Here is a 54,881-nt window from a genome sequence, read left to right as displayed (position 1 = left end):
CGAGCAGGCAGTGGAACTCGGCCTGCCGCGCGGCCGCATCGTGCTGTCGGCCAAGGTCAGCGGCGTGCAGGAACTGATCGCGGTGTATCGCGACCTGGCCCAGCGCTCGGACTTCGCCCTGCACCTGGGCCTGACCGAGGCCGGCATCGGCAGCAAGGGCATCGTCGCCTCGTCCGCGGCGCTGAGCGTGCTGCTGCAGGAAGGCATCGGAGACACCATCCGCATCTCGCTGACCCCGGAACCGGGCCAGTCGCGCACGCAGGAAGTGATCGTCGCCCAGGAACTGCTGCAGACCACCGGCCAGCGTGCCTTCACGCCGCTGGTCACGGCCTGCCCGGGCTGCGGCCGCACCACCTCCGAGTTCTTCCAGGAGCTGGCCAAGGTGGTGCAGAACCACGTGCGCGAGAAGATGCCGCTGTGGAAGATCCACCACCCGGGGGCGGAGAACATGACCCTGGCGGTGATGGGCTGCATCGTCAACGGGCCGGGTGAGTCGCGCCATGCCAACATCGGCATCTCGCTGCCGGGCACGGGTGAAACGCCTGCAGCGCCGGTGTTCGTCGATGGCGAGAAGAAGGTGACCCTGCGTGGCGACAACATCGCCCAGGAGTTCGTCGCCCTGATCGACGATTACGTCGAACACACGTATGTCCGAAGCGCCGGATAAGCCTGCGATCCTCGCTGCACCGGAGTCCGCCTCCGGCTTCCGCCACTGGATGGCGCGCAACGCCTGGCGCCTGGTCCTGCTGTTCGGCGGTGTGTTGCTGCCGCTGGCCGGCTTCGTCGCCCTGGCTGACGAGGTGCACGAGTTTGAATCGTTCCATTTCGACGCGCCGCTGCTGTGGCAGATGCATGGCCTGCATTCGCCGCTGCTGGACCGCTTCTTCGTGCTCATCTCCAAACTGGGCTACGAATGGTTCCTGATCCCGGCCGACGTGCTGATCATCGGCGCGCTCCTGGGCTACCGGCGTTGGCGCGAGGCCACCTTCGTGGCGGTCAGCTTCGTCGGCTCGGCGCTGCTGAACATGGGCAGCAAGCACTTCTTCCAGCGCCAGCGCCCCAGCCTGTGGGAATCGATCGCGCCGGAATCGACGTTCAGCTTCCCCAGCGGCCACGCGATGGGCTCGATGACCCTGGCGGTGACCCTGGTACTGCTGGCCTGGAACACCCGCTGGCGCTGGCCGGTGCTGCTGCTGGCGCCGGCATTCAGCCTGCTGGTCAGCGTGTCCCGGGTCTATCTGGGGGTGCATTACCCCTCCGATATCCTGGCCGGATGGTGTGCCGCGCTGGTTTGGGTGGTAGGGTGCTATCTGGTCATGTTCAGTCGCCGGCACCCTTGGCGACGTCACGGCCCGCCGCCAGCGAAGGCCAGCGAAGCATCATCACAGGGGGATTGACGTGGATGGCCCTTGAGGGACGTCTACGTGATAGATCAGTTGTTTCGTTGCAGCAGGTTCTGCAAGACAGGGGGCAAGCACAACGCGCGGTACTGTGATGCGCAGGGCAGATTGCCGGGGTCGCATTCCGAACGCGCTTGCAGGGGTATCGGCACCCCACCTAGCTTGACCTGCAATGGCCGCATTCGAAGAGGTACGTGAATGACGATTCGAGTCTACCTGGTGGATGACCACGCACTGGTCCGCACCGGTATGAAGATGATTCTGTCGGGGGAAACCGACATCGAGGTGGTGGGCGAAGCCGAGACCGGCGAGGACGCGCTGCGCGAGGTCCGCCAGCTGCTGCCGGACGTAGTGCTGTGCGACCTGCATCTGCCGGGTGTGAGCGGCATGGAAGTGACTGAGCGCATCGTCCGCAGCCACCGCAATACCCGCGTGGTGATCGTGTCGGTGCTGGAAGATGGCCCGCTGCCGAAGCGGCTGCTCGAGGCTGGCGCCGCCGGTTACATCGGCAAGGGCTGCGATGCGCAGGAACTGCTGCGCGCGGTGCGCGACGTGGCCGGTGGCCGTCGCTACCTGGGTACCAGCATCGCGCAGAACCTGGCGCTATCGACGGTGGAAGGCAACGGTTCGCCGTTCGACAGCCTGTCGCCGCGCGAGCTGGAAGTGGCGTTGCTGCTGACCCAGGGCCTGCGCCAGGAAGACATCGCCCGCCGTCTGAGCCTGAGCGCGAAGACGGTGAACACGCATAAGGCGCGGTTGTTCGAGAAGATGGGGATCCACGACAACATCGCGTTGGCGCGGATGGCCAGCCAATACGGGCTGGTGGATCCGGCACGGCCGCTGTAAGGGATTCGGCCAACGGCTGAGCCCCTCGCGGTGGTGGTTCGGTTGGATTCTGGGGGATGACCGGGCGGATGGGTTGAGCAGGGGACGCTGCAAGTACGTCCCTGTAAGCTCGGTCGCCGCATCCATGCGGCTCACGCCCCTGCACAACCCATCCGCCCGGCCACGGACAGTTTCCGTGCGCGTCCACCGCGGAATGAAGAAGGAAGAGCGGGAGCGGGTCGCGCGCTTTGCGCGCTCGTAGCTTGGAGTCGGATCCCTTTCCCGACGGGAAAGGGCTCTGACCCCGATCCTCTTGTCAGTGGCCGCGAACGCGCTGGATGATCTTCGCGGCGTCAGCGGCGCTGGCGCGCACCTTGTCCCATTCGCCGCCGGCGATCCAGTTGCCCGGCACCATCCACGAACCACCAATGCAGACCACGTTCTTCTGTTCGAGGTACTCGGCGGCGGTGTTTTCGGTGATGCCGCCGGTCGGGCACAGCTTCAGGTCGGCGACCGGGCCGGCCAGGCCCTTGATCATCGCCAGGCCACCCACGGCCGTGGCCGGGAACAGCTTGCACACGCGGAAGCCGCGCGCATAGAGCGACAGAAGCTCGGTCGGCGTGGCCGCACCCGGCACCACCGGTAGCGGCGCAGCGGCCAATGCATCGGCCAGCGCCGGCGGCGTACCAGGCGTCACCAGGAAGTCCGCGCCCGCATCGATCGACTGCTGCATCTGATCCACGGTCAGCACCGTGCCCGCGCCCACCACCACATCCGGCAGCTCGCGCTTGAGCATCGCCAGCGCTTCCATCGCCACCGGTGTCCGCAGCGTCAGCTCGATGGCCGGCAGGCCACCTTCCAGCAGCGCCGCACTGACCGCCCGCGCCTGGTCCAGCGTATGAATCGTCACCACCGGCAGGATGCCCGCCGCATGCAACAGCTCCGCCGCCTTCACCTGATGTTGTTCGATACCCATGCTTTTGCCCTTGCCTTTGCTCTTCTTGATTCAGTGGCCGCAGCGCAGATGACGCGCCGGGAATTGTCCAAGGGCAGTAGAGCGCCCTGGCCGGGACCGTGAGCGGCATGGATGCCGCGATCGAGCCCCCATGGATGGGTTTACGGCGTGTCCCGGCCAGGGCGCTCTACTGCCCAGGCCGGGAAGCCTGCCGCGGCTTTTCGCTTCAGGCGTCCTTCGCCTCATGCGGTGCCGCCGCCGCCGCGGCATCATGCCCCAGCTCGTACTCCGCGTCGTAATCCCACGGCCCACCATCGGCCGCCGCCGGCCCACACGAAATCGAAATCGCCCCCTGGTCCGCCGGCCCCACCACGCGACGGTTGATCGCAAACAGATTGCGGCCCAGGTCATGCGCGGCCGGCGCGGTGTTCGGCGCCAGCGGACGTGCTGCCCATTCCGTCGCATCCACCAGCACTTCCAGCGTGCCGGCCTCGCCATCCAGGCGGATCATGTCGCCTTCGCGCACTTTGGCCAGCGGGCCACCGCGCGCCGCTTCCGGCGTCACGTGGATCGCCGCCGGAATCTTGCCCGAGGCGCCGGACAGGCGGCCGTCGGTGACCAGTGCCACACGCCGGCCCTGGTTCTGCAGCAGGCCCAGCAGCGGCGCCAGCGAATGCAGTTCGGGCATGCCGTTCGCACGCGGGCCCTGGTATCGCACCACCGCCACAAAATCCTGCGGCAGCAGGCCACCGGCGTGCAGCTTGTTCAAAACCTGTGGTGCATCCACCACCACCACCGGTGCTTCGATCGTGCGGTACTGCGGCTTCACCGCCGACAGCTTGATCAGCGACTTGCCCAGGTTGCCGCGCAGCAGGCGCAGGCCGCCTTGGTGTTCGAACGGGTTGTTGACACCGCGCACTACTTCGTCATCGGCGCTGCGTTCCAGGCCCGGCAGATAGACCAGCTGGCCGTCGCGCAGCTGCGGCTCGCGCGCATAGTCGGCCATGCCGCCACGCGCGACGCTCACGAGGTCGCCGTGCATCAGGCCCGCCTTGATCAGCTCGCCGAACACGAACGCCGGGCCGCCGGCCGCAGCGAAGCGGTTCACGTCGGCGTCGCCGTTCGGATAGACGCGGGCCAGCAGCGGGATCAGCTGCGACAGCTCGTCGAAGTCGTCCCAGGTCAGCACGATGCCGGCGGCGCGTGCCACGGCGATCCAATGGATGGTGTGATTGGTCGACCCACCGGTTGCCATCAGCGCGATGACCGCGTTGATGATCGCGCGCTCGTCGATGATCCGGCCCAGCGGACGGAAGTCATCGCCCAGCGCGGTGATGTCCAGCGCACGTTCGGTGGCTTCGCGGGTCAGTGCATCACGCAGCGGCGTGCCCGGGTTGACGAACGACGCACCCGGCAGCTGCACGCCCATCGCTTCCAGCAGCACCTGGTTGGAATTGGCGGTGCCGTAGAAGGTGCAGGTGCCAGCGCCATGGTACGACGCGGACTCGGCTTCCAGAAGCTCTTCGCGGGTCGCTTCGCCGGCGGCGTAGCGTTCGCGCACTTCGGCCTTCTGCTTGTTCGGAATGCCCGGGGTCATCGGGCCGGCCGGCACGAACACCGCCGGCAGGTGGCCGAAGGCCAGTGCACCGATCAGCAGGCCCGGCACGATCTTGTCGCACACACCGAGGTAGACGGTGGTGTCGAACATGTCGTGGCTGAGCCCGATGGCGGTCGCCTGTGCGATCACATCGCGCGAGAACAGCGACAGTTCCATGCCGCCTCGGCCCTGGGTGACGCCGTCGCACATCGCCGGCACGCCGCCGGCCACCTGTGCGGTGGCGCCCAGCTCGCGGGCGATCTCGCGGATCTGCTCGGGATAGGTCTCGAACGGCTGGTGCGCCGACAGCATGTCGTTGTAGGCGGTGATGATGCCCAGGTTCGGCGTCACGCCACCGCGCAGGCGGCTCTTGTCGGTGCCGCCGCAGGCGGCGAATCCGTGGGCGAGGTTGCCGCAGCTCAGGCGGCTGCGGAACGGGCCCTCACGCAGGGAGGCATCGATCGCGGCCAGATAGGCGGCACGCGAGGCGGCGCTGCGGCGGATGACACGCTCAGTGATGGCTTGCAGTTGCGGATGGAGGCTCATTGGCTACCGGCGTTCGTGGTGGCGAGAGGCAAGCGGCGGCGCGGCGCCGCCGCCGACATCAATCAGCCCAGTGCACGCGCAGGCGCGCGCCGTCCAGGTTGATTGCATTGAGGATCGGGTACTGCTGGGCGTCGTTGCTGTCCAGCGCCTGGCGCAGCACCTGCAGCTTCTGCTTGCCGCGCAGCAGCAGCAGGCGCTGGCGGCACTGGCCCAGCCCGTGCGGGGTCAGCGTGATGCGCAGCGGCCACTGGTTCGCGCCCGGGCAGCCGGTGGCGTCCAGTGCCGCGTAGGGCAGGGTGCTTTCCAGTGCGCGGGCCAGGTCCTTCGAGCCCGGGAACAGCGAGGCGGTGTGGCCGTCGTTGCCCATGCCCAGTGCCACCAGGCTCGGCGGCTGGCTGTGCTGGGCCTGCAGGTTGGCGGTGTAAACGCATTCCGGCAGCGGCTTTCCGATCCGTACCAGCGGATCGAAATGCGCACCTTCGGCGCGCTTGAGCAGGTGCTCGCGCACCAGCCAGGCGTTGCTGTCGCGATCCTGCGGCGACAGCCAGCGCTCGTCGGCCAGGCTCACTTCCACCCGGTCCCAGTGCACGTCCAACTCGGCCAGCGCCTGGTAGACCGGCGCCGGCGTGGTGCCGCCGGACAACAGGATGCGGGCGCGGCCCACTTCGTTGATGTCGTGGTTGAGGGTCTGCGCCATCTCGGCGGCCACTGCCTCGATCCAGCCATCGGCATCGCCGTGGCTGATGAACTCGATGCGGTCGTCGTGGAAGGTGGGGCTCATGCGGCAACTCCAGGTGCGTCACGTTCGGCGTCGGCGGCATAGGCGGCGGCGCCCAGCAATCCGGCGTGGGGATGCATCACGGCCAACGAGGGAACGCGCGCCATGATCGAAGAGAACCGCCCCTTGTGTTCGAAGCGCTGGCGGAAACCAGAGTGCTGCAGCGAATCGAGCATCTTCGGAGTCAGACCGCCGGTCAGGAACACGCCATCCCAGGCACCCTGGGTCAGTACCAGGTCGCCGGCAATGGCGCCGAACACCGCGCAGAACACGTCCACGGTGCGCATTGCCTGCGGATCGCCATGCAGGGCACGGGCGGTCACGTCCACCGGCTGCAGCTGGCCGGGATCGATACCGGCCATCTCGCACACCGCGCGATGGATGTTGACCAGGCCCGGGCCGCAGATCAGTCGCTCGTTGGAGACGCGGCCGAACTGCTCGGACAGGATTTCCAGGATGCGGATCTCCTCCGGGGTTCCCGGCGGGAAGCTGACATGGCCGCCTTCGGTTTCCAGCGGATAGCAGCGTCCGTGGCGCAGGATCAGGCCACCGACACCCAGGCCGGTGCCCGGACCGATCACCGCGTAGTTGCGCGGCTGGCCCGGCTTGCCCGGCACCCAGGCGGCACCGCCAACCTGGACCACGTCATCGGGCTGCAGCAGTGAAATCGCCATCGCCTGTGCGGCGAAATCGTTGATCAGGTGTAGTTCGTCGAACCCGAGCATCGCTGCGGTGCGGCTGCGCGAGATCACCCACGGATGGTTGGTGATGCGCGCTTCGTCACCATCAACGCGACCGGCCACTGCGAACACGCCGCGGCTGGCGGTGGCGCCGATCTGTTCCAGATGGTGGCGCGCGGCATCACCCAGCGATGGGAACTCCGCCACCGCGTACTCGCGGATGCTGTCCTTCTGCAGCGGTGCGTCCTGCGAGGTGTCGGCCAGGGCGAAGCGGGCGTTGGTGCCGCCGATGTCGGCGACCAGCACCGGCTGCGAGCTGGCACTCATGCCGAGGCTCCGCTGTCCGGCGCGTCCACGCCCTGCGGCAGGAACTCGCCCGCATTGCTCGGGCCCCATTGGCCGGCGGGGTAGGGCTCCAGCGGCAGCTTGGCGTCCTTCCAGGCATCGGCCACGCTGTCGATCCACGCCCAGGCGGCGCGCACTTCGTCATCGCGCACGAACAGCGTGTGGTTGCCGTTGAACGCATCCAGGAACAGGCGCTCATACGCGATGCGGCGGTGCAGGCCGGTCGGCACCGACAGCTCCAGCTCCAGCGGGTGCAGTTCCAGCGCGCCCCATTCCGGGCCGGCCAGGCTGCTCATCAGGCCCAGTTCGATGTTTTCCTGCGGCTGCAGCTGGAACACAAGGCGGTTCGGTGCGGCCTGCGCGCGCTGCGGGCGCTCGAACAGCCAGTGGGTGACCGGCTTCAGCGTGACCACCACGCGGGTGGTGCGCTCGGGCAGGCGCTTGCCGGTGACCAGGTGGAACGGCACGCCGCTCCAGCGCCAGTTGTCGATGTGCGCGGTGACACCGGCGAAGGTCTCCACGTCGCTGCCTTCCGGCGGCTGGTAGGCCTGGGCCGGCTGGCCGTTGATGGTGCCGGCGGTGTAGCGGCCGCGGATGCTGTCACGCGCGGCGTGCTTGGCATCAAGCGGACGCAGGGCACGCAGCACCTTGACCTTCTCGTCGCGGATGCGGTCGGCTTCCAGCGACGCCGGCGGTTCCATCGCCACCATGCACAGCAGCTGCAGGATGTGGCTCTGCACCATGTCGCGCAGCGCGCCGGAGCGGGCGTAGTAGGCGTCGCGGCCATCCACGCCTTCGCTCTCGGCCACCAGGATGTGCACCGATTCGATGTAGTTGCGGTTCCACACTGCCTCCAGCAGCGTATTGCCGAAGCGCAGCGCGATCAGGTTCTGCACTGCCGCCTTGCCCAGGTAGTGGTCGAGGCGGAACACGCGGTCCTCGTCGATCCACTGGCCGATGGTAGAGATGATCTCCTCGGCGCTCTCGCTGTCGCTGCCGATCGGCTTCTCCAGCATCAGGCGTGCCGGTGCGGCAAGTGCGCCGCCCTTGGCCAGACCTTCGCAGGTGGAGATGTACAGACCCGGCGGGATGGCCAGGTAGCTGACGCACTTGCGGTGCACCAGGTCGGAGACCGCGGCGGCAACCGAGTCGACGTCGCGCAGGTCCACCGAACGGTAGTCGATGCGGCGCAGCAGGGCACTGATGTCGTCCTGCGTGGCCATCGGCATGGCCTGCTGCAGGCGCGGGCGCAGGATGTCATGGAAGGCTTCGGTGTCATGCCCGGACAGGGCCAGCGCACGGATACGGAAGTCCTCCGGCAGCAGGCCGTCGCCAAGCAGGCGAAGCAGCGAAGGGAACAGGTAGCGCTGGGCCAGATCACCTGTGGCACCGAACAGGAAGAGGGTGTCGTGCATCGCTCGAGTTTCAGATCTGGGTGACATCGTTGTCAATCGCTTCATGGCTGGGTTCGGGGGACATCCGCGCAACTGCCTGTCCGAGGTTCGTCAGGGGCGATCTCCGGGGTAGCGGAAGACCGTTCCATTCGAAACCACTGCTCCGGCGGAAGCTTCGTTCCACCGCCGACGCAGATCGGTGCGCACCGATCATCGGATAGTGCCACGTGAAAACGTTTACATGGCAGAATGGGCAACTGTATTCGATTGCAGTGCTCGCCGTCATGCCGCAAGCGCGCAATCATCACTGCCATCGGGAGGGCCGAGGCAGTCCCAAAAGACAGCCCGGCTTCGGGCGGACCGGATAGGTGATATGGCAAAAGTGCAGTTGCAGGGTGTGCGCAAGGTCTATGACAACGGCCAGGTCGCGGTGAAGGACGCCAGCTTCGAGGTCGCCGATGGCGAGCTGATGGTGCTGGTCGGTCCGTCCGGCTGTGGCAAGTCGACCCTGCTGCGGATGGTGGCTGGCCTTGAAGAAATCAGCGGCGGCACGCTGACCATCGGTGATCGCGTGGTCAACGACGTGGCGCCGAAGGATCGCGACATCGCGATGGTGTTCCAGAGCTACGCGCTGTATCCGCACATGACCGTGGCCGAGAACCTAGCCTTCGGCCTGAAGCTGCGCGGGCATGACAAGGCGACCATCGACAAGCGCATCGCCGAAGCGGCGCAGACGCTGGGCCTGACGGAGATGATGGACAAGCTCCCCAAGGCGATGTCCGGCGGCCAGCGCCAGCGTGTTGCGCTGGGCCGGGCGCTGGTGCGCGAGCCGGCGGTGTTCCTGCTCGACGAACCGCTGTCCAATCTGGATGCCAAGCTGCGCCACAGCGTGCGCACCGAAATCGCGCAACTGCATCGCAAGCTGGGCACCACCATGATCTACGTGACGCACGACCAGGTTGAAGCGATGACCCTGGGCCAGCGCATCGTGGTGCTGAAGGACGGCATCATCCAGCAGATCGATACGCCGATGGCGCTGTACGACCGCCCGGCCAACCTGTTCGTGGCGGGTTTCCTCGGCAGCCCGGCGATGAACGTGCTGCGTGGCACGCTGCAGGGCGATGCCGGTGGCGTGACCGTGGTCGACGGCGAATGGCGTGCACCGCTGGGTCAGGCCACGATCGATCCGGCGTGGTTGCAGAAGCCGATCGCGGTGGGCGTGCGGCCGGAGCACCTGCAGCCGGCGGCCGCCGATGATGCGCATGCGTTCACTGCGCGCATCGAAGGCATTGAGCCGGTCGGCAACGAGATCTTCGTCAACCTCAGCAGTGGCCAGCATGCGCTGACCATGCGCGTGGCGCCGCAGGCGCTGCCGGCGGTGGGCGAGCAGATCCGCGTGGCGATCCACCCGCAGGGGTTGCATTTCTTCAACCCGGAAACCGGCGAGCGGCTCTGACTCTGTAGCCGAACCCACGCTCGGCTGCTTCGTTGCGGTGCGGACCAACGGTCCGCACCCACCATGGCGGCGGTAGCGCCGGGCCGTGCCCGGCGTGAACCTCAGCGCGCCAGTCCATCCAGTAGCGGCACACGCTGCGCCACCGCACCACCCACCTGCAACTCGGCGTCGCTGGCCTCCAGCGGCAGCACCGCCAGCGCCAGTTCACCGGCCACGCTGGCAATCGTGCCCAGCGCTGCGCCGTCCTGTTGCACGCCATCGCCGGCCTGCGCCGGTGCTGCGGCATGCAGCAGCTGCACCGCGCGCTTGGCCTTGCCGAGGAAGTGGGTGCGCGCGACGATTTCCTGACCGGGATAGCAGCCCTTCTTCACGCTGTAGCCGTTCAGGCGGTCCAGGCCCAGCTGCTGGGGGGTCCACACTTCGCGCTGGCTTTCTTCCAGTCGCGGCAACCCGTAGCGCAGGTCGGCCTGGCGCCAGGCCAGGGCGAAAGCGGCCTCATCGGTTTCGCTGCCGGCGGCAAATGCATCAGCTGCGCCAATGCGCAGGGTGCGCGGCAGCGCATCGCTGCCCAGGTCAAGTTCCCAGCCGTCCGCTGCGGCGTGCGCAATCGCGGCGTTGCTGGCGGCTTCGGGCGCGGTGAAGGCGCCGGCCACCGCCAGATCGCTGCGCACCTGCACCTTCACCTTGCGACGGAACACGAAGCGCTGCAGTTGCGACGCAATCGCATCGGCATCGCCGTCGGCCAGCACCAGCATCACGTGGTCGTCGGCCAGCCGAAGCAGCTGGAACACCGCCAGGGTGCGGCCTTTTGCGCTCAGCCAGGCGCTCCACTGCCAGTGCAGCAGGGGCAGGGCAGTGACGTCGCCGCTGAACTGGGCGTGGGCGAAAACGGCCGCATCCGTGCCCTGCAGGCTCAGCAACTGGTGGCCGGGCAGGCGCGGATATCCGACGAAAGCAGGGGGCAGGTTGTCAGGCACGTGAACGAGGTCTAAAATTTGTGCGTTGCGAGACCGAACATGATAGGCCAAACAACCCCCACTCCCGACGACGAATCTGAAGCCCCGCTGGTCCCCGCGGCACCCGTGCCCGTGGAACAGGAAAAAGCAGAGGAATTCGGCGGCCGCGGCGGACTTGATCCGGTGCGGTATGGCGATTGGGAGAAAAACGGACGCTGCATCGATTTCTGATCAGCATTGAGCCAACGCGGCCGTGTGCCGCCCAGCCGAGACAACGAGCCCAGCGAATGGCGACCAGACAACGCCCACTTTCCCCGCACCTTCAGGTGTATCGCTGGCAGATTCAGATGGCCACCTCGATCCTGCATCGAGCCACTGGCGTCTTTCTGTCTGTTGGTGCCCTCATCATCGCTGCCGGCCTGCTGGCCCTGATGATGGGGCCCGAGTCCTGGAACTGCTTCACCGGCCATGCCGGGGCCTGGTATGGCCGCGTGTTCCTGTTCGCGTGGACATGGTCGTTCGCCTATCACCTGTGCAATGGCATCCGCCACGTGGTGCAGGACTTCGCCATCGGCTTCAGCATCCCCGCCTTCATCCGCAGCAGCTGGCTGTCGGTCACCGGCAGCCTGGTGATCACCCTGCTGGTGTGGGCCTATGTGATGTTCGGAGGTGCCGCGTGAGCAAGTTCCGTACCCCGCTGAAGAACGTGCGCGGCCTTGGCTCGGCCAAGACCGGCACCGAGCACTTCGTGCACCAGCGCCTGACCGCCGCCGCGCTGGTGGTGCTGGGCATCTGGTTCCTGGTCTTCGTGCTGGGCCTGCTGGGCTCGGACTACGCGACCGCCGCCACCGCCGTGGCCAAGCCGTGGAACGCAGTGCCGCTGATCGGCCTGCTGATCGCCATGTTCTGGCACGCGCAGCTCGGCATGCAGGTCGTGCTGGAAGACTACATCCACGAATCGCTGCTGGCCCTGGTGCTGCAGACCGCGGTGAAGTTCGTCGCCGTGCTCGGCATGATCGTCAGTGTGTTTGCGGTGGGCCGCATCGCCCTCGGCGTTGCCTGAGCCCAGGCACCAACACAGGAATCCAGATTAGATGTCCGCTTACAAGATCACCGAACACAAGTACGACATGGTCGTGGTCGGCGCCGGCGGCGCCGGCCTGCGCGCCACGTTCGGCCTGGCCGCCAAGGGCCTGCAGACCGTGTGCCTGACCAAGGTCTTCCCGACTCGTTCGCACACCGTTGCCGCCCAGGGCGGTATCTCGGCCGCACTCGGCAACATGGGCGAGGACGACTGGCGCTACCACTTCTTCGACACCATCAAGGGGTCGGACTGGCTGGGTGACCAGGACGCGATCGAGTACATGTGCCGTGAGGCCATCCCCGCCATCATCGAACTCGAACACTACGGCGTGCCGTTCTCGCGCACCGCCGAAGGCAAGATCTACCAGCGCCCGTTCGGTGGCATGACCACCAAGTACGGCGAAGGCCCGGCGGCGCAGCGTACCTGCGCGGCGGCCGACCGTACCGGCCACGCGATGCTGCACACCCTGTACCAGCAGTCGCTGAAGCACGACGCGCGCTTCATGATCGAGTACTTCGCGCTCGACCTGATCTTCGACGACGAAGGCGCCTGCCGCGGCGTGCTGGCCCTGGACATGTCCGACGGCACGCTGCACCTGTTCCGCGCCCAGGGCGTGGTGCTGGCCACCGGCGGCTACGGCCGTGCCTACTTCAGCGCCACCTCGGCGCACACCTGCACCGGCGACGGTGGCGGCCTGGCCATGCGCGCCGGCATCGCCATGCAGGACATGGAGTTCGTGCAGTTCCACCCGACCGGCATCTACGGCGCCGGTTGCCTGATCACCGAGGGTGTCCGCGGTGAAGGTGGCATCCTGCGCAACAGCAGCGGCGAGCGCTTCATGGAGCGCTACGCACCGCATTACAAGGACCTGGCCTCGCGCGACGTGGTCAGCCGTTCGATGACCATCGAGATCCGCGAAGGCCGCGGCGTCGGCGAGCACAAGGATCACATCCTGCTCGACCTGACCCACCTCGGCCCGGGCGTGATCGACGAGAAGCTGCCGGGCATCGCCGAGAGCGCCCGCATCTTCGCCGGCGTCGACGTGCACAAGCAGCCGATCCCGGTCATCCCGACCGTGCACTACAACATGGGCGGCATCCCGACCAACTACCACGGCGAAGTGGTGCAGAAGGTCGGCGACAACGACAATGCCGTGGTGCCGGGCCTGTACGCCATCGGCGAAGCGGCCTGTGTGTCCGTGCACGGCGCCAACCGCCTGGGCTCGAACTCGCTGCTGGACCTGGTGGTGTTCGGTCGTGCGGTGGCCAACCGCTGCGCCGAGACCATCAAGCCGGGCGCATCGCACAAGCCGCTGCCGGCCGATGCCTGCGACAAGGCGCTGGGCTTGCTGGACAAGCTGCGCCACGCCAACGGCGATACCCCGACCTCGGTCATCCGCGATCGCATGCAGCGCACCATGCAGGCCGACGCCGCCGTCTTCCGCACCAGCCAGACGCTGAAGGAAGGCTGCGAGAAGATGGACAAGATCTTCGACTCGTTCCAGGACGTGAAGGTCTCCGACCGTTCGCTGGTGTGGAACTCGGACCTGATCGAGACCTACGAGCTGAACAACCTGCTGCTCAACGCGGTGGCGACGATCAACTCGGCCGAACAGCGCAAGGAAAGCCGCGGCGCGCATGCGCACGAGGACTTCCCGGACCGCGACGACGTCAACTGGCAGAAGCACACCCTGGTCAGCGTCGACGAGAAGGGCAAGTGCAGCTTCGACTACCGTCCGGTGCACATGTACACGTTGACCGACGACGTGTCCGTGGTGCCGCCGAAGCCGCGCGTGTACTGATCCGACCCCGCCTACCATGCAATCCGCGCCCAAGGGCGCGGGCCGCCTGAGCCAACGAGAGCAGCCATGGCCGAGTTTTCACTCCCCAAGAATTCCAAGATCACGAAGGGCAAGCACTTCCCCGTCAAGAACGGCGGCAAGAACGTGCGCACCTTCAAGATCTACCGCTGGAGTCCGGACGACGACAGCAACCCGCGCACCGATACCTATGAAGTCGATCTGGACGCCTGTGGCCCGATGGTCCTGGACGCCCTGATCAAGATCAAGAACGAGATCGACCCGACCCTGACCTTCCGCCGCTCCTGCCGCGAAGGTATCTGTGGTTCGTGCGCGATGAACATCGACGGCACCAACACCCTGGCCTGCACCCGAGCCATCTCGGACTGCGGCAAGAAGGAAGTGCCGATCTACCCGCTGCCGCACATGAACGTGGTCAAGGATCTGGTTCCGGACCTGACCCACTTCTACGCGCAGTACGCCTCGATCAAGCCGTGGATCCGCACCCAGACCCCGGCACCGCCGGACCGCGAGCGCCTGCAGTCGCCGGAAGACCGCAAGAAGCTGGACGGCCTGTACGAGTGCATCCTGTGCGCCTGCTGCTCGACCAGCTGCCCGAGCTACTGGTGGAACGGCGAGCGTTACCTGGGCCCGGCGATCCTGCTGCAGGCCTACCGCTGGATCATCGATTCGCGCGATGAGGACACCGGTGCGCGCCTGGACGACCTGGAAGATCCGTTCAAGCTGTACCGCTGCCACACCATCATGAACTGCGCCCGGACCTGCCCGAAGGGCCTGAACCCGGCGTTGGCGATCGCCGAGATCAAGAAGCTGATGATGGAACGCCGCGCCTGATACGGCGCAGGGTAGTTGCATGACCCCAGTAGAGCCACGCCATGCGTGGCTTTGCTGTGTCTGGAGAAGCACGATGGAAGAAGACGTTCTGCTGAAGAAGCTGCGCTGGCGCTGCCGCCGCGGCATGCGCGAGCTGGACCAGCTGTTCGGCCGTTACCTCGACCACGAATGGAGCACTGCGCCGACCGAAGAGCGCGAGGTTTTCCTGTTCCTGCTCGACTGCGAGGACGATAAGTTGTGGCGCTGGTTCATGGGTTATGAGGCCTGCCCGCATGCGCACGCAATCCCCCTCATGCAGAAGATCCTCGCCCTCAAGCCTTGAGTGGCGGCCCTCACGGCTGCAGGCCGCCGCCCAGCTGGCGGTGCTGCTGGCCGCACCCTGGCTGCTGCGCGCATCGGATCTGCCGCTGCGGCTGTTGATGCCCGCGGTGTTGCTGGCCTGGGGCATCGGGTTGGCCGAACTGGCCTGGCGCCAGCGCAGGCCACGCGTGCAGGTGCTTCTGCCGGTACCGTCCGAGCCGCTGCAGGTGGCCGGGCAGGACGTCGATGCGCCACAACTGGTCGTGCGCGGCCCCTGGCTGCTGTTGCTGTGGCGTGAGGATCGGCGCCGCCGGCGCCTGCTGTTCTGGCCGGATGTGCTCGATTCCGGGCAGCGACGTGAACTGCGACTGGCCGTCGCCGCACGCAGCGTTTCCCGTCGGCCCCGGTCGATGGCACCATAAGCTGAATTGACCGGCGTGCCTGCATGTTCAAACCCATTCCAGTGGCCATCGGCCTGCGCTACCTGCGCGCCAAGCGCCGCAACGGCTTCATCTCCTTCATCTCGATGGCATCGATCCTGGGCATCGCGCTCGGCGTCACGGTGCTGATCACCACCCTGGCGGTGATGAGCGGTTTCCAGAAGGAAATCCGCAGCCGCCTGTTGCAGATGACCGCGCACACCACCATCAGCCGTGACGGCGAGCCGATGCCGGACTGGATGCGGGTGGTCGACGTGGCCAACAAGGATCCGCGCGTGGCCGGTGCCGCGCCGTACATCGAGATCCAGTCGATGATCAGCGGTCCGCGCGTGCAGGGTGCGATCATCCAGGGCATCGATCCGGCGCTGGAGCCGAAGGTGTCGGTGATCGACAAGAAGATCACCAAGGGCAGCTATGACAGCCTCACGCCGGGCAGCTTCAACGTGCTGCTGGGCAAGGAGCTGGCGCTCTGGCTGGGCGTGGACGTCGGCGACCAGGTGCTGGTGACCTTTGCAGAAGTGCAGGGCACGCCTGCCGGCGCGGTGCCACGGATGAAGCGCTTCACCGTCAGCGGCATCTTCGAGGCCGGTTACAACGAAGTCGACCGTGGCGTGGGCTTCGCCAACATGCAGGACCTGGAGCGCGTACTGCGCAGCGACGGTGCCACCGGCGTGCGCCTGAAACTGCACGACATGGACCGCTCGCTGGAAGTGGGCGTGGACCTGGCGCAGAACCTCGGCGGTGCCTACCGCGTGAGTGACTGGACCCAGCAGAACGCCAACCTCTACCACTCGCTGCGCATGGAGAAGGTGGTGATGGGCATCCTGCTGTCGCTGATCATCGCCATGGGCGCCTTCAACCTGGTGTCCTCGCAGGTGATGCTGGTGACCGACAAGCAGGCCGACATCGCCATCCTGCGCACCCTCGGCCTGACCCCGGGCGGCGTGATGCAGGTGTTCATGGTGCAGGGCTCGCTGATCGGCATCTTCGGCACGCTGGCCGGCCTGATCGGTGGCATCACCCTGACCCTCAACCTGGAGCGCATCCTCGGCGCCATCGAGAGCGTGTTCAACGTCAAGCTGATGCCGGAGGATGTCTACTACATCACCGGCCTGCCGACCGACATGCAGACCGGCGACGTGGTGGCGATCACCGTGGTCGCACTGCTGATGAGCTTCCTGGCCACCCTGTACCCCGCCTGGCGGGCAGCACGCACCCAGCCGGCGGAGGCCCTGCGTTATGAATAAGGTCTTCAACCGCGGCGATGAAGTGATCCGCGCCGAAGCACTGGGCAAGACCTACGCCGAAGGGCGCATGCAGACCCCGGTGTTCGATGGCCTGGACCTGACCGTGACCGCCGGCGAAACCGTGGCGATCATCGGTGCCTCCGGCGCCGGCAAGAGTACGCTGCTGCACCTGCTGGGTGGCCTCGACATTCCGACCGCGGGCGAGGTCTATGTGACCGGCCAGCGCATGTCGGCGCTGTCGGACACCGCGCGCGGCCTGCTGCGCAACCAGGCGCTGGGCTTCGTCTACCAGTTCCATCACCTGCTGCCGGAGTTCACCGCGCTGGAAAACGTGATGATGCCGGTGCTGCTGGCTGGCACCGCGGTGGCCGAAGCGAGCAGCCGCGCCACCACGCTGCTGGAAGCGGTTGGCCTCGGCCATCGCCTGGACCACAAGCCGGGCGAGCTGTCCGGCGGCGAGCGCCAGCGTGCTGCGGTGGCGCGAGCACTGGTCAATCATCCGGCCTGCGTGCTCGGTGACGAGCCGACCGGCAACCTGGATGACCGCACGGCTGCAACGGTGTTCGAACTGATGCTGGAGCTGAATCGTGCACGTCACACCAGCCTGGTGCTGGTAACCCATGACCGCAGCCTGGCGCGTCGCCTGGACCGGGTGCTGGAACTGCGCGAAGGGCGCCTGCACGCACTGGCCCACGCCGACGTCTGAGCGGTCGGACGGACTCTGGTAGAAGCCGACCTTGGTCGGCTGCTCCTGCAGGGCAAGCGCCAACCAAGGTTGGCGACTACCGGAATCCGACGTTCTGGACCCGCTTTGGCAGAGGTCGACCTTGGTCGACCGCCGACCGGCGCCTGAATGGGGCCGTCGGCCGTCGCGCCGGCATTGCCAGGCCAGGCGCATGATGGCGACAGTTCCCCGAGGAGATCGCCATGAAGACCCCGCTTCTGCTGGCCGGCCTCTGCCTGGCCCTGGCCGCCTGTGCCACCACCGGCCGGCTCAGCAGCGCCGAGAAGCTTGACCTTTACCGTGCCCACGCCGGTGCGCCGCAGAACGACATGCAGTTCTTCGGCACCCTCAATGGCTGGACCGAGCTGGGTGACAGCGCGCTGGCGGTGTGGACGCGTCCCAGCGAGGCCTACCTGCTGGAGCTGAGAGGCCCCTGCCAGGACCTGCCGTATGCCACCGCCATCGGCCTGACCAGCCAGATGAACCGTGTCTCGGCGCGCTTTGACAAGGTGCTGGTGCGCGACCCCACCGGCGGCCCGCGCATGCCGTGCTTCATCAACAGCATCCGCAAGCTGGACGTGAAGGCACTGCGTGCCTCCGAGCAGGAGCTGCGCCAGGCGCAGGTGCAGGAGCGCGAGGAATCCGGGAAATAAACGGGTAGCGCCGGGCCATGCCCGGCGGATGCCTGGACGCCGGGCATGGCCCGGCGCTACCGGCAGGTCAGGCTTCCGGAACGAAGCCTGCGGGCTTCTCCGCGTCCTTCTCGAACAGGAACTTGACCAGTTCGCCTTCAAGGAACGCGCGATGCTCCGGCGTGCGCGGTGACAGCCGGTTCTCGTTGATCAGCATGGTCTGGTGCGCCAGCCACGCGGCCCAGGCCTGCTTGCCGATGTTGTTGAAGATGCGCTGGCCCAGCTCACCGGGGTAGGGCACGAAGTCCAGACCCTCGGCATCGCGTTGTTCGTACTGGCAGAAGACGGTTCGGGGCATGGCACTCACTCGTGGTTGCGGGATTTCTTGGAGGTTCGTTTCGGCGTCTTGATCGTGGCGCCATCGAGCAGCTTGCGGATCGGCGCCGGAAGGCCCAGCGCGGGCAGTTCGTCGGCAGCCACCCAGCGCAGCGTGGGTTCTTCCACGCGCAGGCCGTGCACCTGCCGCGACAGTACCTGCAGATGCAGCTTGTAGTGGCTGAAGGTGTGCTGCAGCACCGGCAGTTCGTCGGCATCTTCCAGCGAGCCGTCCACATGTGTGTCGAACCAGTCCTGCAGGTCGCTGCCCGTCTCGGCCTGCGGCAGCGTCCACAGCTGCGCCCAGATGCCAGCATCCGGCCGCTTCTGCAGCAGCACGCGCTGCTGGGCGTCGCGCAACAGCAGGGCGACCGCTTCGCGTTCGGGCAGGGTCTTGCTGGGCTTGGGCGTCGGTAACTCAGCGGTGCGGCCTTCGCGGCGTGCCACGCAGTTGTCCTGCAGCGGGCAGATCACGCATGTCGGCTTGGCCCGACTGCAGACGGTGGCGCCCAGATCCATCTGCGCCTGGGTGTAATCGGCCATGCGCCCGGCCGGGACCTGCGCAACGTGCGCCTCGGCGATGGCCCACAACTGCTTCTCGATGGCCGGCAGGGCGGGAAACCCGTCGATGCCGTGGTAACGGCTCAGCACGCGCTTGACGTTGCCATCCAGGATCGCGAACGGGTCGTTCCAGGCTTGGCTGAGGATCGCGCCGGCAGTGCTGCGGCCGATGCCGGGTAGGGCGTGCAGTGCATCGAAATCTCGCGGCAGGTCGCCGTCATGCAGTTCCACGCAGCGCTTTGCGGCGGCATGCAGGTTGCGTGCGCGGGCGTAGTAGCCGAGCCCGGCCCACTGCGCCATCACCGCGTCGTTGCTGGCGGCGGCAAGGTCGGGCAGGGTCGGGAAGTGCTGCAGGAACCGCTGGAAGTACGGGATGACCGTGGCCACCTGGGTCTGCTGCAGCATGATTTCCGACAACCACACCCGGTAGGGGCTGCGCGGGTGTTGCCAGGGCAGGTCGTGGCGGCCGTGGTCGTCGAACCAGTGCAGCAGGCGGGCGACGAAGTCGTCGTGCTGGGCAGTGTCGGCGCTGGCGTGCGGCTGGCGGTGCATCGGTGTTCCAGAGAGGCAGCCACCCGTGGGTTCACCCTTGTAGAGCCACCCCATGGGTGGCTGCACCAGAGTGCGGTGGCTGCACGGTATATCAGGCACCCAGCGCTTCAGGCAGCAGGGCGTCGACGAAGGCTTCCGGATCGAACACGCGCAGGTCTTCCGGGCGCTCGCCGATGCCGGCAAAGCGGATCGGAATGCCGAACTCGCGGGCCAGCGCGAACACCACGCCGCCCTTGGCGGTGCCGTCCAGCTTGGTCACCACTAGGCCGGTCACGTTCACTGCGGCATTGAACTGGCGCAGCTGCGACAGCGCGTTCTGGCCGGTGGTGCCGTCGATCACCATCAGCACTTCGTGCGGTGCGGTGGGGTCGATCTTGCCGAGCACGCGGCGGATCTTGCCCAGCTCGTTCATCAGGCCGGACTGGGTATGCAGGCGGCCGGCGGTATCGGCGATCAGCACCGAGGTGCCGCGGGCCTTGCCGGCCTGCAGTGCGTCGAACGCCACCGAAGCGGCATCGGCGTTCTGCCCCTGGGCGACCACGGCCACGCCATTGCGCTCGCCCCAGGCCTGCAACTGGGCCACGGCGGCGGCGCGGAAGGTGTCACCGGCGGCCAGCATCAGGCTGTGGCCTTCGTCCTTGAAGCGCTTGGCCAGCTTGCCGATGGTGGTGGTCTTGCCGACGCCGTTGACGCCGACGGTCAGCACCACGAAGGGCTTGGCAGTGCGGTCGATCACCAGCGGCTTGGCCACCGGCTGCAGGATCGCGATCAGCTCGGCGCGCAGCGCGGCCAGCAGTGCATTGGCGTCGGCGAACTCGCGCGACTTCATGCGCTTGCGCAGGCCCTCGACCAGATCGGTGGTGGCACCTACGCCGACATCGGCGGTGATCAATGCAGTTTCCAGCTCGTCAAGCAGGTCGTCGTCGAGCTTGGGATTGCGCGAGAACAGGCCACCGAAGCTGCGCGCGATGACGCTGTTGCGCAGGCGCTCGCGCCAGCCGGGCTTGCCGGCAGTTGCGGGCACGGCGTCGACCGAGGCGGCGGCCGGCAGATCGTCGGTGACCGGTGCCGGTGCCGGGGTGGGCCCAGGCAGCGGCGCGGGTGCCGGTTCGATGGCCGGGGTCGCGATGGGGGCGACGTCGATCTGCGCCGTCGGCGCTGGAGCTGCCGGAACCGGTGCGGCTGGAGCCGGAATCACCGGGGTGGGTTCGACAGCGACTGGAACGACGGCTGCGGGGGGCGACTCGACCGGTGCAGGCTCGGCCGCTACGGCTGCCGGTGCCGGCTCTTTGTCCTCGACCGGCGCGGCCGACGGAAACGCCGCCGCCAGCTCTTCAGCCGAGTAGTGCTGGGTCTTGGGTGCCTCCGCTGCGGGGGCATCCTGGGGCTTCTTGCGGCGGAAAAAACTGAGCATTGGCAAAAGGCGCTGAAATCAGAGGGATATGCTACCACTCGGGCCTGTCGGGCCGATGTGGGCTCAAGGTTGCGGCCCATCGGCCGTTAACCGGTCCGGAGGGCTGCGCAGTGCGGTCCGGAGACCGCCATGAACAACGTGATGGGAACGGCACGCGGTGGCATGCGTGCAGCCCAGCAGGGGGTGCAGCTGGCCGCGCACAACGTGGCCAATCTGGCGACCCCGGATGCCCAGCGCCTGCAGCTGCAGCGTAGTGCGGTGGAGCAGGGCGGAGTGCAGGCCTCGGTGACCCCTGCCGGTGCCGATGTCGATGTCAGTGCACCGCTGGGAGATCTGCTCGCGGCGAAAGCCGAGGTGTTGGCCTTCGCCGCCAATGCCACGGTGATCCGCCGCCAGGACCAGATGCTGGGCTCGCTGCTGGATCGCGAAGCCTGAACCCCCTCCGCAGGCGCGAACCGCCGCCCCTGGTGGGTGCCAACCCTGGTTGGCATGCTTTTGGGGCGCCATCCAAGGTTGGCCTCTACCAAGGCACCGCCGGGCCATGCCCGGCGACCACCGCCTCGATCAGGCCGACAGCTCCAGCAGCAGTTTGTTCAGGCGCGCCACGTAGGCGCCCGGGTCCTTCAGGCTGTCACCGGCGGCCAGCGCGGCCTGGTCGAACAGCACCCGGCCCAAGTCGTCGAAACGTGCGCCATCGCCTTCGGCATCCAGCTTGGCGATCAGCGGATGGCCGGGGTTGATCTCCAGCACCGGCTTGCTGTCGGGCACCTTCTGCCCGCTGGCCTCCAGGATCTGCCGCATCTGCAGGCCCAGGTCCTGTTCGCCGATGGCCAGGACCGCCGGCGAATCGGTCAGGCGGTGCGACACGCGCACCTCGGCCACGTCATCGCCCAGCACCGTCTTCAGGCGCTCCACCAGGCCCTGCTTGTCCTTCGCGGCCGCTTCCTGTTCCTGCTTGTCGGCCTCGCTTTCCAGCGCGCCCAGGTCGAGGTCGCCACGGGCGATGTCAACGAAGCCCTTGCCGTCGAAATCGGTCAGGTAGCCCATCAGCCACTCGTCGATGCGATCGGTCAGCAGCAGCACTTCCACGCCCTTCTTGCGGAACACTTCCAGGTGCGGGCTGTTGCGCACTTGGCTGTAGCTCTCGCCGGTCAGGTAATAGATCTTGTCCTGGCCTTCGGTCATGCGGCCGATGTAGTCGGCCAGCGACACGGTCTGCGCATCGGCCTCGCCACGGGTGGAGGCGAAGCGCAGCAGGCCGGCCACCTTCTCGCGGTTGTTGTAGTCCTCGGCCGGGCCTTCCTTCAGCACCTGGCCGAATTCCTTCCAGAACGTGGCGTACTGCTCGGGCTTGTCGTTGGCCAGCTTCTCCAGCATGTCCAGCGAGCGCTTGGTCAGCGCCGCCTTCATCGAATCGATGACCGGGCCGGACTGCAGGATCTCGCGCGAGACGTTCAGCGACAGGTCGTTGGAATCGACCACGCCCTTGATGAAGCGCAGGTACAGCGGCAGGAACTGCTCGGCCTGGTCCATCACGAACACGCGCTGCACGTACAGCTTCAGGCCCTTGGGCGCGTCACGGTGGTACAGGTCGAACGGCGCGCGGCCGGGCACGTACAGCAGCGAGGTGTACTCCAGCTTGCCTTCAACCTTGTTGTGACTCCACGCCAGCGGGTCGCTGTGGTCATGTGCCACGTGCTTGTAGAACTCGGTGTACTCGGCGTCGCTGATCTCGGTGCGCGGGCGGGTCCACAGCGCGCTGGCGCGGTTGACGGTTTCCCATTCCAGCGCAGCGCCTTCTTCGCCGCCTTCCTTCGGCATCTGGATCGGCAGGCCGATGTGGTCCGAGTACTTCTTGAGGATGCTGCGCAGGCGCCAGCCATCGGCGAAGTCATGCTCGCCGTCCTTCAGGTGCAGCACGATGCGGGTGCCGCGCTCGGCCTTGTCCACGGTGGCCACTTCGAAATCGCCTTCGCCACGCGAGGTCCAGCGCACGCCTTCGCCTGCAGCCAGGCCGGCGCGGCGCGAGGTCACTTCCACTTCGTCGGCGACGATGAAGGCGCTGTAGAAGCCGACGCCGAACTGGCCGATCAGCTGCGAATCCTTCTTCTGGTCGCCCGACAACTGGCGCAGGAAGTCGCCGGTGCCGGACTTGGCGATCGTGCCGAGGTGGGCGATGGCTTCGGCGCGGCTCATGCCGATGCCGTTGTCTTCGATGGTGATGGTGTGGGCGGCGGGGTCGAAGCTGACGCGCACGCGCAGTTCGCTGTCGCCTTCCAGCAGAGCCGGCTGGGTCAGGGCCTCGAAGCGCAGCTTGTCGGCGGCGTCGGCGGCGTTGGAGACCAGCTCGCGCAGGAAGATCTCCTTGTTGGAGTACAGCGAGTGGATCATCAGCTGCAGCAGCTGCTTGACTTCGGTCTGGAAGCCAAGGGTTTCGGTCTGGGTGGTCTCGGTCATCGATAGGGCTCCATGTGCAATGCCGCGCCAGCGCGTGCGGCCTCGCCAAGGGGTAGGGATGATTGTCCCGAAATCAAGGGGTTGGTCGGGCAGGGCGGCGCCCTGCACCCGCAGAGGCCAAGGCAACTGCAACTGCAACAGCAACGGCAAGAGCGGGCATTCCGTGGGATGGCGGGGCGGTGTGGGTTGGCAGGACACGCCGTAAACCCGTCCTTGGGGGCTCGATGGCGCCATCCATGGCGCCAACGGTCCTGCCAACCCACACCGCCCCGCCTCTGACAGGCTCCCGGTGACGGTCGCAACGGCGGCTTCCTGATTTCATTCAAATCCTTCGATATCTGACAGATGTTCATCCACGCATGGCGTGGATCTACCGACAGATGGCGAGAAACTGTCGAAGGCGGGGTGGGTCCGGTTGAGGGGGCGTGAGCCGCATGGATGCGGCGACCGAGCTTACATGGACGTACTTGCAGCGTCCCCCGCAACCGGACCCACCCCGCCAACCCCCAGGAAACCAGCTTTTGAAGTTGCTTCGGCCGTTGCTGCGGCTTCAACGGGTGCCGGGCAAAGCCCGGCCGAACTACAATCCTGCTCATGCTGAAATTCTCGAATGAACCCCGCCGGGGGCGCCGATGAGCGGCCGTGGGGGCAATGACGGTCAGGTCCGCATCATCGGCGGGCGCTGGCGCAATACCCGCCTGCCGGTGCCGACCCTGCCAGGGCTTCGGCCCAGCAGCGACCGCGTGCGCGAGACCCTTTTCAACTGGTTGATGCCCAGACTGGGCGGCGCGCGGGTGCTGGACCTGTTCGCCGGCAGTGGCGCGTTGGGCCTGGAGGCGGTCTCGCGCGGCGCCGCCCACGCCACTCTGGTCGAGCGCGACGCGCAGCTGGGACGCAATCTGACCGCGGCCGTGGCCAAGCTGCAGGCCTCCGGCCAGGTCACCGTCGTGCAGGCCGATGCCCTGCGCTGGCTGCAGGGCGCACCGGCACAGCAGGCCGATCTGGTGTTCATCGACCCACCGTTCGCCGATGGCCTGTGGCAGGACGTGCTGGCCCAGCTGCCGCGGCATCTGGCTGCCGATGCCTGGCTGTACCTGGAATCGCCGGCCGGCCACGTGCCGGTGCTGCCGTCGGACTGGCTGCTGCACCGCGAGGGCGGCACCCGCGAGGTGCGCTTTGCCCTGTACCGCCGCGCCACTGCTACACTTTGACCTCATCTGAACATCTGCAACCGCCCATGACCGTGGCCAACCGCCGCATCGCCGTTTATCCCGGCACGTTCGACCCCATCACCAACGGTCATATCGACCTGGTGAGCCGGGCCGCGCCGCTGTTCGAAAAGGTCGTGGTCGGCGTGGCGCAGAGCCCGTCCAAGGGCCCGGCGCTGCCGCTGGAGCAGCGCGTGCAGCTGGCACGTGGCGCACTCGGCCACCACAGCAACGTCGAGGTCATCGGCTTCGATACCCTGCTGGCCCATTTCGTACGTTCGGTCCAGGGCGGGGTGCTGCTGCGCGGCCTGCGCGCGGTGTCCGACTTCGAGTACGAGTTCCAGATGGCCAGCATGAACCGCCACCTGATTCCGGAGGTCGAGACCTTGTTCCTGACCCCGGCCGAGCAGCACAGCTTCATTTCGTCCTCGCTGGTCCGCGAGATCGCGCGCCTGGGCGGCGACGTGTCCGGTTTCGTGCCGGCCGCGGTGCTCGAAGCCCTGCGCAAGGTCCGCGAAGCGAAGGCGGCACAGTCGTAAGCCCTGCTGTACCCGCACCCCATTACGTACAACACCACGCACCATTCCGGGAGGAAACCCATGAACACCACCATGCGCGCGATGCTGATCGCTTCGTTGGCCCTGGCCTTCACCGCCTGCAAGAAGGAAGAGGCCGCTCCGGTCGACGAGGCCAAGCAGGCCCTGGTCGCGCCGTCCAAGGACGACGATGCAGGCTGGAAGAAGTACCTGCAGGAAGTGGCGATCCAGAACATGGGCAACATCAGCAACAGCCCGTTCCTGTACTACCTCTCGCCGGAATCGGACCCGGACTTCCAGGCCAAGTACGAGCGCCAGACCGAGAGCGCGACCCAGGCCGTGGCCCGTGGCGTGCAGCCGGGCAACATGCTGGCCTTCGGTTCGTCGGCCTCGGGCAAGATGGCTGACATGATCCAGGCTGTGTTCAAGGACGTGGCCCCGGATTCGATGAAGGGCGTGCGCGTCGTCTTCATCGGCCAGTCGGCCGACAACGCCCGCGTGCAGGCGGCGGTCCAGCCGACCGGCGCCGAGTACATTTTCGTCGAAGCCAAGTAATACCGAGCCATGGCGGCCATGCTCCGGCATGGCCCGGGCGGCACCCCGCAAGGGTGCCGCTGATGACCTGACCGGCCCGCGCGCCCGCGCTGGCCGGTCCTTTGTCCCAGGGCGCGGGCGAGGAGTATCGCCGTGTCGCTGAAAATCAACGAGCTCTGCGTCAACTGCGACGTCTGCGAGCCGGCCTGCCCGAACCAGGCCATTTCGATGGGTGAAACCATCTACGTGATCGACCCTGCGCGCTGTACCGAATGCGTCGGTCATTTCGACGAGCCACAGTGCGTGGTCGTCTGCCCGGTCGAGTGCATCGACCCGGATCCGGAGATCGTGGAAACGGAAGACCAGCTGCTGGCCAAGCTGCGCCAGCTGCAGCACGATCACCCCGAACTCTACGCGGAGCCCCCATCCGAATGAAGACGCTGATCGTCCGCCCCCTGTTGCTGCTCGGCCTGCTGCTGAGCCCGATGGCCTGGGCCGACAGCCCGGCCCGTGCCGAGCGCCCCGATGGCGCAGCCATTGCCAGCGGCCACGCGCTGGCCACCCAGGCAGGTATCGATATCCTGGCGCAGGGCGGCAACGCCTTCGATGCCGCGGTGGCAGTGTCGTCCACGCTGGCGGTGGTCGAGCCGATCAGCTCCGGGCTGGGCGGCGGCGGCTTCTTCCTGCTGCACGACGCGGCCACCGGCAAGGATGTGATGCTGGATGCACGCGAGACCGCACCGGCCGCGGCAACTCCGCAGGCCTTCCTCGACAAGCAGGGCAACCTGGACCGTGATCGTTCGGTCAACGGCGCCTGGTCGGCCGGTATCCCGGGCCTGCCTGCAGCGCTCGTCGAGCTGTCGGCCAAGCACGGCAAGCTGCCGCTGTCTGCATCGCTGCAGCCGGCGATCCGCATCGCGCGCGAAGGCTTCCCGGTGTACGACCGCATGGCCAAGGGCTATGCGTCGCGCCGAGAAGTGATGGAGCGCTATCCCGGCACGCGCGAGGTCTACCTGCGCAACGGCAAGCCGATCGCCACCGGTGACCTGTTCAAGCAGCCGGAGCTGGCACAGACGCTGGAGCGCCTGGCCGCGGATGGCTTCGATGGCTTCTACAAGGGCCAGACCGGAAAGCTGTTGCTGGCAGGCGTGAAGCAGGCTGGCGGCAAATGGAGCGCCGAAGAGTTGGCCGGCTACCGCGTGAAGCAGCGCGAGCCGATCGTCTTCAATTACAACGGCTGGAAGATCACCACCGCGCCGCCGCCGTCGTCCGGTGGCATCGCGCTGGCCAGCATGCTGCAGATCCTGGAAGGCTGGGACATCAGGAAGATGGACCCGGCGCACCGTACCCACCTGGTGGTGGAGTCGATGCGTCGCGCGTACCGCGACCGCACCTTCTTCCTCGGCGATCCGGACTTCGTGCAGATCCCGCAGAAGGTGCTGACCAGCAAGGATTACGCACAGGGCCTGCGCGCTACCATCCATCCGGAGAAGGCCACGCCCAGCGACCTGCTGTCGGGCAATCCGACGCCGCTGGAAGACGACGAGACCACGCATTTCTCCATCATCGACCGCGACGGCAACCGCGTCGGCGCCACCCAGACCGTCAACCTGCTGTACGGCTCGGGGTTGATTCCCAAGGGCACCGGCGTGCTGCTGAACAACGAGATGGACGATTTCGCGCTGAAGCCGGGCACGCCCAATGCGTTCGGCGTGATGGGCTATGAAGCCAATGCGCCGAAGCCGGGCAAGCGCATGCTCAGCTCGATGACGCCGACCTTCATGGAGAACGCCGACAAGGTCGTGGTGCTGGGCACCCCGGGTGGCAGCCGCATCATCACCATGGTGCTGCTGGGCATCCTCGGCTACGACGACGGCCTGGATGCTCAGCAGGTTGCCGCGCTGCCGCGCTACCACCACCAGTGGCTGCCGGACCTGATCGAAGCCGAGGACGATGCGTTCGACGCGGCGACGGTGAAGCAGCTGCAGGCGATGGGCCACAGGATCGACCTGCCGGGCAATGTGGCCGCAGGCGGCCGCGGGTCCAGCCATGTGTGGGGCAACCTGCAGACCGTGGAATGGGACCGCAAGTCGAACAAGCTGTTCGGCGGCAGCGACCCGCGCAATCCGGTGGGCAGTGCCCAGGTCGTCCCGGCGCGCTGATCCGGTCGTGCCGGCTGCTGGCCGGCAATCCGGCTGATTATCGAAACCCCGCCTTTGCCGGCGGGGTTTTCTGTTTCCCTTCTAGCGATTATTTAACGAGCCGGCGCCGATAATCGACACATGAAACTCTGGTCAATTCGTGGAAATTCGCAGCGCCTCGATGGCGGCGCGATGTTCGGCAACGCGCCGCGCGCGTTGTGGGAAAAATGGGCGGCACCGGACGAGCTCAATCGCATCGAGCTGGCCTGCCGTGCGCTGCTTGCCAGCCCGCTGGAAGGCAAAACCGTGCTGTTTGAAACCGGGATCGGCGCGTTCTTCGACCCGCGCATGCGCGAGCGCTACGGCGTGCAGGAAAGCCAGCATGTGCTGATCGATTCGCTGCGCGAAGCCGGCTTCGAGCACGAGGATATCGACGTGGTGGTGCTCAGCCACCTGCACTTCGATCATGCCGGCGGCCTGCTGGCGGCGTGGAGCGAAGGGCGTGAGCCCGAGCTGCTGTTCCCCAACGCAACCTATGTGGTCGGCGCGCAGCATTGGCAGCGCGCCGTGCAGCCACACCCGCGCGACCGCGCCAGCTTCATTCCGGAACTGCCGGGCCTGCTGCAGGCCAGTGGCCGGCTGGAAGTGGTGGACGGGGAGTACTCGAAGGCGCTCGGCCGCAGCGTGCGCTTCAGCTACAGCGACGGGCATACGCCGGGGCTGATGCTGGCCGAGATCGTCGGTCACGCGCATGCCGGCGAAAGTGCGCACGGTGGCGTGGTGTTCTGTGCCGACCTGATCCCGGGGCGCTCATGGGTACACGTGCCGATCACCATGGGCTACGACCGCAATGCCGAGCTGCTGATCGACGAAAAGCGGCAGTTCCTTGAAGACAAGCTGGCGCGCAACGTGCGGCTGTTCTTCACCCACGACCCGCAGGTGGCGTTGGCGCAGCTGGGCAGGGATGACAAGGGGCGTTTCGTGACCCTGCACGAACAGGGCGAGCTGAAGGCACGCGCCCTGGGGTAATGGAAAGGCCGGGCAACGCCCGGCCTTCACTGATGGCGGCAGGTCCACGCCATGCGTGGATGGCGTTTCATCCGGATGCGACCGTTACGATGCCTTCAGGCAACTGCTCATGAAGGTCTTGCGCGCATCACCGGTCAATTTTTTCGTGCCGGCATCGGCGTTGCATTTGCGCATGCGTTCCTGCGGCGTTGTCGCGGCCTTGGTCTCGGCGGCATGGCCGCTGAGGCAGGAGCTCTGTGCAGTCTTGTAGGCATCCCCCTTCAAGCCCTTGTTCTTGGCTGAGCATTCGGCCATGCGCTGCTGCTGCGGAGTGGTGGCATTGGCAGCCAGGGGCAGGCCGACCAGCAGGACGGCGGCCAGCAGGAAAGAGGCTTTCATCGGGAGCTCCAGGGGGGCGGGTGCGCGGAGCATTCGCTTCCAGCCTGCAAGGCCACGTGAAGAACCTCGCCATTGCCGCGCCTGCTTGCGGCACCGTTCAGATCGGCGTATTACTTAGCCATATGGGTAAGTATGATCCCGCCATTCAAGACGTCTTCCAGGCATTGGCCGACCCGACCCGGTGCGCGATCGTGGCTGTGCTGGGGCAGGGGCCGCGCACGGTGTCGATGCTGGCCGGGCCCTTCGAGATGGCTTTGCCTTCTCTGATGAAACATCTGGCCGTGCTGGAGCGCAGCGGCGTGGTGCGCAGCCACAAGCGGGGGCGCGTACGCACCTGCGAACTGGTGCCGGCGCGGTTGGGCGAGGCCGAGCAGTGGCTGGCCGAACAACGTGCCGTATGGGAAGCGCGCGCCGACCGCATGGTCGATTTCGTTGAAACCCTTCACCGACAGGAGCAGGCCCATGGCCGTAGACGCAGGCAACAACCCTGACACCGACCTGGTCATCAGCCGTGTGTTGAATGCACCGCGTGCCGCCCTGTGGCGGGCCTGGACCGATCCGGAACTGCTGCGCCAGTGGTGGTGCCCGAAGCCGTGGACCACCGAGGTACGCGCATTCGACCTGCGCCCCGGCGGGGCCTTCCACACCTTCATGCAGGGCCCCGATGGTGGCAGCAGCGACAATCCGGGCAGTTTCCTGGAGATCGTGCCGCAGCAGCGCCTGGTGTTCACCTCGATGCTGGGCGCAGGCTGGCGACCGCAGTCACCCTGGCTGGGCTTCACCGCCGTCATCACGATGGAGGATGACGGGCAGGGCTGCCGCTATACCGCGCGGGTGATGCACCCGGACAAGGCCCTGCGTGACCAGCATGAGCAGCTGGGCTTCTTCGACGGCTGGAACACGGTCATCAGCCAGCTGGAAGCCTTCGCGGCCGGCCTGTAGGCCGCGCTTGGGGTCAGATCCCTTCCGCTGTGAAAGGGCGCTGACCCCGGTTCGCCGGATCAGCCGACGCGGGTCCCGAAGATGCGGTCACCGGCATCGCCCAGGCCTGGCAGGATGTAGCCCTTGTCGTTGAGCTGGGCGTCGATGGCCGCGGTGTAGATCTCCACGTCCGGGTGCACGGCCTTGACCGCCTCGATGCCTTCCGGCGCGGCCACCAGGAAAATGCCCTTGATGCGGCGGGCGCCGGCACGCTTGAGCATGTCGATGGTGGCGATCAGCGTGCCGCCGGTGGCCAGCATCGGGTCCAGGATCAGCGCGTCGCGCTCTTCCAGGCGGCCGGTCAGGCGCTCGAAGTAGGGCACCGGCTGCAGGGTTTCCTCATCGCGCTGCAGGCCCACCACGCTGACGCGGGCGGCCGGGATCAGCGACAGCACGCCGCTGAGCATGCCCAGGCCGGCGCGCAGGATCGGCACCACGGTGATCTTGGCGCCCGCAATGCGCTGCACGGTGACCGGGCCGGCCCAGCCGGGCAGGGTGTGCGGCTCGGTTTCCAGGTCGGCGGTGGCCTCATAGGCCAGCAGCGTACCCAGCTCGTTGGCCAGTTCGCGGAAATCCTTGGTGCTGAGCGCAGCGTTGCGCATCAGGCCGATCTTGTGCTGCACCAGCGGGTGGCGCACTTCGACGATCTTCATGGTCGGGAAGGGGGAAAAGGAGAGAGGGCGCCATTTTGCCGGATTGGCGTGTCGAATCCCAAACCGGGCCGGAGCCGCCGTACATGAAATGTGCAGATGCATGTCACGGCCATGCAACCTTGCGGACATACCGTGCAGACCCATTCTTAACAGGAATGGGGATTCCCAGTGCATATCAAGACTCCGTTGGCCGTTGCCATCACCCTGACCCTGGCGATGGGGGCCGCAGCACCGCTGCAGGCAGCCGGGCAGCAGGCGGTAGCCGCCACCGGCGCCGTGGCTGCCGACGCGGTCGACCTGGACCGCATCGAAGTGCGCGCCCAGCTCGAATCGCAGATCCGCGCGGTCGACCTCAAGCGCAGCAGCGACGCCATCGAAGACGCGGTGTCCTCCGATGCCCTGGGCCAGTACCCGGACAAGAACGTGGCCGAGTCGCTGCAGCGACTGCCGGGCATCAGCGTCACCCGCGACCAGGGCGAGGGCCGCTTCGTGGTCATTCGTGGCCTGGATGCCAATCTCAACAGCGTCAGCGTGGATGGCATCGCCGTGGGCACGCCGGAGGATTCCAGCCGTGCCGCGCCGCTGGACGTGATCCCGTCCGACTCCACCGAACGCCTGCGCGTGGTCAAGTCGCCGACCCCGGACATGCCCGGTGATGCCATCGGCGGCGCCGTGCTGGTGGAATCGGCCTCGGCCTTCGACCGCGACGGTCGCAGCCTGCGTGGCAAGATCGAAGGCAGCCACCAGCAGTTGTCCGGCGAGACCAGCCCCAAGGCCGCCTTCAACTACAGCGAAGTGTTCAACGACACCTTCGGCGTGGCCCTGGGCGTGAACTACCAGAAGCGGAAGTTCGAGTCGGACAACACCGAAGTGGAGTATGACGGCGAGGATGACGCCGCACCTGGCGACGTCACCGCGATCAACCTGCAGCACCGCAAGTACGAGATCGAGCGCAAGCGCATCGGCGCCAACCTCAACCTCGACTGGCGCCCGAACGAAGACAGCAAGTACTACCTGCGCACGCTGTACAGCCAGTTCGACGATGCCGAAACCCGCCAGCGTGTGATCTTCAACTTCGACGACGCCAAGATGGTCAAGACCGGCACCGACCAGTACCGCCTGGATGGCATGCCGAAGGATTCCATCGACAAGCGCATGCGCTACCGCACCAAGAAGGAAAACACCTTCGCGGCCAGCCTGGGTGGCGAGAACAAGCTGACCAACGCCGTGGTCGACTACAGGGTTGGCTACACCCGTACCGAAGAGCGCGTGAATGACGAGATGGAGGCGCGCTTCAAGCTCAACGGCAAGGCCTTCAACGGCACCTTGGACCAGAGCAGCCGCCTGCCCAGCTACAGCTTCGACAATCCGCAGTGGCTGGACAACAGCAACTACGCGTTCGACCGCTTCGTGCTTTCGCCCAAGCAGGTGAACGACAAGGAGCACAGCGCGCAGGTCAACGTGCGCTTCGACGGCGACAGCAGCAGCATCAAATTCGGCCTGCTGGGCCGCTGGCGCGACCGCGACGTCAATGTGGATGAGCGCGAACTGCGTGTCGGCCCGAAGGTGGCGCTGTCGAGCTGGAGCACCTCCTCGCCCGAACACCGCCACGGCAACCTGGGTGATGGCATGGATTCGGCCGCGATGCGCGCGTTCTGGGCGGCCAATGGCACCCAGTACAGCGCCCGCCCCCAGGACATCGGCGGCAACGCGATGACCTCGCTGGAAGAAGACTACGTGGCCAGCGAGGACATCTTCGCCAGCTACGCGATGGGCACCTGGGATGTGGGCGCGCTGCGCATCATCGGCGGTGTTCGCGTGGAAAACACCCAGTTCAAGGCAGTCGGCAACCAGGTGGACGTGGCCGCCAACGGCCGCAGCTTCACCGTCACCCCGCGCGTGGCCAACAGCAGCTACACCAACGTGCTGCCGGGCCTGCACCTGCGCTATGACGCGGCCGATGACTGGGTGCTGCGCGCCTCGGCCAACAAGACCGTATCGCGCCCCTCGTTCGGTGACATTTCACCGCGCGTGGGCTACAGCCGCGGTGACGAGGAAGTGCGCCTGGGCAATCCGGAACTGGACCCGTACGAGTCGAAGAACATCGACCTGTCGGTGGAGAAGTACATCGGCAGCAGCGGCATCGTCTCGCTGGGCCTGTTCCACAAGTCGATCGATGGCTACATCGTGGAGACCGTGCGCACCAATGATCCGGCCTACGGCGGCCTGGACGTGACCCAGCCGATCAACGGCCGCAAGGCCACCGTGCGCGGTGCCGAGTTCAACTGGCAGCAGCAGCTGGCCTTCCTGCCGGAGGGCCTGGATGGCCTGCTGGTCGGTGCCAGTGGCACCTGGCTGGATACCAAGTTCGACGCCGGCATCAAGGACCGTGCGGGCGAGGACTTCACGCTGCCGCGCGCTTCCAAGCATGTCTACAGCGCACACATCGGCTATGAAAAGTACGGTGTAAGCACGCGCCTGGCGGCCGTGTACCGCAGCGAGTACCTGGACAGCATCGGCAAGGGGCGCGCATTCGACATCTACGTGGCACCCAACACCCAGCTCGATTTCTCGCTGGACTACAAGTTCACCCCGCGCGTGAGCGTGTACTTCGAAGCGCAGAACCTGCTGGACAAGCCATTGGAGCTGTACCAGGGCACCCGTTCGCGCACCCTGCAGATGGAAGAGTACGGCCGCACCTATGCGCTGGGCCTGAAGGTGGCGCTGTGATGGGGCGTGGCATTGCTGTCCTGGCCGCGGCGCTGGCCGCCACGCTGGTTGCTGGCTGCACGCCGGCCACCGGCAACGATCCGGTTGCGGGAGCGGCCGCGCCGGCCGCCAGTGGCGAGCGCGTGGTGACCACCATCGCCGAAGCCTTCCTGTCACCAATGACCCCGGCCGACAACATCGACTCGCCGGCGGCCTGGCGCGCGCCGGACGGCGCGCTGTGGCTGATCGCCACCGCCAAGGCCACCGACAAGCTGGTGGTCTACGACGGCAGCACCGGGCAGCACCTGCGTGACGTCGGCAGCAGCGGTACCGCACCGGGGCAGTTCGACCGCCCAAACGGCATCGCGGTGACCGACGACCTGCTGTGGATTGTGGAGCGCGACAATCACCGCGTGCAGGTACTGAGCCTGCCGGACTTCGCACCGCTGGCGACGTTCGCTGCGGACGACCTGCGCAAGCCGTATGGGCTGTGGGTCGACCGCCGTGCCGATGGCTACAGCGTCTACGTCACCGACTCCTGGGACAACGGCGAGGATGCGCAGGGGAATGACATCCTGCCGCCGCTGGCCGAACTGGATAAGCGCGTGCGCCAGTACCACGTGACCCGTGACGGTGCGAAGGTCGAGGCGAAGCTGGTGGCGAGCATCGGCGATACCACCGAGGCGGGAGCACTGCGCGTGGTCGAGTCGATCTGGGGCGACCCGGACAACGACCGCCTGCTGATTGCCGAAGAGGACGAGAGCTACGCCAGCGAGTTCAAGGTCTACACCCTGTCAGGTCGCTTCACCGGTACCACCTTCGGCCGCGACGTGTTCAAGGCCCAGGCCGAAGGCGTGACCCTGCGCACCTGCGGCAAGGATGGCTGGTGGATCACCACCGAACAGGGCAAGCAGCGCAGCGTGTTCCACCTGTTCGACCGGCACACGCTGAAGCCGGTCGGCGCGTTCCAGGGCAATACCGTGGCCAACACTGATGGTATCTGGATGATGCAGCAACCCAGCGCGCGCTTCCCGCACGGTGCGCTCTATGCCGTGCACGATGACCAGGGCGTGGTGGCGTTCGACTGGGAGAGCATCGCCAAGCAGCTGGCGCTGCCGCTGGAGTGTGGCGCATGAGCGGGCACTGCGTGATGCGCACGCTGGCGCTGGGCTTGCTGCTGGCGTTGCCGTCACTGTCGTTCGCAGCGGCCGAACCGAATACTCAGGTGCCGGCGGGTAGCCGCCACTACGCAGCAACGACGGTGCCTGACCGCATCGTCGCCTCGCCGGCGGTCGATCCCAGCCATGGATTCGCTGTCGCCTGGCGTACCGATGGCAGCGTGCAGGCACCGCTGCTGGAAATCGCCCTGGCCGCTGATTCACCGGCCATCGAGGGCATCCGCCAGGTGCGCGCAACGACCCGTGCGCTGCAGACCGAGAACGGTCTGTCGCATCATCATCGCGCCGACATCAGCGGCCTGCAGCCGGATACCCAGTACGTCTACCGCGTGCAGGGCAATGGCAGTTGGAGCGCCTGGAACCAGTTGCGCACGCTGGCCGCCGCCGACCAGCCACTGACCCTGCTGTACTTCGGCGATACCCAGAACAAGAACGTCAGCCATGTCAGCCGGGTAGTGCGTGCCGCGCAGAAGGCCGCACCGCAGGCACGCATGAGCCTGTTTGCCGGCGACCTGGTCAGCGGCGGCGACAACATGGATGACAGCGAGTGGGGAGAGTGGTTTGCTGCTACCAGCTGGCTGGCGCAGGAAACGCTGGTGGCCCCGGCCATCGGCAACCACGAGTATTTCGAGGAGTTCGAGGACACCCCGCAGGAACGCCGCGTGCTGGGCAAGCATTGGCCGGTGACGTTCGCGCTGCCGGGCAATGGCGCCAGCGCCGCACAGCAGACCAGCTACTGGTTCGATGCGCAGGGCGTGCGCGTGGCCGTGGTCGATGGCACTTCGGCACTCGACCTGGGCACCGCCAAGGCACAGGCACAGTGGCTGGACAAGGTACTGGGCGGCAATCCGCAGCCGTGGACCATCGTGCTGCTGCACCAGCCGTTCTACTCGCCGCGCGAAGGACGCGAGAACGCCGCGTTGCGTGACCTGCTGCTGCCGGTGGTACGCCGCCACAACGTCGACCTGGTGCTGCAGGGCCACGATCACACCTATGGTCGCCGTGGTGAAGGGCAGGCCGCGACGCCGCAGTATGTGGTCACCGTGGCGGGGCCGAAGCAGTATCGCCTTTCCGACGAAGCGCGCAGGACGATGGACCCGGTGGCTGAGGACACCCAGTTGTTCCAGGTGTTGAACATCGACCCGCAGCACCTGCGCTATGAAGCGCGCACCGTGACCGGCCGTCTCTACGATGCCTTCGAACTGCGCCGTGATGCCAAGGGTGGCAAGCAGCGCACGGAGCTGACCGAAGGCCGCATCATGCCACGCGGCTGCCCGCGCGCGCAGACCGCCAAGGGTCGTGCCGACCGCTGCTGGGAATGAGGACGCACCGATGACCACGCCCCGTCGCATCCTTCCGCTCGCTGCCATCGGCGCCGCCCTGCTGTTGCTGGCCAGTGCAGTGACCGCCGCCGATACCGTGCTGCATCCGTTCCTGGTGGCGCAGCCGAAGCAGGCCCCGCAGGAGGTGAATCTGGCGGTGGAGATTCCGGCCGGCAGCTTCACCAAGTACGAGATCAAGGACGATGGCCTGGTCCATGTGGACCGTTTCCAGTCGATGCCGGTCGCCTATCCGGCCAACTACGGTTCGATGCCGCGCACCCTGGCCGGTGACAACGATCCGCTGGATGCACTGGTGCTGACCCGCGAACCGCTGCATCCGGGCGTGATCGTGCGCTTCCGGCCGATCGGCTACCTGAAGATGATCGACGGCGGCGAGCACGACGAGAAGATCATCGGCGTGCCGACCGACAAGGTTGATCCGAGCTACGCCAACATCCGCGATCTGGCCGATCTGCCAGAGGTCGAACGGCAGCGCATCGAGGCCTTCTTCCGGGTCTACAAGGACCTGCCGGCGGGGCGCAACCCGGTACAGCTCAACGGATGGGGCAACGCCGCCGAGGCGCGCGCGCTGATCAGTGAAGCGATGGAGCGATTCAAGCAGTAGACCCACGCCACGCGTGGATGGCCGGGCGCGCGCATCTCCTTCACCGCCGCTGGCTATCATGTGCGCCTTCCACAATGAAGGCGGTGCATGTGTCGGTAGCGTTGGTATGGTTCCGCCGTGACCTGCGGCTGCAGGACAATCCGGCCCTGCAGGCCGCGCTGGATGCCGGTCACGACGTGGTGCCGGTCTACATCCATGCGCCGCACGAAGAAGGCGAGTGGGCGCCGGGTGCCGCCTCCGATGCGTGGCGGCACCGTTCCCTGGCGGCATTGGATACCGACCTGCGCGCCCGGGGTTCCTCGCTGGTGCTGCGCAGTGGTGACAGCCTGCCGGCCCTGCGGGCCCTGATCGAACAGACCGGCGCAGAAGCCGTGTACTGGAACCGCAAGTACGAACCGGCCACCCAGCCACGCGACGCGACTGTCAAACGCACGCTGCGCGAGCAGGGCATCGACGCGCAGAGCTGCAATGGCAGCCTGCTTTTCGAGCCGTGGGATATCGCGACCCAGCAGGGACAGCCGTACAAGGTATTCACGCCGTACTGGCGCAACGTACTCAGTCATTGGCGCCTGCCTTCGCTGCAGGCCGCACCAAAGGCACTGGCGGCACACGCGGTCGACAGCCTCGCACTGGATGATCTCCAGCTGGCACCGACGCTGGACTGGGATACCGGCTTCTGGGAGCACTGGCAGCCGGGCGAAGCCGGTGCGCTGGAGGCGCTGTCGGTGTTTGAGGATGGCGCGTTGCGCGGTTACCGTGAGCAGCGCGACCTGCCGGATCGCGTGGGCACCTCGCGAATGTCGCCGCACCTGCATTTCGGCGAGATCGCGCCGTGGCGTATTGCCCATGCGCTGGAAGGCCTGCGCAGTGCGGGCACTGACGCCGACATCGACGGCTATCTGCGGCAACTGGGCTGGCGTGACTTCGCTTACCACCTGCTGCATCACTTCCCGAAGACGCCGACTGACAACCTCAATCCGCGTTTTGACCGTTTCCCGTGGGCCAAACCGAGTGCAGCGCAGCTGCACGACTGGCAGCGCGGCCACACCGGTGTGCCGATCGTCGACGCCGGCCTGCGCGAGCTGTGGCACACCGGTTACATGCACAACCGGGTGCGGATGATCGTGGCCAGCTATCTGTGCAAGCACCTGCGCGCGCACTGGCTGCATGGCGCACGCTGGTTCTGGGACACCCTGGTCGATGCCGACCTGGCCAACAACACGATGGGCTGGCAATGGGTGGCTGGGACCGGTGCCGATGCCGCGCCGTACTTCCGTGTGTTCAACCCAGTCACCCAGGCCGAGAAGTTCGACCCGCAGGCCCGCTACATCAGCCGCTGGGTGCCCGAACTGGCGGCGCTGCCGGTGAAGGCGCGCTTCGCGCCGTGGCAGCATCCGCTGCTGCTGGCGGCGCATGCCCCGGGCTATCCGCGTACGCCGCTGGTGGATCTGGCGGCTGGCCGCGATGCCGCGCTGGCTGCCTACCGGCAGTCAGGAGCGGGGTAAAGTGCGGGTTGAGTGATCCGGTCAGTTAGCTGAACGCGGCCCTGTCGGCGTGCCCGATCATCATTCCGGCATCGCATCGGGCTGTTTATTCTCTTTGCGCCCGCAGGCCGCCGGCCGACCGGAAACCAAGGAGAACCTCATGATCCGCAACACCACCCGCAACGTCGCATTGGCCCTGATGAGTGCGGCCGTCCTGTCGGCCTGCGCCACCGGCGGCTCCTACGTACAGAGTGACCAGTACGGCAACCCGACCGAGCAGCAGAACCGCACCGGCCGCAACGCCCTGATCGGTACCGCCATCGGCGTGGCCGCCGGCCTGCTGACCGGCGACAGCGCCACCGAGCGCCGCCAGCATGCCCTGATTGGTGCTGGTATCGGCGCGCTCAGCGGCGCCGCGGTCGGCCAGTACCAGGATCGCCAGGAACGCGCACTGCGCGAGCGCACCGCCAATACCGGCATCGATGTGCAGCGCCAGGGCGACAACATCATGCTGAACCTGCCGGACGGCATCACCTTCGATTTCGGCAAGTCGACCCTGAAGCCGCAGTTCTATGGTTCGCTCAACGGCGTGGCAGGCACCCTGCGTGACTACAACCAGACCATGATCGAAGTGGTCGGCCACACCGACAGCATCGGCAGCGACGCGGTCAACAACCGCCTGTCGAAGGAACGTGCCGACTCGGTCGCGCAGTACCTGATCGGCCAGGGCGTGCAGAGCGTGCGTATCGAAACGCTGGGCGCCGGCAAGTCGTACCCGATTGCCGACAACAGCACCGACGCCGGCCGCGCCAAGAACCGCCGTGTCGAAATCCGTGTGATTCCGCTCAAGCAGTAACGCTACGCGTTACTGCTTGAGCCGTTCCGGCCATCGGCCGGAACGAAAATGCCGCCCTTGCAGGCGGCATTTTTGTGGGTGCCGAGCATTGCTCGGCACGCCGATAGCGCCTGTAGAGCCGAGCCACGCTCGGCTACCTCTTCTGGTAGATGCCAACTTTGGTCGGCGCCGTTCGAAAGGCAGTCGAGCATGGCTATGCCGGTCGTCCTGACCGGCACCCGTCGGGCCGTCGCAAGCGACGTTGGTAGCGGCTCCTGCCGCTACCTTCGACGCTACAGAAAGCGGCATCGCGCGCCCGGGTAGATCCACGCCACGCGTGGATACCCTCGGTCATGCCGCCGAAGCGGCCACCTTCTCCAGGATCCGCTTGCCGCTGCTTTCCAGCGCAGCGTCTTCCTTTTCTTTCTGCTGCTGTGCCAGCTTCGCGCCCGGGCATTGCGCCAGCATGTAGTTGGCGTCGAAGTTGAGCTTCTCGACCAGGAAGTCGACGAACGCACGCACCTTCGGCGAGACCAGGCGGCCACCGGCGAACACGGCGTTGAAGTCCACTTCCGGGCCGGTCCAGCCGGCCAGCACGCGGCGCACCATGCCCGATTCAACGAACGGCTTGGCCATCACGTCGCCGGTCAGCAGCAGGCCTTCGCCGCACACCAGCGCACCATTGAGCGCAGACATGTCGTTTGCGGTCATCAGCGGGGTAACAGGGAAGTCGCGCAGCTCGCCGCCGTTCTCGCCCAGCTGCCAGGTGAAGCGCGGCGAGTTGCCGGTGTGGTACGGCTTGCGCATCGCCAGGATGCGATGGAACTGCAATTCTTCCGGATGCAGCGGCTCGCCATAACGTTCGATGTAGGCTGGGCTGGCGAACACCTGCGTGCGCAGGCTGCCGAGCTTGCGCGCGACCAGATTGGAATCGGGCAGGGCACCCACGCGCAGCGCCAGATCGGCTTCGCCGGCAATCAGGTCCAGCTTCTCGTTGCCCATATGCATGTCCAGGCGGATCTCTGGATACTGCGCATGGAACTGGCCCAGCAGCGGCGCAATCCAGGTGATGCCGATCGAGTAAGGCACAGTGAAGCGCAGCCAGCCACGCGGCCCGGACTGCAACTGGCTCACTGCGCTCTCGGCTTCTTCAAGCTCGCGTGCGATGCGTTGGCAATGTTCGTGATAGATCGAACCGGCTTCGGTCAGGCCGAGGCGGCGCGTGGTCCGGTGCAGCAGGCGCGCACCCAGGCGCGTCTCCAGTTCCTGCACCTTGCGGCTGACCGTGGTCTTGGGCAGGCCGAGCGATTTGGCAGCGGCAATGAAGCTGCCTTGCTCGACCACTTTGACGAAGATCAGCGTCTCGTTGAGATCGTGGGACATGGTCTGGGATCCTGGACGTCGGGGATGGGACAATCGTGACAGAACGATTGGACCGGGAGCGGGATGATTATTCCCCTTAATCAGGACTAATCAAGTAAAGGTTTGAGGTCTATCGTGGCGCCATTCGTTAATTGGAGCCCGTCCGCCATGAGCCTGCGCAACATTCTTGCCCGTCTCCGGAACGCCGGCCAGAGCAGCCTGGACCTGGCAATGACCGTTGAAGTCCGCCCGAGTTCCTTGGTACACAAGGACTTTCGTGAGTTTACCGCGCCCATGCGTCAGCAGCGTGGCGGTGCCATCCGTCTGGTCCCGCACAAGGGCGACCGGCTGCGTCGAATCGGGACTATCCCGGATTTGGGAGGAAATGTCCCGTGAATGGGATGCTGACGCCCGAAGTCCTGGTCCTCGGCGGCACCGGTGCCGTCGGCCAGGGCGTGGTTGGCGCATTGCTGGAAGCCGGCAGCCCGGTGCTGGTGGTCGGTCGCGATCCGGGCCGGCTGGCGGCGCTGCATGAGCAGTTCGCCGACGAGCCCGGCCTGGAGACGCTGCTGGGTTCGCTCAGCGATGACGGCTCGGCGCGCGCACTGGCCGAACGCATCGCGCATCGCCCGCGTCCGCTGGCCGCCGTGATCGCCGCAATGGGTGGTCCTTATCGTCGCGGCCGGGTGACCGACCGCAACGGCGATGAACTGCTGGGCGCGATGCAGGCCGACCTGATGCCGCACGTGCACGCGGTGCGTCACCTGCTGCCGCTGCTGCAGGACAACGTGCACGCACGACGCTACGTGATGATCGGCAGCCCGGCCAACGCCAAGCCGTGGGCGGGCTACGGCGAGACCTCGATTACCACCGCCGCGCTGCGCATGTACGCGCAGGTGGTGCACCAGGAAGCGCAGGCGCTGGGCGTGCGCGCGCAGATGCTGGAAGTCTGCAGCCCCGTCTGTACCCCGGCCAACGCGGCCAATGCCTGCATCGAGTGGCCCAGCTCGCTGCTGGTCGGCCGTCGCGTGGTCTCGCTGCTGGATGGTTGCCGCGACAACCGCGCCATCGTCCGCTGTGACAGCAGCGATGCCGAGCTGCCGCGTGGCCTGCTGCACTTGGAAGTTCCCCCTTTGTGGCGCGATACCGCAGGCGTCGCTTGACCTCGACCATGGTTGAGGTCGCAGTATGCGGCGCCGATTTTTGCAACACGTTCTCATCTAGCTGTACCACCCCTCCGTACGGATGCATGCCATGACTTCCCCCAATACCACCCCACATCGTTTCGGCCATCGCATCGCGATGGTCGGCGTGTCGATCCTCGCCGCGGCCGTGCTGGCGGCCTGCAGCGGCGGCCATGCCGAAGAAGCCGGTGCACCGCCTCCGCCGCAGGTCAGCGCAGCGCCGGTGCTGGTCAAGCAGGTCAGCCAGTGGGACGAATTCAGCGGCCGCGTCGAAGCGGTACAGAGCGTTGAACTGCGTCCGCGCGTGTCCGGCTACATCGACAAGGTCAACTACGTCGAAGGCCAGGAAGTGAAGAAGGGCGAAGTGCTCTTCACCATCGACGCGCGCAGCTACCAGGCCGAGTACGATCGCGCCGCCGCCGAACTGGCGCGTGCCCGCACCCAGGCCACGCTGGCCCGCAGCGAGTCCGAGCGTGCCAAGCGACTGTCCGAACAGCAGGCCATTTCCACCGAGACGGCCGAACAGCGTCGCGCGGCCGCCGACCAGTCCGGTGCCGCCGTGCAGGCCGCGCAGGCGGCGCTGGACGCGGCCCGGCTCAACCTGGAGTTCACCAAGGTGCGTGCACCGATCGACGGCCGTGCCGGCCGCGCGATGGTCACCGCTGGCAACCTGGTCACCGCCGGCGACAGTGCCAGCGTGCTGACCACGCTGGTCTCGCTGGACACGGTGTTCGTCTACTTCGATGCCGACGAAAGCACCTTCCTGCGTTACGCGCAGATGGCACGCAAGGGCGAGCGTCCGAGCGAGCGTGACAGCGAACTTCCGGTGAAGGTCGGTCTGTCCGGTGAGGAGGGTTACCCGCACGCGGGCAAGGTCGACTTCCTCGACAACCAGGTCGCCCGCAGCACCGGCACCATCCGCGTCCGCGCACTGCTGGACAACGCCGACCGCCAGTTCACGCCGGGCCTGTTCGCCCGCGTGCAGCTGCTCGGCAGCGGCCAGTTCCAGGCCCTGCTGATCGACGACAAGGCCGTGCTGACCGACCAGGACCGCAAGTATGTGTACGTGGTCGACAAGGATGGCAAGGCCCAGCGCCGCGACATCCAGCTCGGTCGCACCGCTGATGGCCTGCGCATTGTCGAACACGGCCTGGCCGCGGGCGACAAGGTGATCATCGACGGCGTGCAGAAGGTCTTCATGCCGGGCATGCCGGTGCAGGCCAAGGCGGTGGCGATGCAGCCACAGCCGGCGCCGGCACCGGGCCGCGATGCCACCGCCGCCCTGAAGCACTGATCCGCGTCCCCGCTTAGCTGCCGGCGCCAGCGGCAGCCGTTCCTGCCTTCGTCAACGTGACGAGGGGCAGGGCGGCTGTTGCCCGCCGAATGCCTTTCCCAGGAATTCCTCCATGGACTTTTCCCGTTTCTTCATCGACAGGCCGATCTTCGCGGCGGTGCTGTCGATCGTGATCTTCGCCGCAGGCCTGATCACGATTCCAATCCTGCCGATCAGCGAGTACCCGGAAGTGGTGCCGCCGTCGGTGGTCGTGCGCACGGTGTATCCGGGCGCCAACCCCAAGGTCATTGCCGAGACCGTCGCCACGCCGCTTGAAGAAGCGATCAACGGCGTCGAGGGCATGATGTACCTGAAGTCGGTGGCCGGCTCGGACGGCGTGTTGCAGATGACCGTCACCTTCCGCCCGGGCACCGACCCGGACGCAGCGGCGGTGAAGGTGCAGAACCGCGTGGCGCAGGCGCAGGCGCGCCTGCCCGAGGACGTGCGCCGGCAGGGCGTGACCACGCAGAAGCAGTCGCCGACCTTCCTGATGGTGGTGCACCTGACCTCCCCGCAAGGCAAGTACGACACCCTGTACCTGCGCAACTACGCCCGCCTGCACGTCAAGGATGCGCTGGCGCGCATTCCGGGCGTCGGTGATGCGCAGATCTTCGGCGGCGGCGACTACGCCATGCGCGCCTGGCTGGATCCGGACAAGGTGGCTTCGCGCGGCCTGACTGCCAGCGACGTGGTGCGCGCCATGCGCGAGCAGAACGTGCAGGTGTCGGCCGGCCAGCTCGGCGCCGAACCGCTGCCGGACAGCAAGTTCCTGACCCTGATCAATGCCCAGGGCCGGCTGAAGACCGAAAAGGAGTTCGGCGACATCGTGCTCAAGAGCGGCACCGATGGCGAGATCGTGCGCCTGTCCGACGTGGCCCGCCTGGAGCTGGGTGCGGGAGACTACACCCTGCGCTCGCAGCTGGACGGCAAGAACGCGGTCGGTATCGGTATCTTCCAGTCGCCGGGTGCGAACGCGCTGGAAATCCGCGACCAGGTCATCTCGACGATGGACGAGATGCAGAAGACCATGCCGGCCGACGTGAAGTACGAAGCGGTGTATGACACCACCATCTTCGTGCGTGACTCGATCAAGGCCGTGGTCTCCACGCTGCTGGAAGCCATCGCCCTGGTAGTGCTGGTGGTGATCCTGTTCCTGCAGACCTGGCGTGCCTCGATCATCCCGTTGATCGCGGTGCCGGTGTCGGTGGTGGGTACCTTTGCCGCGCTGTACCTGCTGGGCTTCTCGATCAACACGCTGAGCCTGTTCGGCCTGGTGCTGGCGATCGGCATCGTGGTCGACGACGCGATCGTGGTGGTGGAGAACGTCGAACGCAACATCGAGGAAGGGCTGTCGCCCACCGCAGCGGCCCACCAGGCCATGCGCGAGGTCTCCGGCCCGATCGTGGCGATCGCGCTGGTGCTGTGCGCCGTGTTCGTGCCGATGGCGTTCCTGTCCGGTGTCACCGGCCAGTTCTACAAGCAGTTCGCGGTCACCATCGCCATTTCCACGGTGATCTCGGCGATCAACTCGCTGACCCTGTCGCCGGCCCTCGCCGCGCGCCTGCTGAAGGCCCACGGTGCCCCGAAGGACGGCCCGAGCCGCCTGATCGACCGCCTGTTCGGTTGGGTGTTCCGTCCGTTCAACCGCTTCTTCAAGTCCAGCTCGGAGAAGTACGAGCGTGGCGTGGCCCGCATCCTCGGCCGTCGCGGTGCGGTGTTCGTGGTCTACGCGATCCTGCTGGTCGGTACCGGCGTGATCTTCAAGCTGGTGCCGCCGGGCTTCATCCCGACCCAGGACAAGCTGTACCTGATCGCGGGTGTGAAGCTGCCGGAAGGCTCCTCGATCGCGCGTACCGATGAAATGTTGCGCAAGGTCGCCAAGATCGCCCAGGAAACCGATGGCGTGGCCCACACCATCTCGTTCCCGGGCTTGAACGCGCTGCAGTTCACCAACACGCCGAACACTGGTGTGGCGTTCATTCCGCTCAAGCCGTTCGCCGAGCGCCATGGCCGCACCGCCGCGCAGATCAACGCCGAGATCAACCAGAAGATCGCCGGGCTGCAGGAAGGCTTCGCCTTCGCGATGATGCCGCCGCCGATCCTCGGCCTGGGCAACGGCAACGGCTACCAGATGTTCATCGAGGACCGGGGCAACCTGGGTTACGGCGCGCTGCAGAATGCCGTGCAGGCGATGCAGGGCACCGTGGCGCAGACGCCGGGCATGGCCTTCCCGATTTCCAGCTACCAGGCCAATGTGCCGCAGCTGGATGCCGAGGTCGACCGCGTCAAGGCCAAGGCACAGGGCGTGCAGCTCACCGAACTGTTCGACACCCTGCAGACCTACCTCGGTTCGGCCTACGTCAACGACTTCAACCAGTTCGGCCGTACCTGGCAGGTGATCGCCCAGGCCGACGGTCCGTACCGCGAGACGGTCGAGGACATCGGCAAGCTGCGCACCCGCAACGACCGCGGCGAGATGGTGCCGATCGGTTCGATGGTCACCATCAAGCAGACCTTCGGCCCGGACCCGGTGTTGCGCTTCAATGGCTATCCGGCGGCTGACCTGGCCGGTGAAGCCGACCCGCGCCTGCTGTCCTCCGCCGAGGCGATGAACAAGCTGACCGAGATCGCCGGCAAGGTGCTGCCGGTAGGCATGACCACCGAATGGACCGACCTGAGCTACCAGCAGGCGACCCAGGGCAAGGCGGCCTTCATCGTCTTCCCGGTGGCGATCATGCTGGCCTTCCTGGTGCTGGCCGCGCTGTACGAGAGCTGGTCGCTGCCGCTGGCGGTGATCCTGATCGTGCCGATGACCCTGCTGTCCGCGCTGTTCGGCGTGTGGTTGACCGGTGGTGACAACAACGTGTTCGTGCAGGTTGGCCTGGTGGTGCTGATGGGATTGGCGTGCAAGAACGCGATCCTGATCGTCGAGTTCGCCAGAGAGCTGGAAATGGGCGGCAAGGGCATCGTTGAATCGGCACTGGAAGCCTGCCGCCTGCGTCTGCGCCCGATCGTGATGACCTCCATCGCCTTCATTGCCGGCACCGTGCCGCTGGTGCTGTCGCATGGTGCAGGTGCCGAGGTGCGCTCGGTGACTGGTATCACCGTGTTCGCCGGCATGCTGGGCGTGACCCTGTTCGGCCTGTTCCTGACCCCGGTGTTCTACGTGGCACTGCGCAAGTTCGTCACCCGTAACGGTGGTGGCCAGCTGGTGCAGCACGGCGAGCCGACCATCCACCACTGACATGGAACCCCGTCGCCGCCGGTCACTGGCCGGCGGTGGCTTCCCCCTCACAAGGCAAGAATCCATGAACACCCATCAGAACAAGATCGCGCTGGTCACCGGCGCAACCCGCGGCATCGGCCTGGAAACCGTGCGCCAGCTGGCGCAGGCCGGCGTGCACACGCTGCTGGCCGGGCGCAAGCGCGAGACCGCCGTCGAACTGGCACTGAAGCTGCAGGCCGAGGGCCTGCCGGTGGAAGCCATCCAGCTGGACGTGACCGATGCAGCCAGCATCGCCGAAGCGGTCGAACAGGTACGCCAGCGCCATGGGCGCCTCGACATCCTGGTCAACAACGCCGGCATCATGATCGAAAACCCGGCGCAGGCGCCGTCGGAGCAGTCGCTGGATACCTGGAAGCGCACCTTCGACACCAACGTGTATGCACTGGTGGCGGTCACCCAGGCGTTCCTGCCGCTGGTCAAGCAGGCCAAGTCCGGGCGTATCGTCAACGTGTCGAGCATGCTCGGCTCGCAGACCCTGCACGCCGACCCGGCGTCGGGTATCTACGATTTCAAGGTGCCGGCCTACAACGCCTCCAAGGCAGCGGTGAACAGCTGGACCCTGAGCCTGGCCTACGAACTGCGCAACACCCCGATCAAGGTCAACACCGTGCATCCGGGTTACGTGAAGACCGACATGAACGGCGGCAACGGCGAAATCGAAATCAGCGAAGGCGCACGTTCCAGCGTGGAAATGGCGCTGATCGGTGAATCCGGCGCCAGTGGCAGCTTCACCTACCTGGGCGAGGTGCTGCCATGGTGATCCGCACGTTGGCGATGGCCGTCTCCAGCCTGGTGCTGGCAGGCTGTGTCAGCGTCGGCCCGAACTACAAGGCTCCGATGCAGGAGCCGGTGGTCCTCCAGAGCGCACAGCAGCCGGTGTTCAGTACCGTCTCGCCGGTCGCCAGCTGGTGGGCGCAGTTCGATGATCCGGTGCTGGAACAGCTGGTGCATGGCGCACTGTCGGACAACCTGGATCTTCGCGTGGCCGTGGCCCGCGTCAGCCAGGCCCGCGCGGTGTTCGTCGAAAGCCGTTTCGACCAGGCCCCGCACATCACCGCAGGCGGCAGCTACGACCGCCGCAAGCAACCCGATCCGCAGCTGGGTGGGCAGCGGGTGTTCAGTGAAAGCTACCAGCTCGGCTTCGACGCCGGCTGGGAGCTGGATCTGTTCGGCCGCAAGCGCCGTGCTGCAGAAGCCGCGCGCGCCGACCTCGACGCCGAGCAGGCCAATCTGGCCGACGCGCAGGTGCTGGTCGCCGCCGAAGTGGCGCGCAACTACTTCGAGCTGCGCGGTACGCAGAAGCGCATTGCGGTGGCCCAGCACACGCTGGTCAACCTGCGCGATACGCAGAAGCTGACCGAGGCGCGCTGGGAGCTGGGCGCCGGCAGTGAGCTGGACGTGCAGAGCAGTCGTGCGCGGCTGAAGGCGATCGAGGCCGACATTCCGCTTCTGGAAGTATCCGAGACGCAGTCGCGTAACCGGCTGGCGGTGCTGCTGGGCCAGCGCCCGGAAACGCTGACCGCCATGCTTGCACCGCATGACGTGCAGGCATTCGCCAAGGCACTGCCGCTGGGCGATACCCGCGAGCTGCTGCGCCAACGCGCCGACGTGCGCGTGGCCGAGCGTCGCCTGGCGGCGGCGACCGCACGCGTGGGCGTGGCCACTGCGGATCTGTTCCCGCGGCTGTCGCTGTCCGGTTTCGTCGGCTTCCTCGGCGGCGATGCAAGTGGCCTGGTCAATGGCAACAACAAGGCCTGGTCGCTGACCCCTTCGCTGAGCTGGGCAGCCTTCGACTTCGGCACCGTGCGTGCACGCCTGCGTGCCAGCAAGGCTGAAGCCGAGGGTGTGGCTGCGCAGTATGAGCAGGCCGTGCTATTGGCACTGGAAGACACCGAAAACGCGCTGACCCGCTATTCCAAGCAGCAGGCGCGGCTGGCGATCGTGGTCGAGCAGGCGCAGGCGGCACGCCGTGCTGAGTCGCTGGCGCAGATCCGCTACCGCGAGGGCTCGGAGGACTTCCTGACCCTGCTGGATGCGCAGCGCACGCAGCTGGCGGCCGATGATGCGTTGGCGGCCGCCGAGTCCGAGGTCAACGTCAGCGTGGTGGGCGTGTACAAGGCGCTGGGGGGGTGGGGTCAATCACCGCAGCCGCCGAGTGTGGCGCAGGTGCAGTAACCGCAGGGGACGGAAGCAGTGGCTTCCGTCCCTTTCTTTTTTTCAGGGCCAGTGATTGGCAGGCACCTCGCGCTCGCGCATGCGCACGATGCAGAAGCGATGGCCGGTCGGTGCTTCCATTACCCACCAGCGTTTGACGAAGCCGATCCGGCGCGCGCCGAGTTTTTCCAGTCGATCTGCCTCGGCATCGATGTCGTCGCTCTCGATGTCCAGGTGCACCCGCGATGGGTGAGCGACCCGCTGTACTTCCACGTTCAGGCCCGCGGGCGCGCCCTGCAGGTCGGCGTACTCGGCGCCATCTTCGGCATACGATGGCTGCGCCTGCAGGCCGAGTGCGGCCGCCCAGAAGCGTGCGCCTTCGTCAGCGGGCGTGTCCTGGCAGTCGATGATGAATCCGGCCAGACGGCTCTGGTGCGCCATGACGTCCTCCGCAGATTGGGAATGGAGGAAGGGTAGCGCGTCGCGTGCTGTGGACGTTGTCACAGTCATGACGTTTCTGACTCTGCCAGAACCGGGGCCTGCGGTGTAACTAGTGGGGCAGAGTCCAGGAGGGAAGGCGATGAGCGATGACAAACGCGATACCCAGCGCATGCTGTTTGGTGATCCGGGACCACCTGGAGCAGGGCTGTCGGTAGCGGTCGTAGTGCTGATGGTGTTGGCGACGATGGCCGCAGCCATCGGTTTCCTGCGGCTGCCCGATCCGATGCTGGGGCTCGGGCTGATCGGCGTTGCCGTGTTCCTTGCCGTCGGCGCCCGCATCTGCCAGGCGCGCAACCAGCACCAGGCGTTGTACCGGCTGTTGTCGCGGCAGCCGCCGCCGTAGCCACGGCTGCCGCAGAGAATCAGTGCTTCGGCCAGTCCAGCTCGACCACCAACGGGAAGTGGTCCGACGGCAGCACGCCATCGATGCGGCGATCATCGGTAAGGAAGCTGCGCGCATGGAAGCCGCGCACCAGCACCCAGTCCAGCTGCACGGTGGCCTTGCCGGTGAAGTCGTGGAAGGTCAGGCGCGGACCCTGCGGAGCCTTCACCTGGGTACGGGTGTCCTGCAGGAGGCGGGTGAACGCCTTGTAGGTGTCACCGCCTGGCTCGCTGTTGAAGTCACCGGTCAACACCACCGGCAGGTCGGCCGGCAGGGCTTCCAGGCGCTTGCCGATCAGCTCGGCACCCTTCACCCGGCGAGGTTCGTCCTCGTTGCGGTAGGGCAGGTGGGTATTCATGAAGTAGAAGCGACGGCCGTCGTCCAGGCGCCGGAACAGGGCCCAGGTGACCATGCGCGGGTACAGGTTGCCCCAGGTGATGCTGCCGGGAACATCGGGCGTATCGGACAACCAGAAGTTGCCGGATTCCTCGATGGCCAGCACTTTGCTGTCGTAGAACACGCCCATGTGTTCATCGCCGCTGCCACCGCGGCGGCCTTCACCGAACCAGCGGTAGCCGGGCAGGTGCCCTGACAGGTAGTCGGCCTGTTCCTTCACCAGCTCCTGCGTGCCGATCACCGCCGGATGCGCGTCGAGGATCACCTTGACCATGGCATCGCGACGGTCGGGCCAGCGCTTGCCCGGTTCGGTATCGGCCGGAGTGCGGACATTGAACGACATTACTTTCAGCGGCGCCGGTGCAGCAGCCCAGGCGACGGCAGGCAGAGCAAGCGCCAGCAGCGCAGACAGCGCAGGGCGACGGAAACGCGACAACATCGTGGAATCCCTCCATTCCATGAAAACGGTTTCACGAAGCATGCCATGGAAGGCGAGGGCAGCGGTATGCCGGGATGGGCGGCTGGGAGATGCCGGGCGGGCGGTGAAGGCGCCGCCCGGCGGATCGCGCGGACGCGATCAGGGGTCGTAGATCATCCCGTTCTCGTCACGGTTGTAATGACCGGTGGCTTCGCGGGTACCGTTGTCGTAGACCACGTACGACGTGCAGCGCTGGTGGAATACGTTGCCAGCGATGCGGAAGGGCACGCACTCTTCCTGGACCTCGATGACTTCGGCAGCCGTTGTGCTGGCGACAGGGGCCAGCATCAACACGGCCAGCACGGTGGCAAGCGAACATGCCGGTATGCCTTTATGCAGTCTCATTTCCACGCTCCTTGTCGATGAGGATTACATCAAGTAGGGATTGCCGTATTCGTCGATCCAGTACTCGGTGAGGAAAATCTCCCCGTCCGCATCGGGCATGGTCACGATGCAATGCTGGTGGATCCGGTAGCGCTCCACTTCAAAGGGTTCGCAGCGGGTCACGCTGCCGGGTGGGCTGGTTACCCCGGCGTTGGCGTTGCCGCTCGACATCATTCCCGCGAAGGCCACGGCCAGTGTGGCCATCGCGGCCAGGTGCAGTTTCATCGGCATCATCCTTGTGTCTGCAATCGCGCATCTGCGCGGTGTCGTGCAACTACCCCCGGTAGCGCATGCGACCGAGCGGCAGCTGCGGCATGCGCGCCGGCCCGGCGATCGGTCCGGCGCACTCCCCACCCGGCTCAGTCGCGCAGGTAAGGGTTGCCGTACTCGTCGATCCAATACTCGGCAGTGTAGACGTTGCCGAATTCATCGGTGTAGGTTTCCGTGCAGTGCTGGTGGACGCGGTTGCGGTCCACGTTCACAGGCACACAGGAAACATTCTCTCTCGGTCCCCCAGCATTGGCGTCCGCCGCCGGAGCCAGGGTTGCAGTTGCCACCACCAACGCGGCCATCGCGGCCAGTTGCAGTTTCATAAGCATCATCCTTGCTTTCTGCAATCGCGCACATGCGCATGGCGTGTGTAACACGTGAACCCGACCGCCGGAAGTGCCTTGCTGCGATCAGTCTTCGATCTCACCGCGGCGGCTGGCAGCACGCACTGCCTGCGCGGTGGTTGCCACGCCTAGGCGCTGGCGCGCGCGACGCAGATGGTTTTCAACCGTACGTGCGGACAGCCCCAGCGTGGCCGCGATCTCCGCCTGGCGACGGCCGGCGGCGACCCAGCGCAGCACCTCGCGTTCGCGCGTGCTCAACGTACTTCCGGAAAGTTCGCTGGGTGTCTCTGCAAGCCGGCGTGCGGCACGGAATGCTGCAGCTGCAGCAGCATCCAGCAGCAGCCGCGCGCTGGCCGATGCATCGATCGCTGTCCCGGCAAAACTGATCGCGCCTTCCAGGCCGGTGGTGCCGAACACCGGCACCTGCAGGCCGTGCAGGCCTTCACCACGAGGCTGCTTCACCACCTGATAGCGTTCGCCGCGAACGCCCTGGCGCTTGCTCCAGAAGAACGGCGCGTCACTGTCCAGCACGTGGCGATTGACCGGACAGGCGTGCAGGTAGCGCGCGAGGTCGGTACTGCTGCCGTCGCCGAACCAGTCGCCCTCGATCCAGTACACGCGCTGGGTACCGCGCTCCAACCCCGTGCCGGTGGCGAACACCAGCACGCGGTCGTAGCCGAGCGGTGCAGAGATGCTGCGCAGTACCGCGCCCACCGCACTCAGTGAGCGAGCGCGTTCCAGTTCCAGCAACGCCTGCACCAGATCGCCCATCCCGGTCAGCGTCCGGCCAGTGCGTCGAGCAGCGTGCGCGCGGCCAGCTTGCCCAGCGCATTGCCGGCCAGCGGGCTGTCGCCGGTCAGCAGCAGGCGGTCCTGCAGCACGCTGCCATCGATGCCGTCATTGACGATCTGCACGCCCTGCTGCGCCAGGCGTTCACCGAAGAACCACGGCAGCTGCCCGGGCATGTAGCCGATCTCCGGCGTCTGCCGGTCCATTGCATCGGGGAAGGCACAGATGCGGTAGCCGCGGAACAGCGAACCACCGTCGGCCTCGTCGACGCCTGCGGCCAGCAACGCGGCCGGACCATGGCAGAGGGTGATGATGTGGCGTTGCTCGGCCATCGCCCAGCGCAGGGCTGCCTTTACCGCGCGACTCTGCGGCAATCCGATAAGGGCGCCATGGCCACCGGGAATGAACACGGCTGCATAATCCGATGCGGCATCGAGGCCTGCCACCACCTCATCCAACGGCAGTGGCTGGCGGAAGCGGGCCTCGTAGCGGTCGTACAGTCCGCCGATCTCCTTGTCCTCGCGCGGGAACGCCCACCACTCGAACTTCGCGGCGTTGCCGGACAGCGTGGCCACATCGATGTCGAAGCCGGCTTTGTCCAGGTGGTACATCGGCAGCAGGGTTTCCACCGGATGGTTGCCGGTGGAGAACAGGTGGCCGTTGGCAGTGGGCAGATAGCGTTCGTCCGCAGCGATCATCAGCACCTTCCAGCGGCCGTCGCGGCGCGCGTCGGGATAGTCGGCACCGGACAGGTCGCTCTTCGCCGACGTGAACTGTGACAGCGAGTACGGAGACGGGAAGAAGGCGTCGCGCTCGGCCGGATCGGGGCTGGGATGGCGGCTGGGTTCTTGCGTGTTCATGCGGACCTCCAGTGGGGTAGTGGAGCCAGCATAGAAGGGCTGATGCGTACGTGCGATGAGGGTTTTCCCCTCATTCGCGCGACGCTGCCATCTGTTGGCGCCAGGCATTCGGGCTCATGCCGAAAGCACGGCGGAACGCACGGCTGAATGCTGGCTCGGAGAGATACCCGACGTCTCCGGCGATCTGCGAAACCCGCCGGTTTCCGCTGCGCAGCAGCTCCGCGGCCAGCTGCAATCGCGATCCAGCGAGATAACGCATCGGTGACATGCCGGTGGCCAGGCTGAACCGCTGCGCGAAGTTCGAGCGGGACTGATTCAGGCTTGCCGCCAGAGACTCGACCGTCCATGCCTGTGCGGGGTGTGCCTGCATCAACGCCAGTGCCCGCCCGATCAATGGGTCGGCCAGTGCGTGCAGACGCTGGCAGTTGTGAGGGCTGGAGGTTCCCAGCCAGTAGCGCAGCGTCCAGACAAACAACAGGTCGAGCAGGCGTGACAGCATCAGCCCACTACCCAGCGTGGGCCGGGCCGCTTCAACCTGGATTGCGCCCAGGGTTACCGCCACCCAATCGGCTGAGCTGGCGGGAAATCCGTTCGGCATCCGGTCAACCCCGGGAACATGCAGCCAGCCGGGCAGGGCATCAAGCAGCAGCTGGCTGCCTGGGCCATCAAATCCAAAGGACGCCGTGGTCAGATGGGCAGGTTGCGGGGCGTCGCCGGCACAGTCGATGCGATGTGTCCTGCCATGCGGCATCAACAGCAGCTCGCCGGTCTGCAGTGGCACCACCGTGGCATCCGTATGCAGGCGTGCCGTGCCCTGTTCGATGAAATGGAAGCAGCCGCGCCCCTCGGCAATGATGCGGGCCCCACCGGGCTGCACGACGTGGCGGGTGATGTCGCCGCCGTGCATGCGCGAGGACTGGAAGATCGCAAACAAGGCGTCGGAGCCGGCCTGAAGCGATTCGGTGGTGTGGAGCCTTGGCATGGTTTTCAGGAGTCCGTGCATCGCCGCTGGCAGGGGCGATCCGTAGTCTGGTCGGGTGGCTTCAGGCAGCGCTGATGGCTGTCGGGCAACGATCCCATCCAAGTGAGGAGTTCTGCAAGATGAGCAAGCCAAGCATCATTCTGGTTCATGGTTTCTGGGGCGGCGCCGCGCATTGGGCCAAGGTGATCCTGGAGCTCGATCGCCGGGGCTTCCACGATCTGCATGCCGTGGAACTGCCGTTGACGTCGCTGGCCGACGACGCAGAGCGCACCCGGCGCATGATCCGCCAGGTTGCGGGGCCGGTGCTGCTGGTCGGCCATTCGTATGGTGGCGCGGTGATCTCCGAAGCCGGAAACGAACCCAACGTGACCGGCCTGGTCTTCATCGCCGCGTTCGCGCCGGATGTGGGCGAGAGCCCTGGCGGCATCACCCAGCAACAGCTGCCGCAGGCGGCGGCCAATCTGGCGCCGGACAGCGACGGCTACCTGTGGCTGCAGCCCGGCAAATTCCACGAGAGTTTCTGCCAGGACCTGCAGGCCGACGAGGCGCGGGTGATGGCGGTCACCCAGAAGGCGCCGCTGGCGAGCACGTTCGGTGATGCCGTCAGTGTTCCGGCGTGGCGGCATAAGCCGAGCTGGTACCAGGTCTCCAGCGCTGACCACATGATTCACCCTGATAACCAGCGGCGCATGGCGGCACGCATGCAGCCACGTGCCAGCATCACGCTGGATGCCAGTCATGCATCGCTGGCATCGCAGCCGGTAGCGGTGGCCGAACTGATCACCGAAGCTGCGTCCGACGGACAAGGCTGAGTTTCCCGGTCTTGCCGCGGTGGTGGTGTCCCGGCCGGCCAGAGCACCGCTGCCGTGATGCTGCCACGCCTAGCGTTACTTGTACTGCCGGTCGTGTTCCTGCATGTCTTCATGCAGGATCCGCCGCAGTTCGACGATGGCCGGCGTGGCTTCCTGCACGCTGTGCCCGGACACGATCACCTTCTCCGAATCCGCGTGCGGCAGGTGCGAGCTCCAGTAGGGCACCAGCCCGTCGTCGGTCTTTTCCAGCGGACCATCGGCCTTGGCCCGCGCGATGATCGAGTGGTAGTGCACCTTCGGCGACATCGGCAGGTCCGCCACGGCGCGGACGAAGGGATCGTCCTTGTCCAGATTCTGGATGCTGTTCATCTGGTAGCCGT

The 54,881-nt window shown here is 66.5% G+C and carries 59 protein-coding genes (2 of these 59 running past the window's edge); 37 read left to right on the top strand and 22 right to left on the bottom strand.

Features of this window, described 5'->3' with window-relative positions; translation table 11 throughout:
- The 3 genes from ispG to AC5P6E_RS08355 all read left to right on the top strand — a co-directional run.
- Positions 1–667 carry the 3' portion of a flavodoxin-dependent (E)-4-hydroxy-3-methylbut-2-enyl-diphosphate synthase gene (gene ispG, locus AC5P6E_RS08365; protein ID WP_495230841.1) on the top strand. The gene continues 599 nt to the left of window position 1, outside the view, so 667 of the gene's 1,266 nt are visible here — the last part of the coding sequence; its start codon lies beyond the left edge, outside the window; the stop codon is at positions 665–667.
- Positions 648–1,397 carry a phosphatase PAP2 family protein gene (locus AC5P6E_RS08360; RefSeq protein WP_010484323.1) on the top strand — a complete coding sequence of 250 codons (750 nt, stop codon included), beginning with the start codon at positions 648–650 and terminating at the stop codon, positions 1,395–1,397. Before ispG ends, AC5P6E_RS08360 begins: the two co-directional genes overlap by 20 nt.
- A gap of 201 nt (positions 1,398–1,598) precedes the next feature.
- Entirely contained in the window at positions 1,599–2,246 is a 648-nt protein-coding gene (locus AC5P6E_RS08355) for a response regulator (protein WP_004153112.1), read from the top strand.
- Positions 2,247–2,541: 295 nt separating this feature from the next.
- Here the strand turns inward: AC5P6E_RS08355 and eda are convergent, their stop codons facing one another.
- From eda to zwf, 5 genes are all read right to left on the bottom strand, one after another.
- Complete coding sequence (eda, locus tag AC5P6E_RS08350; RefSeq protein ID WP_010484325.1) at positions 2,542–3,201, bottom strand: bifunctional 4-hydroxy-2-oxoglutarate aldolase/2-dehydro-3-deoxy-phosphogluconate aldolase; 660 nt, start codon at positions 3,199–3,201, stop codon at positions 2,542–2,544.
- Positions 3,202–3,406: 205 nt separating this feature from the next.
- Positions 3,407–5,323 (bottom strand): phosphogluconate dehydratase, encoded by a 1,917-nt coding sequence (gene edd, locus AC5P6E_RS08345; RefSeq protein WP_495230840.1) that lies wholly within the window; start codon positions 5,321–5,323, stop codon positions 3,407–3,409.
- A gap of 58 nt (positions 5,324–5,381) precedes the next feature.
- Positions 5,382–6,104 carry a 6-phosphogluconolactonase gene (gene pgl / locus AC5P6E_RS08340; protein WP_010484329.1) on the bottom strand — a complete coding sequence of 241 codons (723 nt, stop codon included), beginning with the start codon at positions 6,102–6,104 and terminating at the stop codon, positions 5,382–5,384.
- A complete protein-coding gene (glk, locus tag AC5P6E_RS08335; RefSeq protein WP_010484331.1) occupies positions 6,101–7,108 on the bottom strand; it encodes a glucokinase in 1,008 nt (335 codons plus the stop codon). The genes pgl and glk overlap by 4 nt, the downstream gene beginning before the upstream one ends.
- Complete coding sequence (zwf, locus tag AC5P6E_RS08330; RefSeq protein WP_010484333.1) at positions 7,105–8,541, bottom strand: glucose-6-phosphate dehydrogenase; 1,437 nt, start codon at positions 8,539–8,541, stop codon at positions 7,105–7,107. The genes glk and zwf overlap by 4 nt, the downstream gene beginning before the upstream one ends.
- Before the next feature lie 352 nt (positions 8,542–8,893).
- Here zwf and AC5P6E_RS08325 point away from each other — a divergent pair, with 352 nt between their 5' ends.
- Positions 8,894–9,976: an ABC transporter ATP-binding protein gene (locus AC5P6E_RS08325; protein WP_010484335.1), complete on the top strand. Its 1,083-nt coding sequence runs from the start codon at positions 8,894–8,896 to the stop codon at positions 9,974–9,976.
- Between the two features lie 101 nt (positions 9,977–10,077).
- Here AC5P6E_RS08325 and ygfZ read toward each other — a convergent pair whose 3' ends face one another.
- The gene (gene ygfZ / locus AC5P6E_RS08320; RefSeq protein WP_019338329.1) at positions 10,078–10,953 is read right to left on the bottom strand and encodes a CAF17-like 4Fe-4S cluster assembly/insertion protein YgfZ; all 876 of its coding nucleotides are present in this window, start codon (positions 10,951–10,953) and stop codon (positions 10,078–10,080) included.
- Between the two features lie 39 nt (positions 10,954–10,992).
- On the opposite strand from ygfZ, the gene AC5P6E_RS08315 reads away from it, so the two are divergent.
- From AC5P6E_RS08315 to AC5P6E_RS08270, 10 genes are all read left to right on the top strand, one after another.
- Positions 10,993–11,163, top strand: coding sequence for a DUF1674 domain-containing protein (locus tag AC5P6E_RS08315; RefSeq protein WP_005409075.1), 171 nt, complete (start codon positions 10,993–10,995; stop codon positions 11,161–11,163).
- A 56-nt stretch (positions 11,164–11,219) separates the two neighbouring features.
- Positions 11,220–11,612 (top strand): succinate dehydrogenase, cytochrome b556 subunit, encoded by a 393-nt coding sequence (gene sdhC, locus AC5P6E_RS08310; RefSeq protein ID WP_005409076.1) that lies wholly within the window; start codon positions 11,220–11,222, stop codon positions 11,610–11,612.
- Positions 11,609–11,995: a succinate dehydrogenase, hydrophobic membrane anchor protein gene (sdhD, locus tag AC5P6E_RS08305; RefSeq protein ID WP_019338330.1), complete on the top strand. Its 387-nt coding sequence runs from the start codon at positions 11,609–11,611 to the stop codon at positions 11,993–11,995. The genes sdhC and sdhD overlap by 4 nt, the downstream gene beginning before the upstream one ends.
- 31 nt (positions 11,996–12,026) lie before the next feature.
- The gene (sdhA, locus tag AC5P6E_RS08300) at positions 12,027–13,817 is read left to right on the top strand and encodes a succinate dehydrogenase flavoprotein subunit (RefSeq protein WP_019338331.1); all 1,791 of its coding nucleotides are present in this window, start codon (positions 12,027–12,029) and stop codon (positions 13,815–13,817) included.
- Positions 13,818–13,883: 66 nt separating this feature from the next.
- Positions 13,884–14,669: a succinate dehydrogenase iron-sulfur subunit gene (locus tag AC5P6E_RS08295; RefSeq protein ID WP_005409079.1), complete on the top strand. Its 786-nt coding sequence runs from the start codon at positions 13,884–13,886 to the stop codon at positions 14,667–14,669.
- Between the two features lie 73 nt (positions 14,670–14,742).
- The gene (locus tag AC5P6E_RS08290; RefSeq protein ID WP_005409080.1) at positions 14,743–14,991 is read left to right on the top strand and encodes an FAD assembly factor SdhE; all 249 of its coding nucleotides are present in this window, start codon (positions 14,743–14,745) and stop codon (positions 14,989–14,991) included.
- On the top strand, positions 14,942–15,391 hold the full coding sequence (locus tag AC5P6E_RS08285; RefSeq protein ID WP_329834819.1) for a hypothetical protein: 450 nt from the start codon (positions 14,942–14,944) through the stop codon (positions 15,389–15,391). Before AC5P6E_RS08290 ends, AC5P6E_RS08285 begins: the two co-directional genes overlap by 50 nt.
- A 23-nt stretch (positions 15,392–15,414) precedes the next feature.
- On the top strand, positions 15,415–16,656 hold the full coding sequence (locus AC5P6E_RS08280; RefSeq protein WP_019338333.1) for a lipoprotein-releasing ABC transporter permease subunit: 1,242 nt from the start codon (positions 15,415–15,417) through the stop codon (positions 16,654–16,656).
- Complete coding sequence (gene lolD / locus AC5P6E_RS08275; protein ID WP_005409083.1) at positions 16,649–17,362, top strand: lipoprotein-releasing ABC transporter ATP-binding protein LolD; 714 nt, start codon at positions 16,649–16,651, stop codon at positions 17,360–17,362. Before AC5P6E_RS08280 ends, lolD begins: the two co-directional genes overlap by 8 nt.
- A 221-nt stretch (positions 17,363–17,583) precedes the next feature.
- Entirely contained in the window at positions 17,584–18,033 is a 450-nt protein-coding gene (locus tag AC5P6E_RS08270; RefSeq protein WP_019338334.1) for a DUF6491 family protein, read from the top strand.
- A gap of 67 nt (positions 18,034–18,100) precedes the next feature.
- On the opposite strand, the gene AC5P6E_RS08265 is transcribed toward AC5P6E_RS08270, so the two are convergent.
- The 3 genes from AC5P6E_RS08265 to ftsY form a co-directional block, all read right to left on the bottom strand.
- Positions 18,101–18,370: an oxidative damage protection protein gene (locus tag AC5P6E_RS08265; RefSeq protein WP_019661206.1), complete on the bottom strand. Its 270-nt coding sequence runs from the start codon at positions 18,368–18,370 to the stop codon at positions 18,101–18,103.
- Between the two features lie 5 nt (positions 18,371–18,375).
- Positions 18,376–19,500, bottom strand: a complete 1,125-nt coding sequence (gene mutY, locus AC5P6E_RS08260; protein WP_495230839.1) for an A/G-specific adenine glycosylase — start codon at positions 19,498–19,500, stop codon at positions 18,376–18,378.
- Between the two features lie 91 nt (positions 19,501–19,591).
- Positions 19,592–20,914 carry a signal recognition particle-docking protein FtsY gene (ftsY, locus tag AC5P6E_RS08255; RefSeq protein WP_049413036.1) on the bottom strand — a complete coding sequence of 441 codons (1,323 nt, stop codon included), beginning with the start codon at positions 20,912–20,914 and terminating at the stop codon, positions 19,592–19,594.
- 129 nt (positions 20,915–21,043) lie between these two features.
- On the opposite strand from ftsY, the gene AC5P6E_RS08250 reads away from it, so the two are divergent.
- The gene (locus AC5P6E_RS08250) at positions 21,044–21,349 is read left to right on the top strand and encodes a hypothetical protein (protein WP_010484366.1); all 306 of its coding nucleotides are present in this window, start codon (positions 21,044–21,046) and stop codon (positions 21,347–21,349) included.
- Between the two features lie 129 nt (positions 21,350–21,478).
- Here AC5P6E_RS08250 and htpG read toward each other — a convergent pair whose 3' ends face one another.
- The gene (gene htpG / locus AC5P6E_RS08245; protein WP_495230838.1) at positions 21,479–23,371 is read right to left on the bottom strand and encodes a molecular chaperone HtpG; all 1,893 of its coding nucleotides are present in this window, start codon (positions 23,369–23,371) and stop codon (positions 21,479–21,481) included.
- A gap of 632 nt (positions 23,372–24,003) precedes the next feature.
- Here htpG and rsmD point away from each other — a divergent pair.
- The 6 genes from rsmD (at position 24,004) to AC5P6E_RS08215 (ending at position 28,819) form a co-directional block, all read left to right on the top strand.
- Positions 24,004–24,582, top strand: a complete 579-nt coding sequence (gene rsmD, locus AC5P6E_RS08240; protein ID WP_019338335.1) for a 16S rRNA (guanine(966)-N(2))-methyltransferase RsmD — start codon at positions 24,004–24,006, stop codon at positions 24,580–24,582.
- Positions 24,583–24,608: 26 nt separating this feature from the next.
- The gene (gene coaD, locus AC5P6E_RS08235) at positions 24,609–25,118 is read left to right on the top strand and encodes a pantetheine-phosphate adenylyltransferase (protein WP_010484372.1); all 510 of its coding nucleotides are present in this window, start codon (positions 24,609–24,611) and stop codon (positions 25,116–25,118) included.
- Between the two features lie 60 nt (positions 25,119–25,178).
- Positions 25,179–25,670, top strand: a complete 492-nt coding sequence (locus AC5P6E_RS08230; protein WP_010484374.1) for a hypothetical protein — start codon at positions 25,179–25,181, stop codon at positions 25,668–25,670.
- A gap of 132 nt (positions 25,671–25,802) precedes the next feature.
- Positions 25,803–26,084: a YfhL family 4Fe-4S dicluster ferredoxin gene (locus AC5P6E_RS08225; RefSeq protein ID WP_010484376.1), complete on the top strand. Its 282-nt coding sequence runs from the start codon at positions 25,803–25,805 to the stop codon at positions 26,082–26,084.
- Positions 26,081–27,811: a gamma-glutamyltransferase gene (gene ggt / locus AC5P6E_RS08220; RefSeq protein ID WP_019338336.1), complete on the top strand. Its 1,731-nt coding sequence runs from the start codon at positions 26,081–26,083 to the stop codon at positions 27,809–27,811. Before AC5P6E_RS08225 ends, ggt begins: the two co-directional genes overlap by 4 nt.
- Positions 27,812–27,931: 120 nt before the next feature.
- Complete coding sequence (locus tag AC5P6E_RS08215) at positions 27,932–28,819, top strand: MBL fold metallo-hydrolase (protein ID WP_019338337.1); 888 nt, start codon at positions 27,932–27,934, stop codon at positions 28,817–28,819.
- 84 nt (positions 28,820–28,903) lie between these two features.
- Here AC5P6E_RS08215 and AC5P6E_RS08210 read toward each other — a convergent pair whose 3' ends face one another.
- A complete protein-coding gene (locus AC5P6E_RS08210; RefSeq protein ID WP_019338338.1) occupies positions 28,904–29,197 on the bottom strand; it encodes a PsiF family protein in 294 nt (97 codons plus the stop codon).
- A gap of 56 nt (positions 29,198–29,253) precedes the next feature.
- Here AC5P6E_RS08210 and AC5P6E_RS08205 point away from each other — a divergent pair, with 56 nt between their 5' ends.
- Positions 29,254–29,688, top strand: a complete 435-nt coding sequence (locus AC5P6E_RS08205) for an ArsR/SmtB family transcription factor (protein ID WP_237707039.1) — start codon at positions 29,254–29,256, stop codon at positions 29,686–29,688.
- Positions 29,660–30,139 (top strand): SRPBCC family protein, encoded by a 480-nt coding sequence (locus AC5P6E_RS08200; protein ID WP_019338340.1) that lies wholly within the window; start codon positions 29,660–29,662, stop codon positions 30,137–30,139. Before AC5P6E_RS08205 ends, AC5P6E_RS08200 begins: the two co-directional genes overlap by 29 nt.
- A gap of 59 nt (positions 30,140–30,198) precedes the next feature.
- Here AC5P6E_RS08200 and upp read toward each other — a convergent pair whose 3' ends face one another.
- Positions 30,199–30,831 carry a uracil phosphoribosyltransferase gene (upp, locus tag AC5P6E_RS08195; RefSeq protein ID WP_004153184.1) on the bottom strand — a complete coding sequence of 211 codons (633 nt, stop codon included), beginning with the start codon at positions 30,829–30,831 and terminating at the stop codon, positions 30,199–30,201.
- A gap of 216 nt (positions 30,832–31,047) precedes the next feature.
- Between upp and AC5P6E_RS08190 the strand changes: the two genes are divergently transcribed.
- The 6 genes from AC5P6E_RS08190 (at position 31,048) to AC5P6E_RS08165 (ending at position 39,005) form a co-directional block, all read left to right on the top strand.
- Entirely contained in the window at positions 31,048–33,561 is a 2,514-nt protein-coding gene (locus AC5P6E_RS08190; protein ID WP_425518223.1) for a TonB-dependent receptor, read from the top strand.
- Complete coding sequence (locus tag AC5P6E_RS08185) at positions 33,561–34,676, top strand: NHL repeat-containing protein (protein WP_019338342.1); 1,116 nt, start codon at positions 33,561–33,563, stop codon at positions 34,674–34,676. Before AC5P6E_RS08190 ends, AC5P6E_RS08185 begins: the two co-directional genes overlap by 1 nt.
- A 14-nt stretch (positions 34,677–34,690) precedes the next feature.
- Entirely contained in the window at positions 34,691–36,040 is a 1,350-nt protein-coding gene (locus tag AC5P6E_RS08180; protein WP_237707042.1) for a purple acid phosphatase family protein, read from the top strand.
- Between the two features lie 10 nt (positions 36,041–36,050).
- Positions 36,051–36,665, top strand: a complete 615-nt coding sequence (locus tag AC5P6E_RS08175) for an inorganic diphosphatase (protein WP_019338344.1) — start codon at positions 36,051–36,053, stop codon at positions 36,663–36,665.
- 89 nt (positions 36,666–36,754) lie between these two features.
- Positions 36,755–38,170: an FAD-binding domain-containing protein gene (locus tag AC5P6E_RS08170; RefSeq protein ID WP_029550839.1), complete on the top strand. Its 1,416-nt coding sequence runs from the start codon at positions 36,755–36,757 to the stop codon at positions 38,168–38,170.
- 139 nt (positions 38,171–38,309) lie between these two features.
- On the top strand, positions 38,310–39,005 hold the full coding sequence (locus AC5P6E_RS08165) for a YiaD family glycine zipper/OmpA-like lipoprotein (RefSeq protein ID WP_010484399.1): 696 nt from the start codon (positions 38,310–38,312) through the stop codon (positions 39,003–39,005).
- Positions 39,006–39,335: 330 nt separating this feature from the next.
- Here the strand turns inward: AC5P6E_RS08165 and AC5P6E_RS08160 are convergent, their stop codons facing one another.
- Positions 39,336–40,367: a LysR family transcriptional regulator gene (locus AC5P6E_RS08160; RefSeq protein ID WP_005409107.1), complete on the bottom strand. Its 1,032-nt coding sequence runs from the start codon at positions 40,365–40,367 to the stop codon at positions 39,336–39,338.
- Positions 40,368–40,514: 147 nt separating this feature from the next.
- On the opposite strand from AC5P6E_RS08160, the gene AC5P6E_RS08155 reads away from it, so the two are divergent.
- The 6 genes from AC5P6E_RS08155 (at position 40,515) to AC5P6E_RS08130 (ending at position 48,324) form a co-directional block, all read left to right on the top strand.
- Positions 40,515–40,742, top strand: a complete 228-nt coding sequence (locus tag AC5P6E_RS08155) for a hypothetical protein (RefSeq protein ID WP_010484401.1) — start codon at positions 40,515–40,517, stop codon at positions 40,740–40,742.
- Entirely contained in the window at positions 40,739–41,509 is a 771-nt protein-coding gene (locus AC5P6E_RS08150; protein WP_019338346.1) for an SDR family NAD(P)-dependent oxidoreductase, read from the top strand. The genes AC5P6E_RS08155 and AC5P6E_RS08150 overlap by 4 nt, the downstream gene beginning before the upstream one ends.
- Positions 41,510–41,600: 91 nt before the next feature.
- Positions 41,601–42,824 carry an efflux RND transporter periplasmic adaptor subunit gene (locus AC5P6E_RS08145; RefSeq protein ID WP_071305809.1) on the top strand — a complete coding sequence of 408 codons (1,224 nt, stop codon included), beginning with the start codon at positions 41,601–41,603 and terminating at the stop codon, positions 42,822–42,824.
- Positions 42,825–42,936: 112 nt separating this feature from the next.
- Positions 42,937–46,107: an efflux RND transporter permease subunit gene (locus tag AC5P6E_RS08140; RefSeq protein ID WP_043399257.1), complete on the top strand. Its 3,171-nt coding sequence runs from the start codon at positions 42,937–42,939 to the stop codon at positions 46,105–46,107.
- Between the two features lie 64 nt (positions 46,108–46,171).
- On the top strand, positions 46,172–46,909 hold the full coding sequence (locus tag AC5P6E_RS08135) for an SDR family oxidoreductase (protein WP_043399260.1): 738 nt from the start codon (positions 46,172–46,174) through the stop codon (positions 46,907–46,909).
- A complete protein-coding gene (locus AC5P6E_RS08130) occupies positions 46,903–48,324 on the top strand; it encodes an efflux transporter outer membrane subunit (protein ID WP_217015646.1) in 1,422 nt (473 codons plus the stop codon). The genes AC5P6E_RS08135 and AC5P6E_RS08130 overlap by 7 nt, the downstream gene beginning before the upstream one ends.
- 42 nt (positions 48,325–48,366) lie before the next feature.
- Here the strand turns inward: AC5P6E_RS08130 and AC5P6E_RS08125 are convergent, their stop codons facing one another.
- Positions 48,367–48,744, bottom strand: coding sequence for a VOC family protein (locus tag AC5P6E_RS08125; RefSeq protein ID WP_054171485.1), 378 nt, complete (start codon positions 48,742–48,744; stop codon positions 48,367–48,369).
- A gap of 139 nt (positions 48,745–48,883) precedes the next feature.
- Here AC5P6E_RS08125 and AC5P6E_RS08120 point away from each other — a divergent pair, with 139 nt between their 5' ends.
- On the top strand, positions 48,884–49,147 hold the full coding sequence (locus AC5P6E_RS08120; RefSeq protein ID WP_010484415.1) for a hypothetical protein: 264 nt from the start codon (positions 48,884–48,886) through the stop codon (positions 49,145–49,147).
- Positions 49,148–49,166: 19 nt separating this feature from the next.
- On the opposite strand, the gene AC5P6E_RS08115 is transcribed toward AC5P6E_RS08120, so the two are convergent.
- The 7 genes from AC5P6E_RS08115 to AC5P6E_RS08085 all read right to left on the bottom strand — a co-directional run bounded on the left by AC5P6E_RS08115 (position 49,167) and on the right by AC5P6E_RS08085 (position 53,710).
- Entirely contained in the window at positions 49,167–50,021 is an 855-nt protein-coding gene (locus AC5P6E_RS08115) for an endonuclease/exonuclease/phosphatase family protein (RefSeq protein WP_272774475.1), read from the bottom strand.
- A 138-nt stretch (positions 50,022–50,159) separates the two neighbouring features.
- The gene (locus tag AC5P6E_RS08110; RefSeq protein ID WP_049434921.1) at positions 50,160–50,405 is read right to left on the bottom strand and encodes a hypothetical protein; all 246 of its coding nucleotides are present in this window, start codon (positions 50,403–50,405) and stop codon (positions 50,160–50,162) included.
- Positions 50,406–50,429: 24 nt separating this feature from the next.
- The gene (locus tag AC5P6E_RS08105; protein ID WP_224329210.1) at positions 50,430–50,669 is read right to left on the bottom strand and encodes a hypothetical protein; all 240 of its coding nucleotides are present in this window, start codon (positions 50,667–50,669) and stop codon (positions 50,430–50,432) included.
- Positions 50,670–50,803: 134 nt separating this feature from the next.
- Positions 50,804–51,037: a hypothetical protein gene (locus AC5P6E_RS08100; protein ID WP_049434923.1), complete on the bottom strand. Its 234-nt coding sequence runs from the start codon at positions 51,035–51,037 to the stop codon at positions 50,804–50,806.
- Between the two features lie 87 nt (positions 51,038–51,124).
- Entirely contained in the window at positions 51,125–51,829 is a 705-nt protein-coding gene (locus AC5P6E_RS08095) for a PA1136 family autoinducer-binding transcriptional regulator (protein ID WP_019338354.1), read from the bottom strand.
- Between the two features lie 5 nt (positions 51,830–51,834).
- On the bottom strand, positions 51,835–52,707 hold the full coding sequence (hchA, locus tag AC5P6E_RS08090; protein WP_049434925.1) for a glyoxalase III HchA: 873 nt from the start codon (positions 52,705–52,707) through the stop codon (positions 51,835–51,837).
- 70 nt (positions 52,708–52,777) lie between these two features.
- On the bottom strand, positions 52,778–53,710 hold the full coding sequence (locus AC5P6E_RS08085) for a cupin domain-containing protein (protein WP_495230837.1): 933 nt from the start codon (positions 53,708–53,710) through the stop codon (positions 52,778–52,780).
- A gap of 98 nt (positions 53,711–53,808) precedes the next feature.
- Between AC5P6E_RS08085 and AC5P6E_RS08080 the strand changes: the two genes are divergently transcribed.
- Positions 53,809–54,501 carry an alpha/beta hydrolase gene (locus AC5P6E_RS08080; protein ID WP_495230836.1) on the top strand — a complete coding sequence of 231 codons (693 nt, stop codon included), beginning with the start codon at positions 53,809–53,811 and terminating at the stop codon, positions 54,499–54,501.
- Between the two features lie 75 nt (positions 54,502–54,576).
- On the opposite strand, the gene AC5P6E_RS08075 is transcribed toward AC5P6E_RS08080, so the two are convergent.
- A protein-coding gene (locus tag AC5P6E_RS08075) for an esterase/lipase family protein (RefSeq protein ID WP_338713635.1) crosses the window boundary here: on the bottom strand, positions 54,577–54,881 show its 3' portion. The gene runs 1,717 nt beyond the window's last position; the window shows 305 of its 2,022 coding nt (coding positions 1,718–2,022); its start codon lies off the right edge, out of view; the stop codon is at positions 54,577–54,579.

The organism is Stenotrophomonas sp. YJH_SMC_16 (genome assembly GCF_059367875.1).
The sequence above is the reverse complement of the archived record's forward strand: the minus strand, read 5'-3'. Positions and strand labels throughout refer to the sequence as shown.

Coding starts and splice junctions, on each gene's coding strand:
- AC5P6E_RS08360 (WP_010484323.1), top strand. CDS start 648: ATGTCCGAAGCGCCGGATAAGCCTGCGATCCTCGCTGCACCGGAGTCC.
- AC5P6E_RS08355 (WP_004153112.1), top strand. CDS start 1,599: ATGACGATTCGAGTCTACCTGGTGGATGACCACGCACTGGTCCGCACC.
- eda (WP_010484325.1), bottom strand. CDS start 3,201: ATGGGTATCGAACAACATCAGGTGAAGGCGGCGGAGCTGTTGCATGCG.
- edd (WP_495230840.1), bottom strand. CDS start 5,323: ATGAGCCTCCATCCGCAACTGCAAGCCATCACTGAGCGTGTCATCCGC.
- pgl (WP_010484329.1), bottom strand. CDS start 6,104: ATGAGCCCCACCTTCCACGACGACCGCATCGAGTTCATCAGCCACGGC.
- glk (WP_010484331.1), bottom strand. CDS start 7,108: ATGAGTGCCAGCTCGCAGCCGGTGCTGGTCGCCGACATCGGCGGCACC.
- zwf (WP_010484333.1), bottom strand. CDS start 8,541: ATGCACGACACCCTCTTCCTGTTCGGTGCCACAGGTGATCTGGCCCAG.
- AC5P6E_RS08325 (WP_010484335.1), top strand. CDS start 8,894: ATGGCAAAAGTGCAGTTGCAGGGTGTGCGCAAGGTCTATGACAACGGC.
- AC5P6E_RS08315 (WP_005409075.1), top strand. CDS start 10,993: ATGATAGGCCAAACAACCCCCACTCCCGACGACGAATCTGAAGCCCCG.
- sdhC (WP_005409076.1), top strand. CDS start 11,220: ATGGCGACCAGACAACGCCCACTTTCCCCGCACCTTCAGGTGTATCGC.
- sdhA (WP_019338331.1), top strand. CDS start 12,027: ATGTCCGCTTACAAGATCACCGAACACAAGTACGACATGGTCGTGGTC.
- AC5P6E_RS08295 (WP_005409079.1), top strand. CDS start 13,884: ATGGCCGAGTTTTCACTCCCCAAGAATTCCAAGATCACGAAGGGCAAG.
- AC5P6E_RS08290 (WP_005409080.1), top strand. CDS start 14,743: ATGGAAGAAGACGTTCTGCTGAAGAAGCTGCGCTGGCGCTGCCGCCGC.
- AC5P6E_RS08285 (WP_329834819.1), top strand. CDS start 14,942: ATGCGCACGCAATCCCCCTCATGCAGAAGATCCTCGCCCTCAAGCCTT.
- AC5P6E_RS08280 (WP_019338333.1), top strand. CDS start 15,415: ATGTTCAAACCCATTCCAGTGGCCATCGGCCTGCGCTACCTGCGCGCC.
- lolD (WP_005409083.1), top strand. CDS start 16,649: ATGAATAAGGTCTTCAACCGCGGCGATGAAGTGATCCGCGCCGAAGCA.
- AC5P6E_RS08270 (WP_019338334.1), top strand. CDS start 17,584: ATGAAGACCCCGCTTCTGCTGGCCGGCCTCTGCCTGGCCCTGGCCGCC.
- AC5P6E_RS08265 (WP_019661206.1), bottom strand. CDS start 18,370: ATGCCCCGAACCGTCTTCTGCCAGTACGAACAACGCGATGCCGAGGGT.
- mutY (WP_495230839.1), bottom strand. CDS start 19,500: ATGCACCGCCAGCCGCACGCCAGCGCCGACACTGCCCAGCACGACGAC.
- ftsY (WP_049413036.1), bottom strand. CDS start 20,914: ATGCTCAGTTTTTTCCGCCGCAAGAAGCCCCAGGATGCCCCCGCAGCG.
- AC5P6E_RS08250 (WP_010484366.1), top strand. CDS start 21,044: ATGAACAACGTGATGGGAACGGCACGCGGTGGCATGCGTGCAGCCCAG.
- htpG (WP_495230838.1), bottom strand. CDS start 23,371: ATGACCGAGACCACCCAGACCGAAACCCTTGGCTTCCAGACCGAAGTC.
- rsmD (WP_019338335.1), top strand. CDS start 24,004: ATGAGCGGCCGTGGGGGCAATGACGGTCAGGTCCGCATCATCGGCGGG.
- coaD (WP_010484372.1), top strand. CDS start 24,609: ATGACCGTGGCCAACCGCCGCATCGCCGTTTATCCCGGCACGTTCGAC.
- AC5P6E_RS08230 (WP_010484374.1), top strand. CDS start 25,179: ATGAACACCACCATGCGCGCGATGCTGATCGCTTCGTTGGCCCTGGCC.
- ggt (WP_019338336.1), top strand. CDS start 26,081: ATGAAGACGCTGATCGTCCGCCCCCTGTTGCTGCTCGGCCTGCTGCTG.
- AC5P6E_RS08215 (WP_019338337.1), top strand. CDS start 27,932: ATGAAACTCTGGTCAATTCGTGGAAATTCGCAGCGCCTCGATGGCGGC.
- AC5P6E_RS08210 (WP_019338338.1), bottom strand. CDS start 29,197: ATGAAAGCCTCTTTCCTGCTGGCCGCCGTCCTGCTGGTCGGCCTGCCC.
- AC5P6E_RS08200 (WP_019338340.1), top strand. CDS start 29,660: ATGGCCGTAGACGCAGGCAACAACCCTGACACCGACCTGGTCATCAGC.
- upp (WP_004153184.1), bottom strand. CDS start 30,831: ATGAAGATCGTCGAAGTGCGCCACCCGCTGGTGCAGCACAAGATCGGC.
- AC5P6E_RS08190 (WP_425518223.1), top strand. CDS start 31,048: ATGGGGGCCGCAGCACCGCTGCAGGCAGCCGGGCAGCAGGCGGTAGCC.
- AC5P6E_RS08185 (WP_019338342.1), top strand. CDS start 33,561: ATGGGGCGTGGCATTGCTGTCCTGGCCGCGGCGCTGGCCGCCACGCTG.
- AC5P6E_RS08180 (WP_237707042.1), top strand. CDS start 34,691: ATGCGCACGCTGGCGCTGGGCTTGCTGCTGGCGTTGCCGTCACTGTCG.
- AC5P6E_RS08175 (WP_019338344.1), top strand. CDS start 36,051: ATGACCACGCCCCGTCGCATCCTTCCGCTCGCTGCCATCGGCGCCGCC.
- AC5P6E_RS08165 (WP_010484399.1), top strand. CDS start 38,310: ATGATCCGCAACACCACCCGCAACGTCGCATTGGCCCTGATGAGTGCG.
- AC5P6E_RS08160 (WP_005409107.1), bottom strand. CDS start 40,367: ATGTCCCACGATCTCAACGAGACGCTGATCTTCGTCAAAGTGGTCGAG.
- AC5P6E_RS08155 (WP_010484401.1), top strand. CDS start 40,515: ATGAGCCTGCGCAACATTCTTGCCCGTCTCCGGAACGCCGGCCAGAGC.
- AC5P6E_RS08145 (WP_071305809.1), top strand. CDS start 41,601: ATGACTTCCCCCAATACCACCCCACATCGTTTCGGCCATCGCATCGCG.
- AC5P6E_RS08140 (WP_043399257.1), top strand. CDS start 42,937: ATGGACTTTTCCCGTTTCTTCATCGACAGGCCGATCTTCGCGGCGGTG.
- AC5P6E_RS08135 (WP_043399260.1), top strand. CDS start 46,172: ATGAACACCCATCAGAACAAGATCGCGCTGGTCACCGGCGCAACCCGC.
- AC5P6E_RS08130 (WP_217015646.1), top strand. CDS start 46,903: ATGGTGATCCGCACGTTGGCGATGGCCGTCTCCAGCCTGGTGCTGGCA.
- AC5P6E_RS08125 (WP_054171485.1), bottom strand. CDS start 48,744: ATGGCGCACCAGAGCCGTCTGGCCGGATTCATCATCGACTGCCAGGAC.
- AC5P6E_RS08120 (WP_010484415.1), top strand. CDS start 48,884: ATGAGCGATGACAAACGCGATACCCAGCGCATGCTGTTTGGTGATCCG.
- AC5P6E_RS08115 (WP_272774475.1), bottom strand. CDS start 50,021: ATGTTGTCGCGTTTCCGTCGCCCTGCGCTGTCTGCGCTGCTGGCGCTT.
- AC5P6E_RS08110 (WP_049434921.1), bottom strand. CDS start 50,405: ATGAGACTGCATAAAGGCATACCGGCATGTTCGCTTGCCACCGTGCTG.
- AC5P6E_RS08105 (WP_224329210.1), bottom strand. CDS start 50,669: ATGAAACTGCACCTGGCCGCGATGGCCACACTGGCCGTGGCCTTCGCG.
- AC5P6E_RS08100 (WP_049434923.1), bottom strand. CDS start 51,037: ATGAAACTGCAACTGGCCGCGATGGCCGCGTTGGTGGTGGCAACTGCA.
- AC5P6E_RS08095 (WP_019338354.1), bottom strand. CDS start 51,829: ATGGGCGATCTGGTGCAGGCGTTGCTGGAACTGGAACGCGCTCGCTCA.
- hchA (WP_049434925.1), bottom strand. CDS start 52,707: ATGAACACGCAAGAACCCAGCCGCCATCCCAGCCCCGATCCGGCCGAG.
- AC5P6E_RS08085 (WP_495230837.1), bottom strand. CDS start 53,710: ATGCACGGACTCCTGAAAACCATGCCAAGGCTCCACACCACCGAATCG.
- AC5P6E_RS08080 (WP_495230836.1), top strand. CDS start 53,809: ATGAGCAAGCCAAGCATCATTCTGGTTCATGGTTTCTGGGGCGGCGCC.